Below are 55,418 nucleotides of genomic sequence, written 5' to 3' on the forward strand. Positions count from 1 at the left end.
TGATGCCGGCCAAGGTCTCCAGGGCCAGGAAGGGGTCGAGCGGGCAACTGGGCGTGGCGTTGAGTTTCTGCTGGTCCCAGGCGAAGTTGGAGAAGATGTGCCCGCCCAGCGAGTGGGCCAGCACCAGCAGCGGCGTACGCGGGTCGACCTGCGCACGCAAGGCGGCGAGGCCGTGGCGCAGGCACTGATGTACTTCCTGATAGGTGGTGTCGTAGGCCTCGCTGACCTTGCGGTAGCCGGCGGCGTCGCCGAGAAACAGGGTGACCAGGCGGCGCAGCCGACGCCAGCGTACCGGCAGGTGCTCGAGGCGCTCGAGAAAGGCCTGCTCGCGCTTGTCCAGCACGCTGGCCCAATACAGGGTCTGGAACGCGACGTGCCGGGCATCGTCGCCCAGCTGCCTTCGCAGGCCCTGGATCAGTCCCTGGGCGAAGGCATGCTGGCCTTCGTGGTCGAGCCCATCGGGCTGGTTGCCGATACCGTGAATGATCGCCACTGCCAGCTTCATGCATCCTCCCTGATTCGCCGCGCCGGTGTGACGCGCTTGCCGCCTCGCTACAAGGGCTGCAGGCGTTCGGCCAGGCGGCCGCTTTCCGCCAGTTCGAGGAACTCGTCGCCGAGCCGCGCGCTTTCGGCCATTGCCTGGCGCCAGTAGCGCTCGCGGCCGGCGTCGTCGCCCAGGTAGCGCTTGAAGTCGCTACGGTCCGGTAGCTTGCCATGCGGCAGGCGCGCCAGGTAGTCGGGCGATGGGGCGAGCAGCAGTACGTCCTGCAGGCGGGTCGGATCGCCCCGGCGCCAGGGCATGCCCTTGTCGAACCAGCCGGGAATCACCCGGTCGGTGAAATGCGGGTAGAGCACGATGTCCGCGCCGCTGTAGGGCAGGTCGAGGTGGTAGTCGAGCAGACCGCCGTCGCGATAGGCGCCAGGCTCCAGCCCGGGAATCTCGCGGATCGCCTCCATCACCATGGGAATCGAGCCGGACGCCAGCAGGGCGTGGCGCAGGTTTTGCGTGGTGAGGGCATGGAAGTGCGAGCGGAAGTCGCTCAACTGAGCCAGCGGCGGCGCCTGCCGCGCATCGTGCAGGATCACCCGCTCGAAATGCCGGCCCAGGCGCTGGCGGGCCAGCAGGTTGTTGCCGATCACCGACGACAGGCCCAGGCCCAGCTTGCCGCGGTGGTCGTGCTGCAGCAGGCCGTGGCTTCTCACCACCACGACATGCAGGCGATGGTGCGGGTTGGCGATGACCGCACCGTCCTGGTCCTCCAGCAACTCGTGGAGCATGCGCCGGCAGCTGTCCGACACCTCGGCCATGCTCACGCCCTTGGCGAAGCGCTGCGAGGTATAGAGTTCGCCGAGGCGGCGGATGCCGGCTGCCGGGTCCGGCAGGCAGGCGCTGGCGAAGCGCCAGGAGCCGATCGAGGCGCCGATCAGCGCACGTTCGCGCGGCGCGCGCGGCAGCCAGTCGCCGAACAGCGCCAGATCCAGACCCTGTATGCCGATGCCCTTGGGACCGCCGGCGGCGCCGGGCAGGATGCCGACGTCCGCCGGGTTCAGGCCATGCTGGCGAATCCGCGCCAGGGCCCGGCGCCCGGCCTTGAGGGTCAGGGCAGGGGACTTGATATGGATCGCGCTCATGTTCCTCTCCTTCACGCAAGCTGGCGATTATAGAGGCGCCGCGGAGCAGGCCAAGCGACTTCAGCGGCTGAATGATGCGCCCCGGATTCAGCTTGGGTTAAGTGCCCGGCTCTAGAGTGGCAGGCAGCTAAACATTCCCCGGAGGACATCATGCATCCATCGTTCGGCCTGCTCGGTGCCGCCGCACTTGCCAGCGCCAGCCTGCTTGCCCATGCTCGCGACCTGGGGCCGCAGGAGCTGTTGCGCCTGCGTGAGGCTGGCCTGATCCAGCCGCTCGAGCGGCTCGACCAGGCCGCGCTGGCCTTGCATCCGGGCTCGCGCATCGAAGAAACCGAGCTGGAAGAGGAATACGGCCGCTACATTTATCAGGTCGAGCTGCGCGACCCTGCCGGCGTGCGCTGGGACCTGGAGCTGGACGCCAGCAGCGGCGAAACCCTGAAGAACTACCAGGACGACTGATGATCCGCCATAACGCCACTGCCCTGTCCCTGTTGCTGGCCTGCGCCCTGGTCGCCGGCCCGCTGCCGGCCCGCGATCTCGATCAGGACGAGGCGTTGCGCCTGCGTCGCGAGGGCGTGATCATGCCCTTCGAGCAGCTGATGCAGCGCCTGGAACGGCACTATCCCGGCGCCACGCTGCTGGAGGCCGAGCTGGAGGAAGAGGACGGCGTACTGGTCTACGAGGTGGAAATTCTCACCACCACCGGCGTGGTACGCGAACTGGAACTAGACGCCCGCGACGGGCGCATCCTGAAGGACGAGGAAGACGACTGATGCGCCTGTTGCTGGTGGAGGACCACGTTCCCCTGGCCGACGAGCTGATGGCCGGTCTGAGCCGCCAGGGCTACGCGGTGGACTGGCTGGCCGACGGCCGCGACGCCGTGCACCAGGGCGCCAGTGAGCCCTACGACCTGATCGTGCTCGACCTCGGCCTGCCCGGCCTGCCTGGCCTCGAGGTGCTGCAGCAATGGCGTGCCGCTGGCCTGACCACCCCGGTGCTGGTGCTGACGGCGCGCGGCTCCTGGGCCGAGCGCATCGAAGGGCTCAAGGCCGGCGCCGACGACTACCTGACCAAGCCCTTTCATCCCGAAGAGCTGGCGTTGCGCATCCAGGCGCTGCTGCGCCGTGCCCACGGCCTGGCCAACCAGCCGCAGCTGGAGGCCGCCGGCCTGCGACTGGACGAGAGCCGCCAGTGCGTGACGGCGGGCGGCGCGGCCGTCGACCTGACCGCCGCCGAGTTCCGCCTGCTGCGTTATTTCATGCTGAACCCAGGGCAGATCCTGTCCAAGAACCGCCTGGCCGATCATCTCTACGACGGCGAGACCGAGCGCGACTCCAACGTCATCGAGGTGCTGGTCAATCGCCTGCGCGGCAAGCTGGGGCGCGGTGTGATCGAGACGCGCCGCGGCCAGGGCTACAGGTTCGGCGGGGAGGGCGGGTGAGGTCGATCCAGCGCCGGCTCAGCCTCGGCTTGGCCGGCGCCCTGCTGCTGGTCGGGCTGATCCTCGCACAAGCCAGCCTCTGGGCCTTCGACCGCGGTCTGCGCAGCTACCTGCAGGAGGACCTGCGCGACGAGGCGCAGGGCCTGCTCGCTGCCCTGGTGCGTGGCCCGGCCGGCCTGCAACTGGACGAGCGACGCCTCGATCCCTCCTTCCAGCGGCAGTTCTCTGGCCACTATTTCCGTATCGATTTCGAGGACCGCAGCTGGCGCTCGCGTTCGCTGTGGGACCGCGAACTGCTCCGCCCGGATGGGCCGGGGATGCAGGCCGAGCTGGGCGACGGACCGCACGGCCAACGCCTGCTGGTGTACCGCGCCGACTACCGCCGCTATGGCGAGAACCTGTCGATCAGCGTCGCCCAGGACTATGCACCGGTGCTGCGCAGCTTCCGGCGCATGCAGTGGCTGGGACTGGGCATGGGCGGTGCGGCGCTGCTGCTGATCCTCATCGCCCAGCGTTATACCGTACGCCGCGCCTTGCGCCCGCTGGAGCGGGTACGCCAGCAGATCGCCCAGCTGCAGCAGGGCCAGCGCAGCGAACTGGACACCGAGGTGCCGGAGGAGCTGGAGCCGCTGGTGGCGCAGACCAACCGCCTGCTGGCGCATACCGAGGACACCCTCAAGCGCTCGCGCAATGCCCTGGGCAACCTCGGGCACGCGTTGAAGACGCCATTGGCTGTGCTGACCAGTCTGGCCGGGCGCGACGAGCTGGCGGCGCACCCGGCGCTACGTGCCAGTCTGCGCGAGCAACTGGCGCAGATCGAGCAGCGCCTGAGCCGCGAACTCGGCCGCGCGCGCCTGGCCGGCGAGGCGCTGCCGGGGGCGCGTTTCGACTGCGCGCAGGAGCTGCCCGGGCTGTTCGCCACCCTGGCGATGATCCACGACCGCGGCCTGAGCCTGGACTGGCAGGCGCCGCCCGGGCTGATGCTGCCCTGGGATCGCGAGGATCTGCTGGAGCTGCTCGGCAACCTGCTGGACAACGCCTGCAAATGGGCCGAACGACGGGTACGGCTGTCGATCGAAGAGGGCGCCGAGGGCTATCGTTTGTGCGTCGACGACGACGGTCCCGGCATCGACGCCGAACGCCGCGAGGCGGTGCTCGGCCGCGGCACCCGCCTGGACGAGCAGGTGGCCGGGCACGGCCTGGGGCTTGGCATAGTGCGTGACATAGTCGAGGCCTGGAGCGGCCGTATCGAACTGCAGGACAGCCCGCTGGGCGGGCTGCGGGTCGCAGTCCGTCTCCCGCGGCGCTGAGGGCCGCGGGTAAACGGGGGGCGGCGCTACATGCCGTTGGCGAAGGCCGGGTTGTCGAAGCCGATGGCCGTGCGCACCGGCTGCAGGGCGCGGGCGTAGCGCACCAGCACGTCGAGGGCGTAGTCGATGCGCGCGCGGATGCGCTGATCGGCTTCGTCCACCGCCTGCGGGCCGTTCAGCACCTTCTCCACCTGGCGCACGATCAGGTGCTCCGGCAGGTAGCACAGGCGGCAGTTCTTGTAGCTGGAGGCGCGCAGTTCGCTGATCGGATAGGCGCCTCCGATGCCGGAGGACACCCCGACCAGCAGGCCCGGCTTGTGCGCCAGCTCGGCCTTGCTGGCGTAGATGAAGAAGTTCTTGATCGCCGGGCAGGCCATGCCGTTCCACTCCGGGGCGATGATCACCACCGCGTCGGCGGCGGCCAGTTGCTGGCGGTACAGCTCCCAGGGGCCGCTGTCCTCGGCGGGCCACAGCGGCAGCGGGGCCAGGCCCAGGTCGACGATGTTGCACAGCTCGGGCGTGGTCTGCTCCAGTTCGATCAGGCGCTGGCGCAGTGCCCGCGCCACCTTGCCGGACTGGCTGTTGTTGCGACCAGAACCGGCGACCAAGGCGATATTCAGCATAGTGATTCCCTAATCAGAAATAAGGCCCTGCGCCGATGCATCCCCTGGCGGGCGGCATGGCGCAGAAGGATGCGCAGGCTAGGCCAAGGCCGCCCCGTATCGCAAGGGCGCAGCTAGGAAGGATGACGCTCTTTTCATCCACCGCTTACCCTTCGCTCGGTCCTGGTGGATGGGTAGAGCGTCATCCACCCTACGCAGCGGCGCAGACCCTGGGTCGCGGCCGCCGCAAGGACGGCCGCTTCGCATCAGACGCGGAACTGGTCCATCAGGCCCTGCTGGTGGTTGGCCAGGCGGTTGAGGTTCTGGCTGACCTGCGCCGATTCCTCGGCCTGGCTGCTGATGGCTTCGGTGACGTCGCGGATCGAGGCAACGTTGCGGTTGATCTCCTCGGCCACCGAGCTCTGTTCCTCGGCGGCGCTGGCGATCTGCAGGTTCATGTCGGTGATCAGGCTGACCGCCTGGCCGATGCGCTGCAGCGCCGCCACCGCCTGCTGCACCTGCTCGACGCTGCCCTGGGCCTGGCGATGGCTGCTGTGCATGCTGCTGACCACTTCGCGGGTGCCGCTCTGCAGCCCCTCGATCACCTGGCGAATTTCCTCTACCGAGTCCTGGGTGCGCTTGGCCAGGTTGCGTACCTCGTCGGCGACCACGGCGAAACCGCGCCCGGCCTCGCCGGCGCGGGCGGCCTCGATGGCGGCGTTGAGCGCCAGCAGGTTGGTCTGCTCGGCGATGGCGCGGATCACCTCGAGCACCGAGCCGATCTGCTCGCTGCTGCTGGCCAGGCCCTCGACCTCCTGCATGGCCAGGTTCATCTCGCTGGCCAGCAGCTCGATGCTGCTGGTGGTCTGGCCGATCACCTGCAGGCCCTCGCGGCTGGCCTGGTCGGCGTTGCGCGCCGCCTCGGCGGCCTGGGCGGCGTTGTGCGCGACGTCCTGGGCGGTGGCGCTCATCTCCTGGAAGGCGGTGGCCACCTGATCCACCTCACGATATTGCTGCTGCATGCCGGCGCTGGTCTGGCTGGCGATGGCGGCGGACTGGTCGGCGGTGCCACGGGCGTCGAGCACGCTGCTTTTGACGTCGGCGATGATCGGCTGCAGCTTGTCGAGGAAGCGGTTGAACCAGCCGGTCAGCTCGCCCAGCTCGTCCTGCCGGGAATATTGCAGGCGGCGGGTGAGGTCGCCCTCGCCGCTGGCGATGTCCTTGAGCATGGCGGCTACGCCGATGATCGGCCGGGTCACGCCACGTGCGGTCAGCCACATCAGCAGCAGCCCGGCGAGCACCGCCAGCAGGCCGAGCAGCAGGGCCGCCAGGCTGTCGCCGGCACGGCGCTGGTCGAGTTGGTTGCCGAGCTCGATGGCTCGGTCCAGCAGCACCGGCTGCGGCACCTCCAGCAGCACGCTCCAGGGCTGGGCCTCGGGGATCGGCTTGAACGGACTGAGCACCCGCATCATCTCGCCGTGATCCAGTTCCGCGGCGCTGCCGGCCTCGATCAGGCCACGCAGTTCGCCGGCATGTTCGCCGTAGGCGTTGTCCACCGGCTGGCTGAGCAGCGCGCGGTCGCGGCTGTGGCCAGCGAGCAGGGCGGTGGGGCTGAAGATGCTGATATGGCCCTGGCCGTCGTAGAGCTGGCGATTGGCCTCCAGGCTGAGCTGCTGCAGGCTGGCCAGGCTGATGTCGACGCCCATCACGCCGATCACCTTGCCGTCCAGCTCCAGCGGGAAGGCGATGCTGGTCATCAGAATCTTCTGGCCGCCGACTTCGTCGTAGTAGGGCTCCAGCACGCAGGCCTGGCGGCTGTCGCGCGGGCAGGTGTACCAGGCGTTGTAGGGCACGCCGTTGGCGCCGGGGGTGGTGTCGCCGAGCAGCTCCTCGGTCATCGACTCGGATTCCAGCTGACCGGGGGTGGGTTGCGCCCAGTACAGCGAGAAGCGCCCGGCATCATTGCTGCCCAGCTCGGCCTGGTCGGCGAACAGTTCGTCCTTGCCATCCAGCGCGTCGGGCTCGAACACCAGGTATAGGCCGAGCAGCGCCGGGTTGGCCTCCAGGCTGGTACGCACCTGGCGGGTCAGGTCCTCGCGCAGGTCGAAGGCATCGAGAAAGCGTTTCTCCGCCTGCTCGCGCAGGAACAGGATCTGCCGCGAGAAACCCTTGCCGTACTGATAGGCGTCCATGAAGTAGCGCTGGATGCGGATCGCCTGCAGTTCACCGCGCGCCTGCAGGCGCAGCCTGGCGCTTTCCTCCAGCATGCCGTACGAGGCCTCGCGCACCAGGCTGGCGCTGCGGCTGGACTGGTACTGCGAGGCGCCCACCAGCAGGGTGACGATGGCGAGTAGGCAAAGACCGGCGAGCAGAGTGATCTTCCACTGGATCGAAAGACGGCTGAACAGCATGGGGCGTTCCTTTCTTCGATGGACTACAGCTGGTTATCGGTGCGCCGGTGGCGTTCTTGATCGGCGTGCATGCGGGGTCGGGATTATGCACGCTTTGCTCGAAATTCTGAACGTTTGCATTTTTGACAGCTGTGGTCGCATGCGGCAGAGTACGCGGCTTTTTTGGCCCGGCGCCCGTGCCGGGCTTTGTGCAGGTGGAGCGGTTTATGAACGCAGTAATAGCGGCGGTCGGCATCATGCTGATCCTCAGCCTGGGCCGGGTGCACGTGGTGGTGGCGCTGATCGTCGGCGCGCTGGTCGGCGGCCTGCTCGGCGGCCTGGGTGTGGAGGGCACGCTGAGTGCCTTCAACCAGGGCCTCGGCGGCGGCGCCACGGTGGCGCTGTCCTATGCGCTGCTCGGTGCCTTCGCCGTGGCCATCGCCAAGTCCGGGCTGGCTCATGCCCTGGCGGACAAGGCGCTGGCGCTGATCGGCCAGCAGGACGCGGCCGGCGGCGGGCTGCTCAAGTGGCTGCTGATCGCTGTGCTGCTGGTGGTGGCGATCGCCTCGCAGAACGTCCTGCCGATCCATATCGCCTTCATTCCGCTGCTGGTGCCGCCGCTGCTCTACGTGCTGAGCAAGCTGCAACTCGACCGCCGCCTGATCGCCTGCGTGCTGACCTTCGGCCTGATCACCCCCTACATGTTCCTGCCGGTGGGCTTCGGCGGCATCTTCCTCAACGACATCCTGCTGGCCAACGTGGCCAAGTCCGGGGTGGACACCAGCGGGGTGAGCATCACCCGGGCCATGGCCATCCCGGCGCTGGGCATGCTGTGCGGCCTGCTGGTGGCGGTGTTGTTCAGCTACCGCGGCAAGCGCGTCTACGACCTGGCGAAGATCGAGCAGGCCGAGCGCGTGGATGCGCAGTACAACCCGCTGAGCCTGCTGGTGGCCGGCGTGGCGATCGCCGCCGCGTTCGTCGTGCAGCTGTGGCTGGACTCGATGATCATCGGCGCCCTGGCCGGCTTCGTGATCTTCTCGGTGTCCGGCGTGGTGCGCTGGAAGGAGGCCGACGGGCTGTTCACCGAGGGCATGAAGATGATGGCGATGATCGGTTTCATCATGATCGCCGCCGCCGGTTTCGCCGAGGTGATGAAGGCCACCGGCGAGGTCAGGACCCTGGTCGACGGCGCCGCCGCGCTGATCGGCCACGACAAGGCGGTCGGCGCGCTGCTGATGCTGCTGGTCGGCCTGCTGGTGACCATGGGCATCGGCTCGTCGTTCTCCACCATCCCGATCATCGCGGCGATCTTCGTGCCGCTGGGCGTGCAGCTGGGCTTCAGCCCGCTGGCCATCGTCTGCATCGTCGGCACCGCCGGCGCCCTCGGCGATGCCGGCTCGCCGGCGTCCGACTCGACCCTCGGGCCGACCGCCGGGCTTAACGTCGACGGCCAGCACAACCATATCTGGGACAGCGTGGTGCCCACCTTCCTGCACTACAACCTGCCGCTGCTGGCATTCGGCTGGGCCGCCGCCATGCTGCTGTGACGGGGCAGGGTGCCTGAGGTCGACGCCGCTGTGGGGCTGCCGCTGCATCGGCAGCCCCGTTTGCGTTCGGCGCTGTTTATGTCTTCCGCCAGTTCCGAGTGCATGCCGCGGTGCGTGGCCGGGCAGCCTGTCGACCGGCGCTTTACCATGCTCTGCACGGGTGTAGTCTGGAAAATAAAAAAGCCCCGCATCGAAGGATGCGGGGCTTGGTTCGTCCGGCTCGCGGGCGAGCGCAGGGGGCGTTATACGATCACGCCCTGGCTGCGCAGGTAGTCGTCGTAGTTGCCGGAAAAATCGCTCACGCCACTTTCCGACAGCTCGATGATGCGCGTGGCCAGCGAGGAGACGAACTCGCGGTCGTGGCTGACGAACAGCAGGGTGCCCGGGTAGTTTTCCAGCGCCAGGTTGAGCGCCTCGATGGACTCCATGTCGAGGTGGTTGGTCGGCTCGTCCATCACCAGCACGTTGGGCTTCTGGCAGGCCAGCTTGCCGAACAGCATGCGCCCCTGCTCGCCACCGGACAGCACCTTGACCGACTTCTGGATCTCGTCGGAGGAAAACAGCATGCGCCCCAGCGCGGCGCGGATGTTCTGCTCGCCCTGGGTCCACTGGCCCATCCAGTCGAACAGGGTCTCGTCGGCCTCGAAGTCGTGGGCGTGGTCCTGGGCGTAGTAGCCGACCTCGGCGCTGTCGGTCCATTTCACCGCGCCGCGGTCGGGCGCCAGTTCGCCGACCAGGGTGCGCAGCAGGGTGGTCTTGCCGATGCCGTTGGGGCCGATGATGGCGACCCGCTCGCCGGCCTCGATCTGCAGGCTCAGGCCGTTGAACAGCTGCGTGCCGTCGAAGCCCTTGCTGACGTTCTCCAGGGTCACGGCCTGGCGGTGCAGTTTCTTGTTCTGCTCGAAGCGGATGAAGGGGCTGACGCGGCTGGACGGCTTGACCTCGGCCAGCTGGATCTTGTCGATCTGCTTGGCGCGCGAGGTGGCCTGCTTGGCCTTGGAGGCGTTGGCCGAGAAGCGGCTGACGAAGGTCTGCAGCTCGGCGATCTGCGCCTTCTTCTTGGCGTTGTCGGCCAGCAACTGCTCGCGCGCCTGGGTCGCGGCGGTCATGTACTCGTCGTAGTTGCCGGGGAACAGGCGCAGCTCGCCGTAGTCCAGGTCCGCCATATGGGTGCAGACCGAGTTGAGGAAGTGGCGGTCGTGGGAAATGATGATCATGGTGCTGTTGCGCTGCACCAGCACGTTTTCCAGCCAGCGGATGGTATTGATGTCCAGGTGGTTGGTCGGCTCGTCGAGCAGCAGCACTTCCGGGTCGGAGAACAGCGCCTGGGCCAGCAGTACGCGCAGCTTCCAGCCCGGCGCCACTTCGCTCATCGGGCCGAAGTGCCGCTCCAGCGGGATGCCCAGGCCGAGCAGCAGCTCGCCGGCGCGCGATTCGGCGGTGTAACCGTCCATCTCGGCGAATTCGCCCTCGAGCTCGGCCACCTTCATGCCGTCTTCCTCGCTCATCTCGGGCAGCGAGTAGATGCGGTCGCGCTCGGCCTTGACCTGCCACAGGCGCTCATGACCCATGATCACGGTGTCGATGACGGTGAATTGCTCGTAGGCGAACTGGTCCTGGCGCAGCTTGCCGAGGCGCACGTTGGGCTCGAGCATCACCTGGCCGGCGGAAGGCTCCAGATCGCCGCCGAGGATCTTCATGAACGTCGACTTGCCGCAGCCGTTGGCGCCGATCAGGCCGTAGCGGTTGCCGTTGCCGAACTTGACGGAAACGTTCTCGAACAGCGGCTTGGCGCCGAACTGCATGGTGATATTGGCGGTGGAGATCAAGGCTTTGTCCTGCGAGGCGGGCGCACGATGCGCAAAAGGGCGCGATTCTAGCGCTTTTGCCGGGCTTTTGCAGGCCGACCCGATCAGTCGCGATAGAACACCTGGATCAGGTGATAGCCGAACTGGGTCTTCACCGGGCCATGGGTTTCGCGCAGCGGCTTCTTGAAGATCACCTGATCCACCGCACGCACCATCTGTCCCGGGCGCACCTCGCCGAGGTCGCCGCCTTTCTTGCCGGACGGGCAGGTCGAATACTTGCGCGCCAGCACATCGAAGGCTTCGCCGGCGGCGAGGCGTTTCTTCAGCGCCAGCGCTTCGGCTTCGGTCTTGACCAGGATGTGGCGGGCCATTGCCTTTGCCATGACGGGTTCCTCAATTTTGCCGGGCTGATATTGTGCCAGCATTGCCGGCGCCAGCAGAATGGCGCCAATTTCAAGGTCTGTTCAGCCGAGCCCTGCGCCGGTGAATCCTGGCCTATGGTATTTCAATCCTGACTCCCGGAAACCCCCGCCATGGACCTTCAAGCAATGCTCAAAATCCTGTCCACGCAGGATGGTTCCGATCTCTACCTGTCCACCGGGGCGCCGCCCTGCGCCAAGTTCAACGGCGTGCTCAAGGCGCTCAGCCAGGAGCCGATGAAGTCCGGCGACGTGGCAGCCATCGCCGAGTCGATCATGGACAGCGCCCAGCGCGAGGAATTCGAGCGCGAGCTGGAGATGAACCTGGCCATCTCCCTGGCCGGCGTTGGCCGTTTCCGCATCAATATCTTCAAGCAGCGCAACGAGGTGTCGATCGTCGCGCGCAACATCAAGCTGGACATCCCCCGTTTCGAGGACCTCAAGCTGCCCGAGGTGCTGCTCAGCACGGTGATGGAAAAGCGCGGCCTGGTGCTGTTCGTCGGCGGCACCGGGTCGGGCAAGTCGACCTCGCTGGCGGCGCTGATCGACTACCGCAACCGCAACAGCGGCGGGCACATCATCACCATCGAGGACCCGGTCGAGTACGTGCACCGGCACAAGAAGTCGATCATCAACCAGCGTGAGGTGGGGGTGGACACCCGCAGCTTCCACGCCGCGCTGAAGAACACCCTGCGCCAGGCGCCGGACGTGATCCTGATCGGCGAGATCCGCGACCGCGAGACCATGGAGCACGCGCTGGCCTTCGCCGACACCGGCCACCTGGCGATCTCCACCCTGCACGCGAACAACGCCAACCAGGCGCTGGACCGCATCATCAACTTCTTCCCCGAGGAGCGCCGCCCGCAGCTGCTCAACGATCTGGGCAACAACCTCAAGGCGTTCGTTTCCCAGCGCCTGGTCAAGACGGCCGACGGCAAGCGCCGCGCGGCGGTGGAGGTGATGCTGGGCACGCCGACGGTGCGCGAACTGATCAAGCGCAACGAGTTCTCCGAGCTCAAGGAGATCATGGAGAAATCGAAGAACCTCGGCATGCAGACCTTCGATCAGGCGCTGATCGACCTGGTCCATGAAGGCGCGATCGACGAGGAGGAGGCGGTGAAGAACGCCGATTCGGCGAACAACGTACGCCTGAAGCTCAAGCTGCATCGCGAGAATCCGGCCAATGCCGGACGCTCAGCCGCCACGGCCGGGCCGGCGTCCCCTGCGGGAAAGACCGCCGCTGCCGGCGACTGGGGCCTGGAACTCAAGCTGGAGGACCTCGAGGAGGAGCAAGCGCCCGAGGAGCCGGGGCGCAGCGGCATCTGAGCCCCAAGCCGCGCCGGCTCGTTAGGCGGCGCGGTAGTGCCTGGCGATCAGCCGGTCGAGGGCGATGGCGCCGGGACCGCGGCTGACCAACAGCAGCAGGACGGCCGCCCAGATGCCGTGGGTCGGGTAGGCGTCCGGATAGACGAACAGCTGGATCACCAGGGTCATGCCCAGCAGGGCCAGGGCCGAGAAGCGCGTGGCCAGGCCGAGCAGGATCAGCACGGGGAACAGGTGCTCGGCGAATGCCGCAGCGTAGGCGGCCAGCTCGGGCGGCAGCAGCGGCACCCGGTATTCCTCGGCGAACAGCGGGATGGCCGAGGAGGAGAGCTTCGGCCAGCCCAGCTCGACGCTGCCGGCGACGATATCGATGGCCAGCCCTTCGATCTTGGTCTGCCCGGATTTCCAGAACACCGCGGCGATCGCGAAGCGGCCGAGCAGGGCGACCAGGCTGTAGGGGATCCGCTGGCACAGGTCGATGCCGTGCAGCACCAGGCGAATGGGCCAGGCTGCGGGTGCGAGTCGTGTCGAGTCGTTCATATGCGGTGCCTGTCGGTGGCGTAGTGATAGTCGCCGATCACGCCGGTGCGGATCAGCTGTGCCAGGGGGACGCTGAGGTCGAAGGCCGGGTCCTCGTCCAGCGCCCGCTCGGCGGCGCGGCCCAGCGGCATGCCCACCTGCAGACCCTGGATGAAGGTCGCGTCGCCGGCGCGCAGGCCGATCACCTCGACTTCCAGGCCATGGCGCAGGACCAGCGCCGACTCCGCGCCGTAGGGACCGACCCGCGTGATATCGAGCAGGCCCTGGTGGGCTGCCCAGAGCGATACCACAGCGAAGCGCGAGGCGAGCACCGCGACCGAGGCGTGCAGCTGGAACACCAGGCTCGCCAACCGGTCCGGCTCGGCCAGGGCGCCGGCGAGGGCGGCGGCGTCCAGCGCCGGGCTGTCCGCGGCATGGTAGGCGCGGCTGCGCAGGCGTTCGAGACGGGCGACGTCGGCCAGGTACGGCAGACCGCCGGCAGGCTCGAAGCCCTCGACGAAGGCCGGGAAGTCCGCGCCGTAATCGAGCATCACCGCCGAACGCGGCGGCGATTGGCGCACGAAGACCTGGGCCATGGCCCGGAAGAACGCCTCGCCCACCAGCTGCTGGACCACCGGGAAGCCGTCCGCCAGCGCGTCGACCAGCGAGCCGATCAGGTTGTTGCGATAGACCGCGAAGCGCCGGCTCGGCTGCGCCTCGTTCCAGCTGGTCAACTGCGCCGGGCAGGGCTGCGCGGGATCGAGCAGCGCCGCGACGAATTGCGCTTGGTCGTTCATCGCGGCACCCGCTGCGTTTGCCCAGGTTGCCGTTCGAGCAGCCGTTCGGCCTGCCGGGCCTCCTGCAGCAGCAGCGCGAGCGGCGGCACGTCGTGGTCGCGTTCGAGCAGGGTGGGCACCGCGCCGATCAGCTCCAGCACCTGGGCGTAGAGCTGCCACACCGCGGCGTCCACGGCGGCGCCATGGTTGTCGATCAGCAGGCGCGCGCCAGTGTCGTCGCGGTCCTCGGCGAACCCGGCCAGATGCACCTCGGCCACCGCAGCCAGCGGCAGGGCTCGGATATAGGCGTAGGCGTCACGCCGATGGTTGACGCTGGAGACATAGGCGTTGTTGACGTCGAGCAGCAGGCCGCAACCGCTGCGGCGGACCACCTCGCCGATAAAGCTCGCTTCGTCCATGGTCGAGCGGGAGAACTCGACGTAGGTCGCCGGATTTTCCAGCAGCATGGGCCGGCGCAGGCGTGTCTGCACCCGGTCGATATGTTCGCAGACACGCGCCAGGGTGGTGTCGTCGTAGGCCAGCGGCAGCAGGTCGTTGAGAAACAGGCCGCCGTGGCTGGACCAGGCCAGGTGCTCGGAGAAGGATGCCGGCTGGTAGCGTTCGATCAGGTCCGCCAGGCGATCGAGGTGCTGCTCGTCGAGCGGATGCTCCGCGCCGATGGACAGGCCCACGCCGTGAAGGGAGAGCGGGTAGTTTTCGCCGATCCGCTGCAGGTAGTGATGGAACGGGCCGCCGGCGCCCATGTAGTTTTCCGCGTGGACCTCGAAGAAGCCGATATCGGGCCGGCTCTCGAGGATCTCCCGGTAATGCTGCGACTTGAGCCCGATGCCCGCTCGCACGGGCAGCGGGAAACGGTTCGCGGGAGCGCTGGCGTGCTCGTCGAGGCGGGTCAGAATGGTCATCGTCAGCGCTCCCGGGCCATCAGCCCTGGGCTTTTTCCTTGAAGGCCTCGAGTTGGCCGAAGCCGCTGGGCGAGGTCGGCGAGGCGGTCTTCTCGCAGGTGCCGGCCGGTACGTATTTCCAGGCGTTGCCCTGGTAGTCGATCTTCGCGGTGCCGGCGCAGGTGGTGCCCGGGCCGGCCGCGCAATCGTTCTTGCCTTTCATGGCCACGCCGAAGCACTTCTCGTTGTCGGCCGCCTGGGCGGTCAGCGGCGCAGCGGAAATGGCCAGGGCAGCGCCCAGGGCGAGGGCGAGGCTGGCAGCGCTGACCGCGTGGGAAGTAGTGGATTTCATCGTTGGTATCTCCGTCAGGGTATTTGCAGGGTGTTTTCCTTGCGCAACCGCCTGTGCGATTGCCAAGCAGCACGAGTGTCGGCGAGGCGGTTCAGCCCGCGTCCATCCGAGCACGATCGGTGCGGGTCCACCGGGCGAGTAGCGGGCTCGGTGCACTCGTATCACTAGAGAGGGGGGGGCGACGGATTGTTACAGGGCGGGATAAAAACATCTGTATCAGCGCTCCGCATGGCCCACTGCGGATGGGCCGAAAGTCGTTGCGATGCTCGGTCGCGTGCCTAGGGATCGACTAGTTCGGGCAGGTAGCGGGCCGGGGTGGCCAGGGTCACGTCGCCGAGCATGGCATGGCCGCCCTCGACGTCGACGCGGGTCAGGGGCGGTGCCGCCGGTATATAAAGGCCCACGAACTGTTCGGCCGGGCTGGCGCCGGCCAGGCAGAGCAGGGCTACGCAGCAGGGCAGTGGCACGGCGGGTTTCCGCTGCTACGGGCGTGCATCGGTATAGGCTGCAGCGCCGCTGTCGCCACCTTCAGGTGCGCAGCAGTGGCCGTAGCGCCGCCGCCAGCTCGCCGGCCATGGCCACTGCATTGCTCGGGTGGGCGATGCAGTCGCTGCTCCATACCTGGCCTACGCCGCTGGCGTGCAGCAGCGCCAGGGCGTCATCGGCGAACAGCGCGTGGGTCACCGCGACATCCACCGAGGCGGCGCCGGCCGCCAGCAGCAGGCGGGTGGCCTGGGCCAGGGTGTGGCCCGAGCTGACCACGTCGTCCAGCAGCACCACCGCACGGTCGGCTACCTCCAGCGCCGGCAGGCTGATCGCCACCTGGCGGTCGCCGTGGCGTACCTTGCGGCATACGCCGTGTTCGAAGCCCTGTCCGGCGGCCGCGGCCGCCACCCACTGGGCGGCTTCCTCGTCCGGGCCGAGCAGCAGCGCCTGCGGGCGCTCGCGGGTGATCAGCCGGGCCAGCGCCGGCGCCCCGGAGAGGCTGACTGCCTCGGTCAGCGGCACGGCCTGTTGCAGCCGCTCGATGCGGTGCAGGTGCGGATCGACGGTGATCAGCGCGTCCACCAGCTCGGCGAGGAAACGGCCGACCACCTGCTGGCTGACCACCTCGCCGGGGCGGAAGGCGATGTCCTGGCGCATGTAGGCGAGGTAGGGGCTGACCAGGATCAGCCGCTGCGCGCCCAGGCGGCGGGCCTCGCCGCACACCAGCAGCAGTTCCACCAGCTTCTCGTTGGGCCGGTCCAGGCCGCGGTAGAGCACCAGTTGCGGCGGCAGGCGGCCGTCGCGGGGCAGGCGCAGGCGCAGTTCCTGGTCGGGAAAGCGGTGCCGCTCCACCGCTGCGGCCGGCAGGCCGCAGGCCGCGGCCAGGCGCAGGGCGGCAGCCTGTTCGTCGTCGAAATACAGCAGCAGACTGTCCATCAGAACTCCACGAAGACGTTGGGCACCTGGTCCGGTCGGCCCAGGCTGAAGCCGCTGGCACGTTCGCTGGCCTGGCGGGCGAAGCTCAGGTCCGCGGGGTAGCCGGCGTGCACGCGGTACAGGCTGTCGCCGGCGCGCACCGGCTCGCCGAGCTTGCGCAGTAGGTCGACGCCGGCGCCCGCTACCTTGGGCGCGCCGGCCAGGCGGGCAATGCGCGCCAGTTGCAGGTTGTCGATGCCGGTGACCACCGCATCGCGCTCGGCCGGCACTTCGAAGGTCAGCGCCGCCAGCGGCGGGTTGTGGTGGTCGAAGGGGTGGCCGCCCTGGGCCCTGATGATCGCCTGCATCTTCTCCAGGGCGCGGCCGGAGTCGAGGATGTCGCGGGCGATGGCATAGCCGTCGCCGCCGCGCACGTCGGGGTCGAACTCGAGCATGCGCCCGGCCAGGCGCAGGGCCTTCTGGCGCAGGTCGTGGGGGGCATCCGGATCGTTCTGCAGCACGCGCATCACGTCGCGCGCCTCCAGCACCGGGCCGATGCCGTTGCCCACCGGCTGGCGGCCGTCGCTGATGACCACGTCTAGGGTCAGGCGCAGGCGCGTGGCGACGGACTCGAACAGCCGGCGCAGGCGCTGCGCCTCGCCCATCGAGCGGACCTTGGCGCTGGGGCCGAGGGGGATGTCGAGCAGCAGGTGGGTGGAGCCGGCGGCGATCTTCTTCGACAGGATGGAGGCCACCATCTGCCCCGGCGAGTCGATCGACAGCGGACGCTCCACCGAGATCAGCACGTCGTCGGCCGGCGACAGGTCGCTGGAACCGCCCCAGGCCAGGCAGCCGCGCTCGGCGCGCACGATCTGCGCCAAACGCTCGAACGGCAGCTCGACATTGGCCAGCACCGCCATGGTATCGGCGGTGCCGGACGGCGAGGTGATCGCCCGCGAGCTGGTCTTCGGGCAGAGCATGCCGTGGGCGGCCACTATGGGCACCACCAGCATGGAGGTGCGGTTGCCGGGAATGCCGCCGATGCAGTGCTTGTCCACCACCAGCGGCTCGTGCCAGTCCAGGCGGCGTCCTACACGCCCCATGGCGTCGCTGAGGAAGTACACCTCTTCACGGTCAAGCTCGCCCTGGTTGCAGGCGACGACGAAGGCGGTCAGCTCGATCTTCGAGTAACGGTGCTCGGCGATGTCGCGCACTATGGCCTGGAAATCGTCGCGGGTCAGGCGCTCGCCGGCGATCTTGCGGTGCAGCGCGGGGATCGAGGCGGCCGGCTCGGCCTGGGCGATGGCGGCCGCATCGCCGGCGGCCGCGCCGAGCTGGGCGAAGGCGTCCTCGGACAAGCCCAGCTCGTCGCAGGCGACGATCGCCGGGTCGTCCACCAGATTGACGCTGGCGAGGATGCGCCGGCCATTGACGCGGACCTCCACCTTGGCCAGGGCTTGGAAACCCTCGGCACGGCAGGCGGCGCAGTCGCGGTGCAGGTAGGCGACGTTCTCGCGGTAGGTGTCGATGGCCACCCGGCGTAACTTGAGGCGCACCGGAGCCTTGTCGGCGGGCGTGGCGGGCGGGGCTTTGCTCATGGCCGGGCGCTCAGCACTGCAGTTGCGGCAGGTCGCGGAACAGCTCCAGCGCCTGCGGGTTGGCCAGGGCGTCGGTGTTCTTCACCGGGCGCCCGTGAACGACGTTGCGCACCGCCAGCTCCACCAGCTTGCCGCTGATGGTGCGGGGGATATCGGCCACGGCAATGATCTTCGCCGGGACGTGACGCGAGGTGGTGTTGCTCAGGATCACCCGGCGGATTTCGGCCTGCAGCGCCTCGTCCAGTTCGACGCCCGCGCGCAGGCGGACGAAAAGGACCACGCGCACGTCGCCGCCCCAGTCCTGGCCGATGGCGATGGATTCGAGCACCTGCGGCACCTTCTCCACCTGGCGGTAGATCTCCGCGGTGCCGATCCGCACTCCGCCCGGATTCAACACTGCGTCGGAACGGCCATGGATCACCAGGCCACCGTGTGCGGTGATCTCGGCGTAATCGCCGTGGGCCCAGACGCCGGGGAAGGTGGCGAAGTAGGCGGCGCGGAATTTCTCGCCGCCTTCGTCGTTCCAGAAGCCCAGCGGCATCGAGGGAAAATGCCGGGCGCAGACCAGCTCGCCTTTCTCGCCGACGACCGCCCGGCCGCTCTCGTTCCACACCTGAACGTCCATCCCCAAGCCCTTGCACTGCAGCTCGCCGCGCCATACCGGCAGGGTCGGGTTGCCGAGGGCGAAACAGGAGACGATATCGGTGCCGCCGGAGATCGACGACAGGCACAGCTCTGCCTTGAAGTCGCGATAGACGAAGTCGAAACTCTCGTGGGCCAGCGGCGAGCCGGTGGAGAGGATGGTCTTGAGCCGTTCCAGGCGGTGCGTTTCGCGCGGCCTGGCGCCAGCCTTCTGCAGTGCGGCGAGGTACTTGGCGCTGGTGCCGAAGATGCTGATGCCCTCGGCGTCGATCAGCTCCAGCAGGCGTTCGGGCCCCGGATGGAAGGGCGAGCCGTCGAACAGCACCAGGGTGGCGCCGAGGGCCAGGCCGGAGGCCAGCCAGTTCCACATCATCCAGCCGCAGGTGCTGTAGTAGAACAGGCAGTCATCGGCCGTCAGGTCGGTGTGCAGGCCGAGTTCCTTGACGTGCTGCAGCAGGGTGCCGCCCACGCCATGGACGATGCACTTGGGCACGCCGGTGGTGCCGCTGGAATAGAGGATGTACAGCGGCTGGTCGAAGGGAACCTGGGTGAAAACTGGCTCGCCGCCGGGCCGGTAGACGTCCTGCCATAGCGCCACTCGGGCCTGGGTGCTGAAGTCGGCGGGCTTCGCCTCGGGCCGGGAATAGGGCACGACGATGAGTTGCTCCAGACTCGGCAGGCGTTCGAGGATTTCACCCAGCTTGGCGGTCAGGTCGAGGTTCTTGCCGGCGTAGCGGTAGCCGGCGGCGGCGATCAGCACCTTGGGTTCGATCTGGCCGAAGCGGTCGATCACCCCCTGGGTGCCGAAGTCCGGCGAGCAGGACGACCAGGTGGCGCCGAGGCTGCTGACGGCGAGCATGCCGACCACCGTCTGCCAGGTGTTGGGCATAAAGGCCGCGACCCGGTCGCCGAGGCCTACGCCGGCGTCACGCAGGCTGCGCTGCAGGCCGGCGACGTGCTCGGCCAGCTCCAGGTAGCTGAGCTGCTCGCGACTGCCGTCTTCGCCGACGGCCACCAGCGCCGGATGCTCGTCGCGGCGGCGCAGCAGCTGTTCGGCGAAATTCAGCCGGGCGCCGGGGAACCAGTCGGCATCGGGCATCACCGGGCCCTCGCGCAGTACCCGCTCGGCAGGCGTGCTGAAGCGGATCTCGAAGAACTCGACTATCGCCTGCCAGAAGGCCTCGCGCTGTTCGATGCTCCAGGCGTGCAGGGCCGGATAGTCGGCCAGCTCGAGGCCGTGGCGCTGGTTGACCTGGCGGCGGAAGGCGTCCATGCGGCTGGCGGCGATGCGCTCGGCGGAGGGCGTCCAGAGAGGCTGCTGCATGGCCGGTCCTCGTCGTTGCTTGTGGGTACCTTCTACCCTAGCGCAAGCGAACGGGGTTGCCTTGATACGCAGCGACGCTTATCGCCACGCTGCCGACCTTTTGCCGCCGTGACGCGACCGCGGCAATTGGCGCGAAACGTAGGGTGGATCACGCTTCACCGATCCACCACAACGGTGGATGAGAAGAGCGTCATCCACCCTACGGCGCTTATCGGCTCAGGCGTGCCCGCGCCACCCGCGAGCCGTTGGCCTTGCCCAGCACCTCGCAGATGCGCTGGCCGGCGGCGATCAGTTTGTCCATGTCGATACCGGTGTCGATGCCCAGACCCTGCAGCATGTAGAGCACGTCCTCGGTGGCGACGTTGCCGGTCGCGCCCTTGGCATAGGGGCAGCCACCGAGGCCGGCGACCGAGCTGTCGAACACGTTGATGCCTTCGAGCAGGCTGGCGTAGATATTGGCCAGGGCCTGGCCGTAGGTGTCGTGGAAGTGCCCGGCCAGCAGGTGGCGGGGAATGTCGCGGCCGACCACGTTGAGCAGGTGGCGGGTCTTGCCCGGCGTGCCGGTGCCGATGGTGTCGCCCAGGGACAATTCGTAGCAGCCCATGGCGTAGAGCTCCTTGGCCACGCTGGCAACCTGGGCCGGGTCGATCTCGCCATCGTAGGGGCAGCCGAGCACGCAGGACACGTAGCCACGCACGCGGACGTTCGCTGCCTTGGCCGCGTCCATCAGCGGCACGAAGCGCTCCAGGCTCTCAGCGATGGAACAGTTGATGTTCTTCTGCGAGAAGGCCTCGCTGGCGGCGGCGAACACCGCCACCTCCTCGACCTCGGCCTGTAGCGCGGCCTCGAAGCCCTTCAGGTTCGGCGTCAGCGCGGCGTAGGTCACGCCAGGCTTGCGCTGGATGGCGGCGAACACCTCGGCGGAGCCGGCCATCTGCGGCACCCACTTGGGCGAGACGAAGCTACCGACCTCGACGTAACCGAGGCCGGCGGCGCTCAGGTCGTCCACCAGGCGCACCTTGTCGGCCACGCTGATCGGCTGTTTCTCGTTCTGCAGGCCGTCGCGCGGGCCGACTTCGACCAGGCGTACGGAGCGGGGCAGGGACATGTCGTTTCTCCGTGGGTTATCGATAGGGACAGTAGGCTTTGGGTAGAAGCGTAGGGCGGGTGCAACCCGTCAGGACGGTCTGGTGGGTTGCACATAGCCTACGCAGGATTGTCCCGAATCGGTGGGCTGAAGCCCACCCTACGGTTCTAGTTCCACCAGTACCGCGCCGTCGCTGACCAGCTCGCCTTCGCGGCAATAGATGGCCTTGACCGTACCGGCCTCGGGGGCGCGGATGCTATGTTCCATCTTCATCGCCTCCAGCACCACCAGGGCGGTGCCGGCCTCCACGACCTGGCCTGGCTCGACCAGCACGCGGACGATGCTGCCGTTCATCGGCGCGGTCAGGCCGCCGTGCTGATGATGGCTGGCCTCGGCGGCGGCGATCGGGTCGAAGCGGCTGACCGCGTGCAGTTCGCCCTGCCACTGCAGGTACAGGGTGTCGCCCTGGCGGATCGCGGGCAGGCGCTGCTGCGCCGCGCCGGGCACCAGCAGGCAGTCGCCCTGCAGCTGTGCCTGCCCGCTGGCGCGCACCTTGCGGCTGCTGCCCTGGCAGCTCAGGTGCAGCTCGATCTCCGCCGGGCCGCCGCTGCGCCAGCCGCTGCGCGCGGCCCAGGGCGAATGGGCATCGTCGGCGCGATGGCGCGCGGCTTCGCTCTGGATAAAGGCATCGGCCGCCAGCTGCCAGAAGGCCTCCGGCAGTTCGCTGACCGGCGGCAGCAGCTGCGCCTCGTGACGCGGGATAAAGCCGGTGTCCAGTTCGGCGGCGGCAAAGGCCGGGTGGGCCAGCACGCGACGCAGGAAGGCCAGGTTGGTCTTGACCCCGCCGACCAGGGTTTCGTCGAGCATGGCCAAGAGGCGCAGGCGCGCTTCCTCGCGGTTCTCGCCCCAGGCGATGACCTTGCCGAGCATGGGGTCGTAGAAGGGCGAGACCACATCGCCCTGGGCCACGCCGCTGTCGGTACGCCGGCCGGGGCCGGCGGCGGCTTCGCGGTACAACTGCAGGGTGCCGGTGGCCGGGAGGAAGTCGTGGTCCGGGTCTTCCGCGTACAGGCGCACCTCGATGGCGTGGCCGTTAAGCGGCACTTGATCCTGCGTAATCGGCAGCGCCTCGCCGCGGGCGACGCGAATCTGCCAGGCCACCAGGTCGAGGCCGGTGATCAGCTCGGTGACCGGGTGTTCCACCTGCAGGCGGGTGTTCATCTCCATAAAGAAGAAGTCGCCACGTTCGTCCAGGAGGAACTCCACGGTGCCGGCACCGACGTAGCCGATGGCCTGCGCCGCCTTGACCGCCGCCTCGCCCATGGCGCGGCGCAGTTCGGGTGACAGGCCGGGGGCGGGGGCTTCCTCGACCACCTTCTGGTGGCGGCGCTGGATCGAGCAGTCGCGCTCGTTCAGGTACAGGCAGTGGCCGTGCTGGTCGGCGAATACCTGGATCTCTACGTGGCGCGGCTTGAGTACGTACTTCTCCACCAGCATGCGCGAGTCGCCGAACGACGACTGCGCCTCGCGCTGGGCGCTGGCCAGGGCCTCGGCCAGCTCGCTTTCGCGCTCGACCACCTTCATGCCCTTGCCGCCACCGCCGGCGGCGGCCTTGAGCAGCACCGGGTAGCCGATGCGCTCGGCGGCCTGGCGGAAGGTGTCGATATCCTGCGCTTCGCCGTGATAGCCGGGCACCAGCGGTACGCCGGCGGCCTCCATCAGTGCTTTGGCCGCCGACTTGCTGCCCATGGCGTCGATGGCCGAGGCGGGCGGGCCGAGGAAGATCAGCCCGGCTTCTTCGATGGCGCGGGCGAAGCCGGCGTTTTCCGAGAGAAAACCGTAGCCGGGGTGGATGGCCTGGGCGCCGCTGGCCCTGGCCGCTTCGATCAGCTTGTCGATCAGCAGGTAGCTTTCCGCCGGCTTGGCGCCGCCCAGGTTCACCGCCAGGTCGGCCTCGCGCACGTGCCGGGCCGTGGCGTCGATGGCGCTGTGCACCGCCACGGTACGGATGCCCATGGCCTTGGCCGTGCGCATCACGCGGCAGGCGATCTCGCCGCGGTTGGCGACCAGCAGGGTGTCGATAGGCTTGAGGTTCATGCTTGTTGCTCCTGCCAGGCGGGCGTGCGTTTTTCCAGAAATGCCCGCAGGCCTTCCTGGCCCTCGGCGCTGACGCGCAGACGGGCGATGGCGTTCTCGGTATAGCGGCGCAGGGCCGGCGTCAGTTCGCCGCTGCCGACTTCGCGCAGCAGGTCCTTGCTGGCGCGCATGGCCTGCGGACTGTTTTGCAGCAGGTTGGCGATCCAGGCCTCGGCCTGGGCATCGAGCTCGGCGACCGGGCAGGCTTCGGCCAGCAGGCCCAGCTCGCGAGCGCGCAGGCCGTCGAAGCGCTCGGCAGTCAGCGCGTATCGCTTGGCCGCGCGCTCGCCCAGGGCCTGGACCACGAAGGGGCTGATCACCGCCGGGGCCAGGCCGATGCGCACCTCGGACAGGGAGAACAGGCTGTCCTCGGTGCCGATGGCCATGTCGCAGCAACTGACCAGGCCCACCGCGCCACCGAAGGCCGCGCCCTGCACCACGGCCAGGGTGGGGATCTTCAGGGCGGCCAGGTTGTACATCAGCTCCGCCAGCTCACGGGCGTCGCTCAGATTGGCGTTGTAGTCGAGCCCTGCGGCCTGCTGCATCCAGGCCAGGTCGGCGCCAGCGGAAAAGTGCTTGCCGCGGCCGCGCAGCAGCAAAAAGCGCAGGCTCTTGTCCTCGCCGACGGCGTCGAGGGCGAGGATCAGCTCGCGGATCATCGCGGCGTTGAAGGCGTTGTTCTTCTCCGGGCGGTTGAGCCACAGGGTGGCGAAACCGCGCGGGTCTTTTTCAAGCTCGATGGTGGTGAAGTCGGTCATGGTCATTCCGTAGGGGGCGCTGCGCGCACCGATACATTGGATTCGGTGTGGGAGGGGCTTTAGCCGCGACCTGTAGCGCGGTTGTCGCGGCTGAAGCCCCTCCCACGGATTACATACGGAACACGCCGAAGCGGGTCGGCTCTATCGGTGCGTTGAGGCTGGCCGACAGCGCCAGGGCCAGCACCTCGCGGGTCTGCGCCGGGTCGATCACGCCGTCGTCCCACAGCCGGGCGCTGGAGTAGTAGGCGTGCGCCTGCTTCTCGTACTGCTCGACGATGGGCTGCTTGAGGCGCTGTTCATCCTCGTCCGAATAGTGCTGACCGGCGCGCTCGGCCTGCTCGCGCTTGACCTGCACCAGCACGCCGGCGGCCTGCTGCGCGCCCATCACGCCGATCTTGGCGTTGGGCCACATCCACAAGAAGCGTGGGTCGTAGGCGCGGCCGCACATGCCGTAGTTGCCGGCGCCGAAGCTGCCGCCGATGATCACGGTGAACTTCGGCACCTGGGCGCAGGCCACGGCGGTGACCAGCTTGGCGCCGTGTTTGGCGATGCCGCCTTCCTCGTATTTCTTGCCGACCATAAAGCCGGTGATGTTCTGCAGGAACAGCAGCGGAATGCCGCGCTGGCAGGCCAGTTCGACGAAGTGCGCGCCTTTCTGCGCCGACTCCGCAAACAAGATGCCGTTATTCGCCAGGATCGCCACCGGGTAGCCGTCGATGCGGGCGAAGCCGCAGACCAGGGTGGTGCCGAACAGCGCCTTGAATTCATCGAACTGCGAGTCGTCGACGATACGCGCGATCACCTCGCGCACGTCGAACGGCTGCTTGGCGTCCGCCGGGATCACCCCGTACAGCTCCTCGGCCGGGTAGCGCGGGGCGATGGGCGCGCGGGCATCGAGCTGGCCGAGCTTGCGCCAGTTGAGGTTGGCGATGCTGCCCCGGGCCAGGGCCAGGGCGTGTTCGTCGTCGTCGGCATAGTGGTCGGCCACGCCGCTGGTCTTGCAGTGCACATCGGCGCCGCCCAGCTCCTCGGCGCTCACTACTTCACCGGTGGCGGCCTTTACCAGCGGCGGGCCGGCGAGAAAAATGGTGGCCTGGTTGCGCACCATAATGGTCTCGTCGCTCATCGCCGGTACATAGGCGCCGCCGGCAGTGCACGAACCCATCACGACTGCAATCTGGGGAATGCCCATGGCGCTCATATTGGCCTGGTTGAAGAAGATCCGACCGAAGTGTTCGCGATCCGGGAACACCTCGTCCTGGCGCGGCAGGTTGGCGCCGCCGGAGTCCACCAGGTAGATGCACGGCAGACGGTTCTCGCGGGCGATGGCCTGGGCGCGCAGGTGTTTCTTCACGGTCAGCGGGTAGTAGCTGCCGCCTTTTACCGTGGCGTCGTTGGCCACGATCATGCACTCGACGCCTTCGACCCGGCCGATGCCGGCGATCACCCCGGCGGCGGGCACCTCTTCGCCGTACACCTCGTGGGCGGCGAGCTGGCCGATTTCCAGGAACGGCGAGCCGGGATCGAGCAGGCGGTTGATGCGTTCGCGCGGCAGCAGCTTGCCGCGCGCGGTATGGCGCGCCTGGGCCTTCTCGCCGCCGCCTTCGTGCAGACGGGCGAGCAGGGCGCGCAGGTCGGCGACCTGCTCGAGCATGGCCGCGCTATTGGCGGCGAACTCCGGGGAGCGGGTATTGATCTGGGTGTGCAGGATGGCCATCAGTGACTCCGATACCGTAATCCGTAGGGTGGATGGTGCTTTATCCATCCACCGGCTTTGGTGGAAAACGCTTCGCGGTTTTCCACCCTACGTCTGGCAAACGCCTTATTTGGTCTCGTTGAACAGCTCGCGGCCGATCAGCATGCGGCGGATCTCGCTGGTGCCGGCGCCGATCTCGTAGAGCTTGGCGTCGCGCAGCAGGCGGCCGGCCGGGTATTCGTTGGTGTAGCCGTTGCCGCCGAGCAGCTGGATGGTGTCCAGGGCCATCCTGGTGGCCATCTCGGCGGTGTAGAGGATCACCGCGGCGGCGTCCTTGCGCGATTCCTCGCCGCGGTCGCAGGCCTTGGCCACGTTGTACAGGTAGGACTTGGAGGCGTTCATGCCGGCGTACATGTCGGCCAGCTTGCCCTGCACCAGCTGGAATTCGCCGATCGACTGCTTGAACTGCTGGCGCTCGTGCACGTAGGGCAGCACCACGTCCATGCAGGCGCTCATGATCCCGGTGGGGCCGCCGGAGAGCACGGTGCGCTCGTAGTCCAGGCCGCTCATCAGCACGCGCACGCCGCCGCCTTCGACGCCTAAGATGTTCTCTTCCGGCACCTCGCAGTCCTCGAACACCAGCTCGCAGGTGTTGGAGCCGCGCATGCCCAGCTTGTCCAGCTTCTGGTGGCGGGAAAAGCCCTTGAAGTCGCGCTCGACGATAAAGGCGGTCATGCCGCGCGAGCCGGCGTTGACGTCGGTCTTGGCGTAGATCACGTAGGTGTTGGCGTCCGGGCCGTTGGTGATCCACATCTTGTTGCCGTTGAGCACGTAGCGGTCGCCGCGCTTCTCGGCGCGCAGCTTCATCGACACCACGTCGGAGCCGGCGTTGGGCTCGCTCATGGCCAGGGCGCCGACGTGCTCACCGGAGCACAGCTTGGGCAGGTACTTGAGCTTCTGCTCGTGGTTGCCGTTCTTGCGGATCTGGTTGACGCACAGGTTCGAATGCGCGCCGTAGGACAGGCCGACCGAGGCGCTGGCGCGGCTGATCTCTTCCATGGCCACCACATGGGCCAGGTAGCCCATGTTGGTGCCGCCGTATTCCTCTTCGACAGTCATGCCCAGCAGGCCCATGTCGCCGAACTTGCGCCACATGTCCATGGGGAACTCGTTGTCGCGGTCGATCTGCGCGGCGCGCGGGGCCAGCTCGGCCTGGGCGAAGTGGTGGACCGCATCGCGCAGCATGTCGATGGTTTCACCGAGGGCGAAGTTGAGGCTGGGGTAGGTCATGGGGGCACCTTGATTGTCGTTATCGGCGGGGCGATGGGTACAGGTTGGCAGGTTTCGCTGCTTTACGTTAACGTAAAGGTGACTTCGCCGCCTGTCAACTCCCGCGAGCAGGCGATCCAGCGTCCCGACGCGGGCGTCTGGCCCGCTGGCGTCGGCTCGCTGGCAATAGGATCAGGCTTGCGGGACCACGACCACCATAAGGAACCTCCCATGAACGCCGCGATCAGCCGCTTTCCCATCCCCGACTCGCTCGACGAACTGCCGCAGGACCTGCGCGAGCGCATCCTCGCCGTGCAGGAAAAGGCCGGCTTCGTGCCCAACGTGTTCCTGATGCTGGCGCACCGGCCGGAGGAGTTCCGCGCCTTCTTCGCCTATCACGACGCGCTGATGACGCGTGAATCCGCCAGCCTGACCCCGGCGGAGCGGGAGATGATCGTGGTCGCGATCAGCGCCCGCCACGGCTGCCTGTACTGTGTGGTGGCGCATGGCGCGCTGCTGCGCATCTACGCCAAGGACCCGCTGCTGGCGGACCAGTTGGCGATCAACCATCGCAGCGCGGCGCTGACCGAGCGCCAGCGCTCGATGCTCGACTTCGCCCTGCACGTCGGCCTCGAGCGCGGCGGCCTCGACGACGACTGGCAGGCGCGCCTGCAGGCGGTCGGCTTCGACCTCGACGACATCTGGGACATCGGCGCCATCGCCGCCTTTTTCGGCCTGTCCAATCGCCTGGTGACCCTGGCCGGCACGCCGCCGAACGAGGAGTTCTACCTGATGGGGCGGGTGCCGCGCTGAGATCGCGGCGCCTGCCTGTCGCCGCGGTTGCGATATTTCTGCATAACCAACCAGCTTTTTTGTCCGGTATTAATTCATCCGCGCCTGCCTATACTCGGTCCCAGCTTGGCGGCCGGGTGTAGCCGCCAGCAAGCGCGGGGCAGGGTGGTGTGATCGCCTTCCCGTTTTTGCGTCCGTATGCGACCGAAAAGTCAGAATTAGACTTTTGTATGATGTTGTCGTTTACGTAAAGGTAATAACTTCTGCAGCGCCATAACCGAATAACAACAATCAAGGTTAGAGGGCTCCACATGTCACCAGAGTTCGTGTTGGAAACACGCGGCCTGACCAAGGAATTCCGCGGCTTCACCGCGGTTGATGCGGTCGATCTGCGGGTCAGGCAAGGGCATATCCATGCGCTGATCGGGCCCAACGGCGCCGGCAAGACCACGGTGTTCAACCTGCTCACCAAGTTCCTCGCCCCCAGCCGCGGCGAGATCCTCTACCAGGGCCGGCCGATCACCGGTCTCAAGCCCAACGAGATCGCCCGGCTCGGCCTGGTCCGCTCCTTCCAGATTTCCGCGGTGTTTGGTCATATGAGCGTGCTGGAGAACGTGCGCGTGGCGCTGCAGCGCAGGCTGGGCAATTCCTTTCACTTCTGGAAGTCGGAACGCAGCCTGCGCGCGCTCGACGAGCGCGCCCGGCAGATGCTCGAGGAGGTCGGCCTGCTGGAGTTCGCCGATACCCTGACCGTGGAGCTGCCCTACGGCCGCAAGCGTGCCCTGGAATTGGCCACCACCCTGGCGCTGGATCCCAGCGTGCTGCTGCTCGACGAGCCGACCCAGGGCATGGGCGGCGAGGACGTGGAGATGGTCATCGGCCTGGTGCGTCGCGCCGCGGTGGGGCGCACCGTGCTGATGGTCGAACACAACCTCAGCGTGGTCAGCCAGTTGTGCGACCGCATCACCGTGCTGGCGCGCGGCGCCATCCTCGCCGAGGGCGACTACGCCAGCGTATCGGCCGACCCGCTGGTGCGCGAGGCCTACCTGGGCAGCGAAGCGGCAGTCGCGGAGGTGCAGCCATGACCAGCCTGCACGTGCCCGAATACGAACAGCTGCGGGTCAGCGACCTGCACGCCTTCTACGGCGAGTCGCACATCCTGCACGGCATCGACCTGCTGGTGCGCCGCGGCGAGCTGGTGACTCTGCTCGGTCGCAACGGCTCGGGGCGCAGCACCACGCTGCGCGCGATCATGAACCTGGTGGGCCGGCGCACCGGCTCGATCGTGGTCAACGGCAACGAGACCCTGGGCATCGCCGCGCACCTGATCCCGCGCCTGGGTGTGGGCTACTGCCCGGAGGAGCGTGGCATCTTCGCCAGCCTCAACGTCGAGGAAAACCTGCTGCTGCCGCCCATGGTGCGCAGCGGCGGCATGAGCCTGGACGAGATCTACGAGATGTTCCCCAACCTCTACGAGCGGCGCTTCAGCCAGGGCACCCGGCTGTCCGGCGGCGAACAGCAGATGCTGGCCATGGCGCGCATCCTGCGCACCGGCGCCAACCTGCTGCTGCTCGACGAGATCACCGAGGGCCTGGCCCCGGTGATAGTGCAGAAGCTCGCCGAGGTGCTGGTCAAGCTCAAACGCAAGGGGCTGACCATCGTTCTGGTGGAGCAGAACTTCCGCTTCGCCGCGCCGCTGGCCGACCGCCACTACCTGATGGATCACGGCCAGATAGTCGAGGAGATCGCCGCCGCCGAGCTGGAGGCCAAGCAGGACCTGCTCAACCGCTGCCTAGGCGTCTAATCCGTTTCCCCGCAGTAAGCAGCACGGCGCGCTTGGGCTCGTCGGCTCGGGGTTGCTTCGCCCGTACAACAACAATAATCGGAAGGTAACCAGATGAATCCGTTCCAGAAGACTGCAAGCGTCATCCTCGCCACCAGCCTGTTCGCCGGCGCCGCCCAGGCGCAGATCAGCGACGACGAAATCCGCATCGGCTACCTGGCCGACATGTCCGGCACCTACCGCGACCTCTCCGGCCCGGGTGGCCTGGAGGCGCTGAAGATGGCCATCGAGGATTTCGGCGGCCAGGTCGACGGCAAGAAGATCGTGGTATTCAGCGCCGACGATCTGAACAAGCCGGACGTCGGCGCCAACACCGTGCGCCAGTGGGTCGATGAGCGCAACGTCGACATGGTCACCGGCATGGTCGCCTCCTCGGTGGTGCTGGCGGCGAGCAAGGTGGTCGAGCAGTCCGGCAAGCTGGCGCTGATCTCCGGTGCGGCGGCCTCCAGCCTGACCAACGAATTCTGCTCGCCCAACCATATCCACTGGACCTACGACTCCTACGCCCTGGCCAACGGCACGGCCAAGGCGGTGCTGGCCGACGGCGGCAAGAGCTGGTTCGTGCTGACTGCCGACTACGCCTTCGGCCACGCCATGGAGAACGACATCACCAAGGTGGTGGAGGGCGACGGTGGCAAGGTGCTGGGCAAGGTGCGCCACCCGTTCCCCAGCAGCGACTTCTCCTCCTACATTCTCCAGGCCCAGGGCTCGGGGGCCGACGTGATCGCCCTGGCCAACGCTGGCGCCGACACGGTCAACTCGCTGATGACCGCCAGCCAGTTCGGCGTCGCCCAGTCCGGGCAGAAGCTGGCCGGTATGGTGGTGTTTCTCAACGACATCCACGCCATGGGTCTGGACGTGACCCAGGGACTGATGCTGACCACCGGCTGGTACTGGGACATGAACGAGGACGCCCGCGCCTGGGCCCAGCGTTACCACGCGCGCTTCGGCAAGATGCCGGGCATGGTGCCGGCCGGCATCTACTCGGCCACCCTGCACTACCTCAACGCGATCAAGGCCAGCGGCAGCGACGACACGCAGACCGTGCGCGCGCAGATGGCGGCCACCCCGGTCAACGACATGTTCGCCAAGAACGGCCGTATCCGCGCGGACGGGCGCATGGTCCACGACATGTACCTGGCCCGGGTCAAGAGTCCGGCCGAGTCCAAGGGCGAGTGGGACCTGTACGAGATCGTGCGCACCATCCCCGGTGACGAGGCCTTCCGGCCGGCGGCCGAAAGCCAGTGCAAGCTGCTGGCGAAGAACTGAGCGGCGCCATCACCCGGCCGCCGGCGGCCGGGTGTCACGGACTTCCAGCGGGTGAACACTCATGACAATGGTACTCGGCATCCCCCTGAGCGTGCTGCTCGGCCAGCTGCTCCTGGGCCTGATCAACGGCGCCTTCTACGCCCTGCTCAGCCTGGGCCTGGCGATCATCTTCGGCTTGCTCCGCATCATCAACTTCGCCCACGGCGCGCAGTACATGCTCGGCGCCTTCGCCGCGGTGCTCGGCCTGGGCTACCTGGGCGTCAACTACTGGGTCGCCCTGGTACTGGCGCCGCTGCTGGTCGGCGCCCTCGGCATGGCGATCGAGCGCGGCCTGCTGCGGCGCATCGCCGGGGAGGATCACCTCTACGGCCTGCTGCTGACCTTCGGCCTGGCGCTGATCGTCGAGGGCAGCTTCGTCAAGCTGTTCGGCGTTTCCGGCTTGTCCTACCCGATGCCGGAGCAACTCAAGGGCGGCTACAACCTCGGCTTCATGTTCCTGCCCACCTACCGCGCCTGGGTGGTGGTGGCGGCGGTGCTGGTGTGCCTGGGCACCTGGTACATGATCGAGCGCACCCGACTCGGCTCCTACCTGCGCGCCGGCACCGAGAACCCCAAGCTGATGCAGGCCTTCGGCATCAACGTGCCGCTGCTGATCACCCTGACCTACGGCTACGGCGCGGCACTGGCGGCCTTCGCCGGGGTGCTGGCGGCGCCGATCTACTCGGTCACCCCGACCATGGGCGCCAACCTGCTGATCGTGGTGTTCGCCGTGGTGGTGATCGGCGGCATGGGCTCGATCATGGGCGCCATCGTCACCGGCCTGGCCATGGGCCTGATCGAGGGGCTGACCAAGGTGTTCTACCCCGAGGCGGCCAATACCATCGTGTTCCTGGTGATGGTGCTGGTGCTGCTGACCCGTCCCGCGGGACTCTTCGGTAAGGAGGCATGAGCATGACCAGTCTGCAGATCAAGCCGGCGCCGGTGGCGCAGCCACCGCGGGCTGTGCGCGAGCGCCGCCATGCCGCCGCGCGGCGCCAGCGCTGGTTCTACCTGGCGCTGCTGGGCGTCGCCCTGGTCGCGCCGCTGGCGGTGTACCCGGTGTTCCTGATGAAGCTGCTGTGCTTCGCCCTGTTCGCCTGCGCCTTCAACCTGCTGCTCGGCTACGCCGGCCTGCTGTCGTTCGGCCATGCGGCGTTCCTCGCCACCGGCGGCTACGTCACCGGCTATCTGCTCAGCCAGCACAGCGGGCTGGGCACCGAGCTGGGCATCCTCGCCGGCACCCTGGCTTCGACCCTGCTCGGGCTGGGCTTCGGCCTGCTGGCGATCAGACGCCAGGGCATCTACTTCGCCATGATCACCCTGGCCCTGGCGCAGCTGGTGTTCTTCCTCTACGTCCAGGCGCCGTTCACCGGCGGCGAGAACGGCCTGCACGGGGTGCCGCGCGGCAAGTTGCTGGGGCTGTTCGACCTGAGCGACAACCTGACCCTGTACTACTTCGTGCTGGCGGTGTTCGTCTTCGGCTTCGCGGTCATCCAGCGCACCATCCACTCGCCCTACGGCCAGGTGCTCAAGGCGATCCGCGAGAACGAACCGCGGGCTGTCTCGCTCGGCTACAACGTCGATGCGCACAAGCTGCTGGCCTTCGTCCTCTCCGCCGCGCTGACCGGCCTGGCCGGCGCCACCAAGACCGTGGTGTTCCAGCTCGCCTCGCTGACCGACGCGCACTGGCACATGTCCGGCGAGGTGATCCTGATGACCCTGCTCGGCGGCGTCGGCACGCTGCTCGGTCCGCTGGTCGGGGCCGGCGTGGTGGTCACCCTGCAGAGCTACCTGTCCAACGGCCCGCTGGGCGAATGGGTGCATGTGATCCTCGGGGTGATCTTCGTCATCTGCGTGCTGCTGTTTCGCGTCGGCATCGTCGGCTGGGTGCTCAAGCTGGCCCGCCGCAACTTCTAGCCACACGCCCGTAGCGCTCACGGCGCGGACGTCGGTCCGCGGCGCGGGCCTGCGTTCGCCGATTAACCGCCACGGCCAGAACCGTGGCTAACGGGCCGGCTCCGTCGGCCTTCGCCGGGTCACGCCGCCGTGGGCTGTCTGGGAGACGGCGCGGCCCAACCAACAAGAAGAGAGAGCCATGTACCAACTTCGTCCCACCCAGCTGTTCCTGCCGTCCGCCCTGGCCGCGGCCCTGGCGTTCAGTGCCCCGGCCTCGGCCGCCTTCGTCGACGACAGCAAGGCCGTGCTCGATACCCGCAACTTCTACATGAACCGCGATTTCCGCCAGAGCGGCGCGGCACAGAGCAAGGCCGAGGAGTGGGCGCAGGGCTTCATGCTGCGCTTCGAGTCCGGCTACACCGAGGGCCCCGTCGGCTTCGGCATCGACGCCATCGGCCTGCTCGGCATCAAGCTCGACTCCAGCCCGGACCGGGTCGGCACCGGCATCCTCAAGAGCGACCGCGATGCGCCCAAGCGCGCCCAGGACGAATACGGCGAGGCCGGCCTGACCGCCAAGCTGCGCGCCTCCAACAGCACCCTCAAGCTCGGCACCTTGCAGCCGGTGCTGCCGGCGCTGATGCGCAACGACAGCCGCCTGCTGCCGCAGACCTTCCGCGGCGCCTGGCTGAATAGCAACGAGGTGAAAGGCCTGAGCCTCGACCTCGGCTATATCGACCGGGTCAACCAGCGCGACTCCTCGGATAACCAGGAGATGACCGTGTTCAACCTCGGCAAGCGCAACATCGTGCTGGGCAAGGATACGACCAGCGACGAGTTCCTCTTCGCCGGCGGCCGCTACCAGTGGACACCCGAGCTTGCCACCAGCTACTACTACGGCGGCCTCGACGGTATTTATAAGCAGCACCTGGTCAACCTGGTGCACCAGCTGCCGCTGGGCGAGGGGCGCAGCTTCAAGTCGGACATCCGCTACGCGCGCTCCAGCGACGACGGCGGCAGCAACGTCGACAACGACGCCTTCGGCGCGCTGTTCACCTACCGCCTCGGCGGCCACGGCTTCACCGCCGGCTACCAGCACCTGTCCGGCGACACCGGCTTCGCCTATATCGCCGGCTCCGACAACGCGCTGGTCAACCTGGTGCAGATCAACGACTTCGGCAACCAGGACGAGCGCTCCTGGCAGCTGCGCTACGACTTCGACTTCGCCAGCGTCGGCGTGCCCGGCCTGAGCCTGATGACCCGCTACCTGTCCGGCGACAACGTCGACCGCGGCGCCGGACAGAGCGAAGGCAAGACCTGGGAACGCAACACCGACCTGGCCTACGTGGTACAGGGCGGCCCGCTGAAGAACCTCGGCCTGAAGCTGCGCAACGCCACCACGCGCAGCAACTTCGGCCCGGACCTGGACGAGAACCGTTTCATCGTCAGCTACAGCTTGCCGCTCTGGTAAGACTTGCGTTGCACTGCTCCTCGTGAAGCATTTCGGGCCCTGCGGGGCCCGTTTTTTTCTGGCATCCGTGGTTATGGCGTTGCCGCCATTCGCCGCGGGGCAGGCGGTAACCGTGCAGGAACTCCGTCCCGGGGCGAAGTTTTTCAGCCGCGGCGCAGCCTGCTGGCGCGGTGCCGTGCTGCGTTGACGTTAACGTAAGGACTTGCTAGCGTGCCGGCCACGCGGCCTCGTCCGCGCCGTCATCTTCGAGGGATAACCGCCATGGCCGCCAAGACCTACAGCATTTCCGAACTGGCCCGTGAGCTGGACGTGACCACGCGCACCATCCGCTTCTACGAGGAGCAGGGCATGCTCTCGCCGACCCGCCGCGGCCAGGAGCGCATCTATACGCCCAAGGATCGCGTGGCGCTGAAGCTGATCCTGCGCGGCAAGCGCATCGGCTTCTCCCTGGCCGAGTGCAAGAGCCTGATCGAGCTGTACGACCCGCAGGGCGACAATCGCAATCAGCTCAACATCATGCTGGGCAAGATCGCCGAGCGGCGCCTGCAGCTGGAGCAGCAGTTGCTCGACATCCAGCAGATGCAGCTCGAGCTGGACACCGCCGAAGAGCGCTGCCGCGCGGCCTTGCTGGAAATCCCCGAAAGCCGCTGAGTTCAGTCTCGCCAAGTGCCCAGGGCGCCGCGCAACGCGCCCTGCGCCATGTCCTGCAGCAGCGCCTGGCGGGCCTGGACGCTCAGCTGCGGCGCGTCGATCCAGGCCGGCAACTGGTTGAGCAGGGCGATGATGCCGCCCAGTGCCGCGCATTCGCCATCACCCAGCGAGCGTCCGTTGCACTGCTCGACGGCCGCGATCAGCAACCGCTGGTAGCCTGCGCGCAGTTCGTCGATTCGGGCCCGCTGCTCGTCGTTCAGGCAATGGTTCTCGTACTCGGCGAGACGAAAGTGCGCCGCCATGCGCCCGTGCAGCTGCAGATGCGCCTCGACCAGCGCCCGCAGCCGCGCCGGTGCCGTGGCGGCCTGGCGGCTGACCTGCTGGGCGCCATGCAGCAGCTCCTCGTAGAGCTCCTCGATCAGCTCGAACAGCAGCGCTTCCTTGCTCTCGATATGGTTGTACAGCGAGCCGGCGGCGATGCCCAGGTGCTCGGCCAGGTCGCGCATGCTGACCCGGCTGAAACCGCGACGGGCGAACAGCTCCAGCGCCTTGAGGCGCGTGTCCTGGTAGCGCGAGGGATCGGGGCGGCGTTGGCTGGCGGGCATGGCGGCTAGGTCGTGCGATCGGGCGGGAAGGGCGCCCAGCATGGCGCCCCGGTTGAGGAAAACCTAGGTCGACAGCGCTCGGCTTGGCCGAGCGCTTTGGCCAACGTCTTCTACAGCGGGTAGTGGGCCAGCTCGCGGGCGATCAGCAGGCGCTGGATCTCGCTGGAACCCTCGTAGATCTGGGTGATGCGCGCGTCGCGGTAGTACTTCTCCACCGGGAAATCCTCCAGGTAGCCGTAGCCGCCGTGGATCTGGACCGCCTGCGAGCAGACCTTCTCGGCCATCTCCGAGGCGAACAGCTTGGCCTGCGAGGCCTCCGACAGGCAGGGCAGGCCGGCGCTCTTCAGCCGGGCGGCATGCAGGATCAGCAGGCGCGCGGCGTTGAGCCGGGTGTGCATGTCGGCCAGCAGATTGGCCACGCTCTGGTGCTCGGCGATCGGCTTGCCGAACTGGATGCGCTCGCGCGCATAGCCCAGCGCCGCCTCGAAGGCCGCGCGGGCGATGCCGAGGGCCTGGGCGGCGATGCCGATGCGCCCGCCTTCGAGATTCGACAGGGCGATGGCCAGGCCCTTGCCGCGCTCGCCGAGCAGGTTTTCCTGCGGGATGCGGCAGTCCTGCAGGGTCACCGCGCAGGTGTCGGAGGCCTTGATGCCCATCTTGTGCTCGCTGCGCTCGACCACGAAGCCCGGGGTGTCGGTGGGCACCAGGAAGGCCGACAGGCCCTTCTTGCCCAGCTCCGGGTCGGTGACGGCGAAGACGATGGCGAGTTTGGCGCGCTTGCCGTTGCTGACGAACTGCTTGGCGCCGTTGAGCAGCCATTGGCCGTCCACCAGCTCGGCGCGGCTGCGCAGGTTGTGCGCCTCGGAGCCGGCCTGCGGTTCGGTCAGACAGAAGCAGCCGATGGCCTGGCCGCTGGCCAGCTCGGCCAGCCAGCGCTGCTTCTGCTCCTCGCTACCGTAGCCGAGCAGAGGGCCGCAGCCCACCGAGTTGTGGATGCTCATCAGCGCGCCGAGGGCGCCATCGCCGGCGGAGATTTCCTCCACGGCCAGGGCATAGGCGACGTAGTCGGTGTAGCTGCCGCCCCATTGCTCCGGCACCACCATGCCGAGCAGGCCCAGCTCGCCCATCTGCGCCACCACGGCGTCGTCCAGCCAGCCGGCCTTCTCCCAGGCCTGGGCGTGCGGCGCCACCTCGCTGCGGGCGAAGTCGCGGGCCATGTCGCGGATCATCCGCTGGTCTTCGCTTAGTTCGATATCGTGCATGTTCACGCTCCTAATGGCAGCTGGTGCGCGCGGCGCACCCTACGCCGGCCTGGCCGGGCTGGAAGCCGGCGAAGAAGGCCTGCACCCGCGCGGGCGGGAGCTCGGCCAGGCTCGGCGGGTTCCAGCGCGGCGTCTTGTCCTTGTCGATTATCAGCGCGCGCACGCCTTCCATGAAGTCGCCCTTGGCGAACCACTGGCGATCCAGGTGCAGCTCCAGGGCGAAGCAGTCGCTCAGGTCCAGCTGGCGACCGCGGCGCAGCAGCTCCAGGGTCACCGCCATGGCCAGCGGCGAGCGGCTGGCCAGCAGCTGCAGGGTGCGTTCGGCCCAGGCGCCGGCATTCTCCTGCCGTTCGGCCTGCAGCGCGGCGAGGATCGCCGGCAGATCGGGCGCGGCGAAGCAGCGGTCGATGGCCGGGCGCAGCCTTTTCAACTCGGCGTCCGGCAGTTCGCCGCTGGCCAATTCGGCGAGCAGGGCGCGCAGGTCGTCCTCGGGCGAGTTGCTCCAGGACAGGCGGTCGAGACGGGCGTCCAGTTCGCCGAGCCGTTCGCTGGCCAGAAAATGGTCGGCCAGCCCGCTATAGAGCGCATCGCCGGCGCCGATCTGCACGCCGCTGACGCCCAGGTACAGGCCCAGCTCGCCGGGCAGGCGCGGCAGGAAATAGCTGCCGCCGACGTCGGGGAAGAAGCCGATGCCGACCTCGGGCATGGCCATGCGCGTGCGCTCGGTGACCAGCCGCAGCGAGGCGGCCTGGGCCAGGCCCATGCCGCCGCCGAGCACGTAGCCGTCGAGCAGCGCCAGCACCGGCTTGGGGTAGGCGTGCAGGCACTGGTCGAGGGCGTATTCCTCTTCGAGAAAGCGCAGGTGCAGGTCGTCGCCGCTGCGCTGGCTGTCGTACAGCGCGCGGATATCGCCGCCGGCGCAGAAGGCCTTGTCGCCGACGCCGCGCAGCACCACGGCGCGAATCGCCGCATCCTGCGCCCAGGCGTCCAGCTGCCTCTGCAGCTGGCGCACCATCACCAGGGTCAGCGCGTTGAGCCCGGCCGGACGGTTGAGCGTCAGGTGGCCGACGCCGTTGCGCACGGCCACCAGGATCTGCTGCTCGGCGCCGCTCATGCCGGCTGATCCTGCTGGTACAGCTTGATGATGGCGGAGAAATCCAGGCCGCCATGGCCCTTGAGGCTCAGGCTCTGGTACAGCTGCTGCGCCGCGGCGCCGAGCAGCACCGGCTGGCGCGCATGCTTGGCCGCCTCGGTGGCCAGGCCCAGGTCCTTGAGCATCAGCTCGGCGCCGAAACCGCCACTGTAGCCGCGCGAGGCCGGGGCGTTGTCCAGCACGCCGGGGTAGGGGTTGTTGATCTCCGAGCTCCAGCAGCGGCCGCTGGAGGTGTTGATGATGCCGGCCAGCACCTTGGCATCCATCCCCAGCGCCACGCCCAGGCTCATGGCCTCGGCGACGCCGACCATGGAAATGCCCAGCAGCAGGTTGTTGGCGATCTTCGCCACCTGACCGTTGCCGCTGGCGCCGCAGTGCACCAGGTTCTTGCCCATGGCAGCGAGGATCGGCCCGGCGCGGTCGAAGTCCGCCGCCTCGCCACCGACCATAAAGGTCAGGGTGCCGGCCGCCGCGCCGCCGGTGCCGCCGGAGACCGGCGCATCGAGCATCGGGTTGCCCTGGGCGGCGGCGCGGGCGGCCACCTCGCGGGCGCTGAGTGGGTCGATGGTGGAGCTGTCGATCAGCAGCACGCCCTTGGCGACGTGGGCGAGCAGGCCGTCCTGGCCGAGGTAGACCTGTTTCACCTGGGCGGCGGCCGGCAGCATGGTGACTATGGCCGCGACCGGCGCCTGGGCCACCGCGGCGGGCGAGGCGGCGGCGTGGGCGCCGGCCTCCACCAGTGCGGCTACCGCTGCGGCGGCGGGATCGTAGACGGTGACGCTATGGCCGGCCTTGAGCAGGTTGCGGGCCATGGGGCCGCCCATGTTGCCGAGACCGAGAAAACCTATATGCATGGTGGAGACTCCGTTGTGAGTGTTCGAGGCGCTGGACCTTCGCCCCTCACCCCAACCCTCTCCCCATGGGGGAGAGGGGGCATGAAAGATGCGTAGGGTGGGTTAGCCGCCTGTTGCGTTGGTTGATCAATCCGCTGCGCCCGGTGCGGCGTAACCCACCATGGGCGCAACGCTCTTCATCGCCTGATGGGTTACGCAGCGCCCGACCTTTATCTGCGTCCCTCAGACCGGCATTCGGCGCCGCTAACCCACCCTGCGGGGCTTGGGTAAGCGGCGGGGCGATTCGTGCTTAGCGGTGTTGAAAGCGCGGCGGGCGTTTCTCCACGAAGGCCTGCATGCCTTCCTTCTGGTCGGCGCTGGCGAACAGTGAGTGGAACACTCGTCGCTCGAAGCGCACGCCTTCGGCCAGGCCGAGTTCCTCGGCGCGATTGATGCATTCCTTGATCATCATGGCGGCTGGCAGCGACTTGGCGGCGATGGCCGCGGCGGTGTCCAGGGTCTGCTCCAGCAGCTCGGCGGCCGGCAGCACGCGGGCCACCAGGCCGGCGCGCTCGGCTTCCTCGGCGCTCAGCTGGCGGCCGGTCAGGCACAGTTCCATGGCCTTGGCCTTGCCCAGGGCGCGGGTCAGGCGCTGGGTGCCGCCGATGCCGGGAATCACACCAAGGCTCAGTTCCGGCAGGCCGAAGCGGGCGTTGTCGGCGGCGTAGATGAAGTCGCACATCAGCGCCAGTTCGCAGCCTCCGCCCAGGGCATAGCCGGCCACCGCGGCGATCAGCGGCTTGCGCCGGTTGCCGATGCGGTCGGCGTTGGCGAAGAAGTCGTCCAGGTAGATCTGCGGATAGCCCAGCTCGAGCATCTCCTTGATGTCGGCGCCGGCGGCGAAGGCCTTGGCCGAGCCGGTGATGACGATGCAGCCGATGCCGGCATCGGCTTCCAGCACGTCTAGGGCCTGGTTGAGTTCGCCGATCAGCTGGCTGTTCAGCGCGTTGAGCGCCTGCGGACGGTTGAGGGTGATCAGGGCGACGCGCGCGCGCCGCTCGACCAGCAGGGTCTGGTAGTCCATGGTCTGGCTCCGCGAAGGGGCCGACACAGTGCCGGCCCCGTTGGGGGGTTATTTCAGGGTGATGGTGGTATTGACCGGACCGCCGACCTCGTCCTCGTCGAACCAGCGCTGGGTCACGGTCTTGGTCTGGGTGTAGAACTGCACCACCTGCTTGCCGTAGGGGCCCAGGTCGCCGAGCTTGGAGGCGCGCGAACCGGTGAAGGAGAACAGCGGCACCGGCACCGGGATCGGCACGTTGATGCCCACCTGGCCGATGTCGATCTCCTCCTGAAAGTGCCGCGCGGCGGCACCGGAGCGGGTGAACAGGGCGGTGCCGTTGCCGTTGGGGTTGGCGTTGATGATGGCGATGGCCTCGTCGAAGGTGTCGGCGTGCATCACGCACAGCACCGGGCCGAAGATCTCCTCGCGGTAGATGCTCATCTCGGCAGTGACCCCGGCGAACAGCGTCGGGGCGACGAAGTTGCCGTCCGCATAGCCCGGCACCTGGACGTTGCGCCCGTCCAGCAGCAGCTCGGCGCCTTCGGCGACGCCGCGCTCGATCAGGCTGCTGACGCGATCGAAGGCGGCGCGCGAGACCAGCGGGCCGACGTCGGTGCCGGGCTCTGCGCCTGCGCCCACCTTGAGCGTCTTGCTCTTTTCCACCAGCTCCGGCAGCCAGCTCTGCGCCTCGCCGACCAGGATCACCACCGACAGCGCCATGCAGCGCTGGCCGGCGGCGCCGTAGGCCGCGCCGAGCAGGTTGTTGAGGGTCTGCTGCTTGTTGGCGTCGGGCAGCACGATGGCGTGGTTCTTCGCCCCCATCATGCATTGCGCGCGCTTGCCGCTGGCCGTGGCGCGGTTGTAGACGTGGGTGCCGACCCTGGTCGAGCCGACGAAGGACACCGCCTTGATCTGCGGATGGTCGCAGAGCAGGTCGACCGCCTCGGCGCCGCCGTGGATCACATTGAGCACACCCTTGGGGATGCCGGCCTCGAGCGCCAGCTCGGCCAGGCGCATGGTCACCATCGGGTCCTGCTCGGACGGCTTGAGGACGAAGGTGTTGCCGCAGGCGATGGCCATGGGGAACATCCACAGCGGGATCATCGCCGGGAAGTTGAACGGGGTGATGCCGGCGCACACGCCCAAAGGCTGGTTGAGGGTGTAGGTGTCGACGCCGCCGGCGACGTTGTTGGCCAGCTCGCCCATTTGCAGGCTGCCGATGTTGGCGGCGTGCTCGACCACCTCCAGACCGCGGAACACGTCGCCCTCGGCGTCCGGCAGGGTCTTGCCCTGCTCGGCGGTGAGGATGGCCGCCAGCTCCTTGATGTTGTCGCGGATCAGCTGCTGGTACTTGAGGAAGATCCGCGCGCGGACGCCGATCGGGGTCTTGCGCCAGGTCTTGAAGGCCTCGGCGGCGCTGGCCACCGCGGCGTTCATTTCCTCGGCGGTGGCGAAGGGCACGCGGGCCAGGACTTCCTGGGTGGCCGGGTTGACGATGTCGCGCCACTGACTGGTCTTGGACTCGACGAATTCGCCGTTGATCAGCAGCTTGACGCTGGGAATGGATTGAGTGCTCATCTGCGGTTCCTGCCTGCTTGAAGTGGGTGAAATGGAGACCCGCCGCCGGCGGCGTGCGGGATCTGTCGGGACGGGGCGCCCCGCGGTTCAGCCCTTGAGGCTGGGAAAATCCTCCTCGAAGAATTCCAGCGCCGCGCGCGCCTGTTCCTGGCGGCGGCGCGTCTCCATCTGGCGCAGCTCGACGCGGCGGATCTTGCCGGAGATGGTCTTGGGCAACTCGGCGACGAACTCGAGGCGCCGCACCCGCTTGTAGGGCGCCAGGTGCTCGCGGGCGAAGGCCAGAATCTGCTCGGCCAGCGCGGCGTCACCGGCGCGGTCGTGAGCCAGGATGACGAAGGCCTTGGGCACCGCCAGGCGCAGCGGGTCGGGGCTGGGCACCACGGCCACCTCCATCACCGCCGGGTGCTCGATCAGCGCGCTCTCCAGCTCGAAGGGGCTGATGCGGTAGTCGGAGGCCTTGAACACGTCGTCGGCGCGGCCGACGAAGGTGATGTAGCCGTCGGCGTCGACCGCCGCGGTATCGCCGGTGCGGTAATGACCGCCGCGCATCACCTCGGCGGTCTTCTCCGGGCTGTCCTCGTAGCCGAGCATCAGGCCCAGCGGATGGGGCTCGAGCGGCAGCGCCACTTCGCCCTCGCTGGCCGGCACGCCGTCGGGGTCGAGCATGCACACCCGATAGCCTGGCAGCGGGCGGCCCATGGAGCCGGGCTTGAGCGGCTGGCCGGGGGTGTTGCCGACCAGCGCGGTGGTCTCCGACTGGCCGAAGCCGTCGCGCAGCGGTAGGCCCCAGGCGTGTTGAATCTGTTCGATGATCTCCGGGTTGAGCGGCTCGCCGGCGCCCACCAGCTCGCGCAGCTGCAACCGCTCGCGGTAGCCGGCCAGGTCTTCCTGGATCAGCATGCGCCAGACCGTGGGCGGCGCGCACAGGCTGGTGACGCCGTATTTTTCCAGCACGCCGAGCAGGGCCTTGGCGCTGAAGCGCGCGCAGTTGTGGATGAACACGCAGGCGCCGGCGTTCCACGGCGCGAAGAAGCAGCTCCAGGCGTGCTTGGCCCAGCCGGGCGAGGAGATGTTCAGGTGCAGGTCGCCGGGCTGGAGGCCGATCCAGTACATGGTCGACAGATGGCCGACCGGGTAGCTCTGGTGGCTGTGCAGCACCATCTTCGGCTTGCTGGTGGTGCCGGAGGTGAAATACAGCAGCAGCGGGTCGCAGGCCTTGGTGACGCCATCGGCGCTGAAGCTGGCGGGGTACTCGCTGGCGGCGTCGTGCGCCACCCAGCCGGCCACCGGCGCACCGACGCAGATGCGCGTGCAGCCTTCGGCCAGGCCGGCGAACTTGCCGGCATGCTCGCTGCCGACCACCAGATGGCGTACGCCGCCGCGTTCCAGGCGGTCGCGCAGGTCGTCGGCGGTGAGCAGGGCGGTGGCCGGGATCACTACGGCGCCCAGCTTGAAGGCCGCCAGCATGGTCTCCCACAGGGCGATATGGTTACCCAGCATCAGCAGGATGCGTTCGCCGCGGCGCACGCCCAGTTCGCGCAGGTGGTTGGCCACGCGGTTGGAGCGCTCACTCAGCTCGGCGAAGCTGTAGCGCCGCTCGCTGCCGTCCTCCTCGACTATCCACAGCGCCGGCGCCTGGTTGCCGGCGGCCATTTCGTCGAAGTAATCCAGCGCCCAGTTGAACTGGTCCAGCTGCGGCCAGCGGAAGTCGCGCACCGCGGTTTGGTAGTCGCTGCGGTGCGCCAGCAGGAAGTCGCGGGCGGCGAGGAAGGGGAGGCAGTTGCTGTTCATGGTTCCGGCCCTGAGTTGTTGTTGTGGGTACGGTGCAATCAAGCTGTCAATTCGAGTATAGGTAGGCGTTTGCGCCAGCTGAAGGTGCAAAAACTCCGGATGGATATGCAAAAAAATGCTTATTGGCGCAGCGCCGTGCCGGCGCCGCGTCCCGTGCCAGGCGCCTTGCCGGCCTGCTAAAGGAGGGCTGGTCACGCCCGCGGGCGTGGCGTATACCTGTGCGCGACTGCCTCAGCAGGCTGTTGAAAAACTACCTGCGTTGCCATTGCGGCGTTAAAAACAGGCTCGGACTGCTCATTTACAACTCGTAAAGTCGAGCGCGACTCCGACCGGTCCTCGCCTGTTTTTGCCTTGCACTGGCTGCCTCGCCTACGTTTTTCAACGGCCTGTCAGGCGCTGCCAAGAAAGCACGGAGCGATATGCAAAAAAGCACGATGGGCGACAAGCTCGACTGGGACGACCTGCGCTTCTTCCTCGAGGTGGCGCGCACCCGCACCGCCAGCGCGGCGGCGCGCCGGCTGGGGGTGGACTACACCACGGTCTCACGGCGCATACGCGCGCTGGAGCAGAACCTCGGCGCGCTGCTGTTCGAGAAATCGCGCTCCGCCGGCTTTCTCCTCACAGTCGAGGGGCAGCGCCTCCTGGGCCACGTGGAAACCCTGGAAAGCACCCTGCAGGCCGCCTGCGAGCAGGTCTCCGGCGCCCGCCTGGGGCTGTCCGGACATTTGCGCATCGGCTGCACCGAGGCCTTCGGCTGCTGCTTCGTCAGCGCGCAGATGAGCGGCTTCCTCGAGCGCTACCCGCACATCTCCCTGGACATCCTGCCGGTGCCGCACTTCGTCAGCCTGTCGCGGCGCGAGGCGGACATTGCCATCACCCTCGAACGGCCCGAGCGCGGCCCCTACGTCTGCGCCAAGCTGTGCGACTACCGCCTGCGCCTGTACGCCACCCCCGGCTATCTGGCCAGCCACGCGCCGATCCGCAGCCGCGACGACCTGGCCGGCCACCCCTTCGTCAGCTACGTCGACGACCTGGCTTTCAGCTCCAAGCTGCTCTACCTCAACGACCTGCTGCCCGGCACCGTCAGCCAGCTGCGCAGCACCAGCGTGATTGCCCAATACCATGCCGCGCTGCAGGGCAAGGCGCTGGCCATTCTACCGAGCTTCCTGGCCGGCCCCGACCCGCGCCTGCAGGCGGTGCTGCCGGAGGAGGTGGACGTGATCCGCCAGTTCTGGCTGTCCTACAGCGAGGATCTGCGCAAGCTCAAGCGAGTGACCCTGGCCGCCGAGTACCTGCGCGCCTGCGCTGACCTCAACCGGCCGCTGCTGATGGGCGAGTCGAGCCAGATGCAGTACTTGCCGAGTCACTGATATCGCCGTCAATCCGACCTGGGCGCGTTGGCCCGTCGTGGCTGCTGACTGCGAAGACTGGAGCGGCTGCGCAGCGGTTCAGCCAGGGCGCGTGCCTCAGCGAGCCCTGGCGATCAGGCGTGAGTTGCTGGCGTTGCGAAAGGCCAGCTCGGCTATGGCCTGGTCGGCCCGCTCGGCTTCATCGCGTGCCGCGAGTATCACGCCGTGATGCGCCGACTTGCTGCACACCGGGTCGGCATTGCTGGCGTCCCCTGTGAGCATAAAGGCCTGGCAGCGGCAGCCGCCGAAGTCCTTGGCCTTCTCGTCGCAGCTGCGGCAGGGCTCGGGCATCCAGTCGTCGCCGCGAAAGCGGTTGAAGCCGAAGGAATGTCGCCAGATATGTTCGAGGCTGTGCTCGCGCACGTTGGGAAACTGCACCGGCAGCTGCCGCGCGCTGTGGCATGGCAACGCGGTGCCGTCCGGGGTGATGTCGAGAAACAGGTTGCCCCAGCCGTTCATACAGGCCTTCGGGCGCTCCTCGTAGTAGTCCGGGGTGACGAAGATCAGCTTGCAGGGGTGATTCTCGGCGGCCAGCTTTTCGCGCCACTGGTTGGTGATGCGCTCGGCGCGCTCGAGCTGGGCACGGGTCGGCAGCAGGCCGGCGCGATTGAGCTCGGCCCAGCCGTAGAACTGGCAGGTGGCGAGCTCGACGAAGTCGGCCTCCAGCTCCAGGCACAGCTCGATGATGCGTTCGATGTTGTCGATGTTGTGCCGGTGGGTGACGAAGTTCAGCACCATCGGATAGCCATGCGCCTTGACCGCGCGGGCCATGGCCAGCTTCTGGGCGAAGGCCTTCTTCGAGCCGGCCAGCAGGTTGTTCACCTCCTCGTCGGCGGCCTGGAAACTGATCTGGATATGGTCCAACCCGGCATCGGCGAATTCGGCGATACGCGCTTCGGTCAGGCCGATGCCGGAGGTGATCAGGTTGGTGTAGTAGCCCAGGCCGCGCGCCGCCGCGATCAGCTCGGCCAGGTCCTGGCGCACCAGCGGCTCACCGCCGGAGAAGCCCAGCTGCGCCGCGCCCAGCTCGCGCGCCTGGCGAAACACCTCGATCCATTCGGCGGTGCTGAGCTCGGCGCCCTGCTGGGAGAAATCCAGCGGGTTGGAGCAGTAGGGGCACTGCAGCGGGCAGCGATAGGTCAGCTCGGCCAGCAGCCAGAGCGGCGGGCCGACCTGCACGTCCGGCTTAGCGAAGCTCGATCCAGAACTGGGCATGGGCCACCTCGATAAAGGCCAGGATGTCCTCGTCGATGCCGGGCACGTCGGGGAAGCGCTGGTGCAGGCAGTCGATGATCTCGGCCACCGAACGCTTGCCGTCGACCTGCTGGAGGATCTCGCCGGCGCTGTCGTTGAGTTTGATCATGCCTTCCGGGTAGAGCAACACGTGGCAGCCCTGCGCCGGCTCGAACTGCAGGCGGAAGCCGCGGCGGATGGCGGGAACGTTGGGCAGGATGGCAGCGGTCATCGTTCGGACTCCTGGCTGGCGCGCGCGGCGCACCCTACTTGGCATGGCACCGCCGTAGGCTGCGCCATGCGCAGCGCTTGTCGGCGACTCATAACGCAATCCCCCGATGCCAGACGCGCTCGTCGGTCACCGTGTGGTACGGCGGGCGCTGCAGCTCGTAGGCCATGCTCATGGCGTCGAGCATGCTCCACAGCACGTCGAGCTTGAACTGCAGGATGTCCAGCATGCGCTGCTGAGCCTCGACCGTGCGGTAGTGCTCGAGGGTGATGCGCAGGCCATGCTCGACGTCGCGGCGTGCCTGGCTCAGGCGGTTGCGGAAGTAGTCGTAGCCGGCCGCATCGATCCAGGGATAGTGCTGCGGCCAGGCGTCCAGGCGCGATTGGTGGATGGTCGGGGCGAACAGCTCGGTCAGCGAACTGCTGGCCGCCTCCTGCCAGCACGCTCTGCGGGCGAAGTTGACGTAGGCGTCGACGGCGAAGCGCACCCCCGGCAGCACCAGCTCCTGCGACAGCACCTGCTCGCGGTCCAGGCCGACCGCCTCGGCCAGGCGCAGCCAGGCCTCGATGCCGCCCTCCTCGCCGGGTGCGCCGTCGTGGTCGAGGATGCGCTGGATCCAGCCACGACGGGTTTCCCGGTCCGGGCAGTTGGCCATGATCGCGGCGTCCTTGAGCGGGATGCAGATCTGGTAGTAGAAGCGGTTGGCCACCCAGCCCTGGATCTGCTCGCGCGTCGCGCGGCCTTCGTACATGGCCCGGTGGTAGGGGTGGTGGATATGGTAGTAGGCGCCCTTGGCGCGCAGCGCCTGCTCGAACTCGGCGGGGCTCATGGCGGATTGGCTCATCAGGGTCTCCGATACGCGTTGCGTAGGGTGCGCCGCGCGCACCCGCGTTCTTTAAGGCGCACGCAGGGCACCTTACAAAGCGATGCTCATGCCGTCGAAGGCGACCTCGATTCCGCGGCGGTCCAGCTCGGCGCGCTCGGGCGAGTCCAGGTCGAGAATCGGGTTGGTGTTGTTGATATGAATGAGGATCTTGCGCGGCGCCGGCAGGCCGTCCAGCACCTCGAGCATGCCACCGGGACCGCTCTGCGGCAGATGGCCCATCTCGCTGCCGAGCTTGTCGCCGACCTCGCACTGGCGCATCTCGTCGTCGCGCCACAGCGTGCCGTCCACCAGCAGGCAATCGGCGCGGCGCATCCAGCTAAGCAGTTGCTCGTCCACCTGACCCAGGCCGGGGGCATAGAACAGCGTGCCGCCCGTGCGCAGGTCCTCGACGAACAGGCCGATGTTGTCGCCCGGATGCGGATTGCCACGGTGCGGCGAGTAAGGCGGCGCGCTGCTGCGCAGGGCGATGGCGGTGAGGCGCAGCCCCGGGCAGGCCGGGATGGCGAAGGGTTCGGCATCCAGCTCGATCAGCCGGTGCTGCAGGCCGCCGTTCCAATGGCCGAGCATATTGAACAGGGGAAAGCCCGTGGTCAGGTCCTGATGGACCATCTCGGTGCACCAGACCTGGTGCGGGCAGCCTTCGCGCAGGGTCAACAGGCCCGTGCAGTGGTCGATCTGGCTGTCGAGCAGGACGATGCCGGCGATCGCCGTGTCACGCACCTTGCGCGCCGGCTGCAGGGCCGGGAAGGCTTCGAGCTGGGCGCGGATGTCGGGCGAGGCGTTGCACAGGATCCAGTTCAGGCCGTCGTCGGACAGGGCGATGGACGATTGCGTGCGCGGCTGCGCGCGCAGGCTGCCGGTGCGCACGCCGCGGCAGTTGCGGCAGTTGCAGTTCCACTGGGGAAAGCCACCGCCGGCGGCGGAGCCGAGAATCTGGATGTACATCGATGCTTCCCGCCGGTAGGAAAAAGGCCCCGGCATGGCCGGGGCTAAGGACGCGGAGCAACAGGTGCGCCGCGCGTGGCTTAGCGGTTGGCGAAGTACAGGGTGACTTCGAAGCCGATGCGCAGGTCGATATAGGCGGGTTTGGTCCACATGATGTTTTTCCTCTCGTTGGTTCAGGGCTTGGTGGCGGCCGTGGCCGGTTGCTGGGACTTGAGATGGTCCTCGTACTCGCGGCTCATCACATAGGCCTTGATCTGTTCCACCTCGGCCGCGCTCAGCGAGTTCTTGAAGGATGGCATGCCCAGCGGACGAAGGATGCCGTCCCGGACGATCTGTTGGAAGTTGTCGCGGCGCCATTGATCCGTATGGCGCAGGTCGGGGATCAGGCCGCCGCTGACGGCGCCGACGCCGTGGCACATCGAGCAGTAGTTGCCGTACAGCAGCTTGCCGGCGTCCAGGTCCGCGGCACTCGCTTGGACCGCTTGCGGCGTGCGCTGCACGGCGGCCGTGGTCGCCTGCGGCAGCGGCGGCAGGCTGCTCTGGCCGCCGAGTTTGAACACCAGCAGGCGGCTGAGGTTGCGCACCCCGGGCGCCAGTGCCGCGTCGCCGCCGATCAGCGGCGCCACGCCGCCCCAGCCGGCCATGACCGCCACGTACTGCTCGCCGTCCAGGCTGAAGCTGATGGGGGCGGCGACTATGCCGGTCTGCGCGGCGAAGCTCCACAGGCGCTGTCCCTTGTCCGCCGAGTAGGCGTGCAGCTGGCCGTCGGCGGTGCCCTGGAACACCAGATTGCCGGCGGTGCTCAGGGTGCCGCCGTTCCAGTAGAAGCTATGCGGCACGCGCCAGGCCTCGCGCTGGCGTACCGGGTCCCAGGCCAGCAGGGCGCCGCTCACCGCCTCGCGGGGAATCTCGTGGGTGTCGCTGAAGCCGGTACCGGTGTTGAAGCCGTCGATCTGCTTGAACGCGGCCCCCTCGTTGCGATAGACGCCGGGGACTTCCTGGTAGGGGATGTACATCAGCCCGGTCTGCGGGTTGAACGACATGGAGTGCCAGCTGTGCGCGCCGAACGGGCTCGGCCACATCACCACCTGCTCCTTCTCGTAGCGCGAGCCGGGTACCTCCACCGGGCGGCCGGTGGCCAGATCGACCTTCTCGGCCCAGGTCACCTTGCCGAATTTTTCCGCCGAGAGCAGTTCGCCGGTGGCGCGATCGAGCACATAGAAGAAGCCGTTCTTCGGCGCCTGCATCAGCACCTTGCGTGGCTTGCCGTCCAGCTCCAGGGTGGCCAGGGTGATCTGCTGGGTGGCCGTGAAGTCCCAGGACTCGCCCGGCGTGGTCTGGTAATGCCAGAGCAGCTTGCCGCTGTCCGGGCGCAGAGCCAGGATCGACGACAGGTACAGGTTGTCGCCGCCGCCGGGGCTGCGGATCTCGCGGTTCCACGGCGAGCCGTTGCCGGTGCCGATGTACAGCAGGTCCAGCTCCGGGTCGTAGGCCATGCTGTCCCATACGGTGCCGCCGCCGCCGAGCTTCCAGTACTGGTCGCCCTTCCAGGTCTTGGCCGCTTCGACCAGCTCGGGGTGTTCGTAGGGCAGGGTCGGGTCGCCCGGCACCGTGTAGAAGCGCCAGGCCATCTCGCCGGTCTCGGCATCGTAGGCAGAGAAGAAGCCGCGCACGCCATACTCGGCGCCGCCGTTGCCGATGATCACCTTGCCCTTCACCACCCGCGGCGCGCCGGTGATGCTATAGGGCTTGGCCGGGTCGGTGGTCTGTGTGCTCCATATTTCGCGACCGGTCTTGGCGTCCAGGGCGATCAGGCGACCGTCCAGGGCACCGACGTAGACCTTGTCGTTCCACAGGGCGACGCCGCGGTTGACCGCGTCGCAGCAGGCGTAGCGGGAGTGGCCGCGATCCACCTGGGGATCGAACTGCCACAGGCGCTTGCCGCTGCGCAGGTCCACGGCCATCACCCGGCTCCAGGACAGCGAGGCGTAGAGCACGCCGTCCGACACCAGCGGGGTGGCTTCCAGGCCACGGTTGTTTTCCAGATTCAGGTACCAGGCCAGGCCCAGCTTGTCGACATTGCCGGCGTCTATCTGCTTGAGCGGACTGAAGCGCTGCTCGGCGTAGGTGCGGCCATGGCTGAGCCATTCGCTGCCGTCCTGCTCGCTGGCACGGATGGCGGCCTCGTCGACCTTGGCGGCCAGGGCGCCTGTGGCAACCAGCAGCGCGGTCAGCAGGCAGACGAGACGGCGTGATTGGGTGAGGTAAGGCATCACGCGAAACTCCTATTGTTGTTGGAATGGGAAGGCAGGCGGCGGTGCTTAGAAGACGTGCAGCAGGCGCAGGTTGACGCGTGCCTGCTCCTTGAAGCCGTTGTCCACCGAGAGGTCTCGGCCGAAGTTGACCATCAGCTGGTCGCGCGGGGTGACGAACCAGCTGGCACCGATGCTGAACTTGCTGGTGTTGGGTTTATCGTCCATGTCCAGGCCGTTCACTTCGGTCTCGCCGCCCCACAGGCGCGAGACGCCGGCGCGCAGGTCGAAGCGCTCGTTGACGTGGTAGCGCAGGAACGCCTGGGCCTGGAACAGCGGCTTCTGCTTGAGGGTCTGGCCGGCGGGGCCGAAGTCGTCGTTGTCGCCGAAGAAGGTCACGTCGCCTACCAGATCGAGGCTGAACTTGTCGCCCAAACCCTCGATATAGCCGGCCTGCAGCGCGCCCTTCCAGCGGTTCTCGCCGAGGTTGATGGCGCGATCGTTGTCGTAGCTGCCGGTGGGCAGCCAGAGAAAGGGGGTGATGCCGAAGTAGCGGCGCTGCTCCGGCTGGTTCACCAGCCATAGGGTGGCGGCCAGGATCAGGTCGCCGGTGCCGCTGTCGCTGCCCAGGCCCGACAGGTCGTCCTTGGCGCGCACGTTGCCGAAGGGCAGGAGAAACTGCGGGTCGACAATGTAGCCGCCCAGTTCCATGAAGTGCACGCCGCGCAGGATGCCGATATCCGAATCCAGGCCGGCGTCCAGCGGCAGCTTGTCGCCGTTGGCGTACAGGCGGTTACGTTCGGCGTGTTGGTAGTAGAGCAGACCCAGGTTGGTGCCAGCGGGCAGGGCGGTATAGTCGCCGGCGTCGACGTCGACCGCCGAGGCGCCGGTGGAGAAGCCGGCCAGCAGGCCGAACAGGGAAGCATGCAGCCACTGCCGGGCCAGTCTCGGCCGAGCCGCATCTGTGCTCATTTTCATGACATCACCTTTATTGTTTTTGTTTAAGATCTTGGCGCTACCGGGTTTCTCTCCGGGTGCTGTGAGGTCATTGAGCAGAGTCCGTGCCAGCTTTTTTATGCTGGAAAAATACAAGCTAGATCAATGATTTATATAACAACAAGAGTCCTCGGACAGGGTGCGGGCGCCGCCTCGCCGTAGCGCTGTCTCGAACTGAGACAGTGGCTGGGGGCCTGGCTGGCCCAGTTCGAGACACCAGGCCGTGAGACATATGCCATGCACAGATCCAGCGACCCCTCCGCGACGCCCACTTCAGGCAAGCATCTGGTCGATTCCCAGGTGATCGCCCGTTCCTGGCAGCGCTCGCAGCACTACGGCCTGAGCCAGCGCGACAAACTGCTGTTCGAGGCGCCGTTGGTGGCCACTGGCGAGCAAATCGCCGAGCGCGACCGTCTGCTGCTGGACTGCGCGATGCCCGAGATGCAGCAGTTGCATGCGGCGCTGGCACCGCAGGATTGGGTATTGGCCTGCATCGACCTGGAAGGTGTGGTGCTCAGCAGCCTGAGCGGGCGCGGCGCCGGCACCCGCGAGTTGAGCCAGGTATTTCGCATCGGCGCGCAGCTTTCGGAGCAGAACGTCGGCACCACGGCACCGGGCTGCGCTCTGGCCGAGCGCGAATCGGTGTTCTTCGTCGGCGAGGAACACTATCTGGAGGAGGCCCGCCAGTTTTCCTGCCTGGCCACGCCGATCTTCGGCCTGGACGGCGGCATAGTCGGGGTGTTGGACGCCAGTAGCCGGCAGGCCGCGCCCTCGGTCTACGCCCTGGAGTCGCTGGTGTTCGCCGCCCGCGCCATCGAGAACCGCCTGTTCGCCCAGCTCGGCGAGGTACTGCTGGTGCACCTGCACCATCGCCTGGACATTCTCGGCACGCCGCTGGAGGGGCTGCTGGCCTTCGACCCGGCGGGCAAGCTGCGTTGCGCCAACCGCATCGCCGGCCAGCTGCTGCGTATGGGCGAGGTGAACGCCGGTCTGGACTTTGCCGACCTGTTCGACATGCCCTTCGTCCACGCCGCCTGTTATCGCCGCCACGACCTCAGCGCGCCGCTGCGCCTGCGTAGCCATCACGGCGGCGAACTGCATGCCTGCATCACCCAGGGTCCGAAGCAGCGGACGGCACCGGCGCTGGCCGAGGCGCCGCGCCCGCGACGCAACGCCGAGCCGCTGCCGGCGCCACAGAGCGGCCCGTGCCTGCAGGACCCGGCGCTGCAGGATGCCCTGGCGCGGGCGCGCAAGGCCTTCGCCCGCGACATTCCGGTGTTGATCAATGGCGAGACAGGCACCGGCAAGGAGGTTTTCGCTCGCTTGCTGCACGAGGGCAGCGCCCGTGCCGGCGAAGCCTTCGTGGCGATCAACTGCTCGTCGATTCCGGCGAGCCTAATCGAGTCGGAGCTGTTCGGCCATGTCGAAGGCGCCTTCACCGGCAGTCGCAAGGGCGGCGCCATCGGTAAGATCGAGCAGGCGCACAAGGGCACGCTGTTTCTCGACGAGATCGGCGACATGCCGCTGGAGCTGCAGGGCCGTCTCTTGCGCGTGCTGCAGGAGCGCAGCCTGAGCCGCCTGGGCAGCAACCAGCTGATCAAGGTGGACTGCGCGCTGATCTGCGCCACCCACCGCGACCTGCAGCAGCTCAGCGCCGAGCAGGGCTTTCGCGAGGATCTCTACTACCGCATCAACGGCCTGCGCGTGAGCCTGCCGGCACTGCGCGAGCGGCGCGACCTGGCGGCGCTGATCCAGCACCTGCTGCTCGCCGAGACCGCCGCACAGCAGCCTCTCAAGCTGAGCCCGGCGGCGCTGCAGGCGCTGCTGGACTATCACTGGCCGGGCAATATCCGCCAGCTCTACCAGTGCCTGCGCCTGGCTGCGGCGCTGGCCGAGGACGACGGCGAGATCGGCGTGCAGCACCTGCCGGACGAGGTGCGCGCAGGCCGCGGCGAACAGGCCGCGACGGTGGCGGGGGAAGGGCTGACGTTGGAGGCGGGGAGTACGCTGCAGCTTGCCGAGGCGCGGGCCATTCGCGCCGCGGTGGAGGCCGCCGGCGGCAACCTCTCGGCCGCCGCGCGCAACCTGGGCATCGCCCGCGCGACGCTGTATCGCAAGCTCAAGGCAATGGAGCAGGGGTAGCGGGCCGCTCGCCTGCGTGGCGACCCGGTGCCCTGGCGGTGACTCAGCCAGCGGTGGTGGGATCGATGAGGCTGCGCACTTCAGCCACCCGGCTGATCGGGAAGCCGCCTTGTGCGGCATGCTCGCGCACCTGGGTCTCGCTGGCTGCGACGTACAGGCAGTAGACCCGGTCGTCCGTCACGTAGCTGTGCAGCCACTTAATCTGCGGCCCCATGGCGTTGAGCACGGCGCAAGAGCGCTGCGAGATGGCCTGCAGTTCCTCGGCGGTGAGCTGTCCGGCGCCGGGAATATCGCGTTCGATCAGGTATTGGGGCATGTCGGATTCCTTGTCGTCTGGGGCGCCAGTGGCGCCTGGAAGAAAAAGGGCAGGGCGCCGCTCGGGACGCTCCCCACCCGTAAAACTCACAGCTTGATCATCACCGTCTTCAGCTCGGTGTAGTGCTCGATGGCGGCAGCGCCCATCTCGCGGCCGATGCCGGACAGCTTGTGGCCGCCGAACGGCAGGGCAGGGTCGAGGGCGCTGTGGCAGTTGACCCACACCGAGCCGGAGCGGATGCGCGGAATCATCCGGTGCACCGCGCCGAGGTCGTTGGACCAGATGCTGGCGCCCAGGCCATAGGGGTTGTCGTTGGCCAGGCGCACCACCTCGTCGATATCGTCGAAGGGCATGGCCACCAGCACCGGGCCGAAGATCTCCTCCTGGACCAGGCGGTGGCGCTGGTCGACGTCCACCAGCACCGTCGGCTGAACGAAATAGCCGGGGCCGAAGCCTTCGCCGCCGCAGGCGAGGGTGGCGCCCAGCTCGCGGCCCAGGTTGATGTAGCCGGTGACCCGATCCTGCTGCTTGGCGGAGATCAGCGGGCCCATCTGCACGCTGGGGTCGAGGCCGTTGCCCAGCTTCATGCCGTTGGCGATGGCGGCGATGTCGGCCACCACGTTGTCGAAGTGCTTGCGCTGCACGTACAGGCGCGAGCCGGCGCAGCACACCTGGCCCTGGTTGAAGAAGATCGCGCTGGCCGCGCCGGCGGCGGCCTGCTGCAGGTCGGCGTCGGCCAGCACTATGGTCGGCGACTTGCCGCCCAGCTCCAGGGTCACGCGGGTCATGTTGTCCATGGCCGCCTTGCCGATCTGCTTGCCCACCTCGGTGGAGCCGGTGAAGGTCAGCTTGTCCACCCCGGGGTGGCTGGACAGCGCCGCGCCGGCGTTCAGGCCGGTGCCGGTGACCACGTTGAACACCCCGGCCGGGTAGCCGGCCTCCTGAACCAGCTCGGCGAGTTTCAGCGCGCTCAGCGGGGTTTCGTCGGCCGGTTTGAGCACCAGGGTGCAACCGCTGGCCAGCGCCGGACCGAGCTTCCAGCAGGCCAGCAGCAGCGGAAAGTTCCAGGCCACGATGGCGCCCACCACCCCCACCGCCTCGCGGCGGATATAGGCATGGAAATCCTCGTTCGGCATCAGTGGCAGGGATGGCTCCACCGTGCTGCCCTCGATCTTGGTGGCCCAGCCGGCCATGTAGCGCAGAAAGTCGATGCACAGCTGTACGTCCATGGCGCGGGCCACCTGGGCGCTCTTGCCGTTGTTCAGGCATTCCAGCTCGGCCAGCACGTCGGCGTCCCGCTCGATCAGGTCGGCCAGGCGCCACAGCAGGTTCTGCCGCTCGCGCGGGCGGGTGCGGTTCCAGGCGGAGTCGTAGAAGGCAGTGCGGGCGGCCTGCACGGCGCGGTCGACGTCTTCGGCGCTGGCCGAGGGGACGCTGGCCAGCGGCTCGCCGGTGGCCGGGTTGCGCACCTGCAGGCTGTTGCCGTTGGCGGCATCCAGCCATTGGGAGCCGATCAGCATGCGTTGCGGTTTGGCGAGAAAATCGAGGGTTTTACGGTGTAGCGGCAGAGTTGCCATGGGCGGAGCCTCTTGTCGTGGTCTTGTGCCGGGGCTTGAGCAACGCCTGTGCCACCGCCGGCAAAGCCGCGCCAGGTGCCGTCTGCGTCGGTGGCGCCAGCAGCGCCCGGGTAGATTGGCTGTATCGAAGCCATACAGCTGTCGCAAAACGAGACAGAACCTCGGGCCGCCCGACGCACGAAAGGTCCGAAATAATTGGTTTGCCCACTCTTGGCATGCTTCCTGTTGAGCAATCTGCGATTTCCCCGCCGCGGCTGA

51 protein-coding genes and 1 pseudogene (1 of these 52 running past the window's edge) are annotated in these 55,418 nt (G+C 67.8%); 16 read left to right on the plus strand and 36 right to left on the minus strand.

What is annotated here, in order from left to right; translation table 11 throughout:
• Positions 1-505 carry the 5' portion of a hypothetical protein gene (locus tag ACUTAF_RS07310; RefSeq protein WP_445579346.1) on the minus strand. It extends 338 nt beyond the left edge of the window, so only the first 505 of its 843 coding nucleotides appear in the window; its start codon is at positions 503-505; its stop codon lies off the left edge, out of view.
• A 47-nt stretch (positions 506-552) separates the two neighbouring features.
• Positions 553-1,632 (minus strand): patatin-like phospholipase family protein, encoded by a 1,080-nt coding sequence (locus ACUTAF_RS07315; RefSeq protein WP_445579347.1) that lies wholly within the window; start codon positions 1,630-1,632, stop codon positions 553-555.
• 150 nt (positions 1,633-1,782) lie between these two features.
• Here ACUTAF_RS07315 and ACUTAF_RS07320 point away from each other — a divergent pair, with 150 nt between their 5' ends.
• Genes ACUTAF_RS07320 through ACUTAF_RS07335 form a run of 4 tightly spaced genes read left to right on the plus strand, consistent with a single transcriptional unit; the run spans position 1,783 to position 4,383 of the window.
• Entirely contained in the window at positions 1,783-2,091 is a 309-nt protein-coding gene (locus tag ACUTAF_RS07320; protein ID WP_445579348.1) for a PepSY domain-containing protein, read from the plus strand.
• Positions 2,091-2,405: a PepSY domain-containing protein gene (locus ACUTAF_RS07325; protein WP_445579349.1), complete on the plus strand. Its 315-nt coding sequence runs from the start codon at positions 2,091-2,093 to the stop codon at positions 2,403-2,405. Before ACUTAF_RS07320 ends, ACUTAF_RS07325 begins: the two co-directional genes overlap by 1 nt.
• Positions 2,405-3,073, plus strand: coding sequence for a response regulator transcription factor (locus ACUTAF_RS07330; RefSeq protein ID WP_445579350.1), 669 nt, complete (start codon positions 2,405-2,407; stop codon positions 3,071-3,073). Before ACUTAF_RS07325 ends, ACUTAF_RS07330 begins: the two co-directional genes overlap by 1 nt.
• Entirely contained in the window at positions 3,070-4,383 is a 1,314-nt protein-coding gene (locus tag ACUTAF_RS07335) for a sensor histidine kinase (protein WP_445579351.1), read from the plus strand. The genes ACUTAF_RS07330 and ACUTAF_RS07335 overlap by 4 nt, the downstream gene beginning before the upstream one ends.
• A 26-nt stretch (positions 4,384-4,409) precedes the next feature.
• Here the strand turns inward: ACUTAF_RS07335 and ACUTAF_RS07340 are convergent, their stop codons facing one another.
• The 3 genes and pseudogenes from ACUTAF_RS07340 to ACUTAF_RS07350 form a co-directional block, all read right to left on the minus strand.
• Positions 4,410-5,006, minus strand: a complete 597-nt coding sequence (locus ACUTAF_RS07340; RefSeq protein WP_445579352.1) for an NADPH-dependent FMN reductase — start codon at positions 5,004-5,006, stop codon at positions 4,410-4,412.
• A 245-nt stretch (positions 5,007-5,251) separates the two neighbouring features.
• Positions 5,252-6,007: a methyl-accepting chemotaxis protein gene (locus ACUTAF_RS07345; protein WP_445582417.1), complete on the minus strand. Its 756-nt coding sequence runs from the start codon at positions 6,005-6,007 to the stop codon at positions 5,252-5,254.
• A gap of 102 nt (positions 6,008-6,109) precedes the next feature.
• Positions 6,110-7,396, minus strand: a pseudogene (locus ACUTAF_RS07350) (methyl-accepting chemotaxis protein); the annotation flags it as partial.
• Positions 7,397-7,602: 206 nt separating this feature from the next.
• Here ACUTAF_RS07350 and ACUTAF_RS07355 point away from each other — a divergent pair.
• Complete coding sequence (locus ACUTAF_RS07355) at positions 7,603-8,922, plus strand: Na+/H+ antiporter family protein (RefSeq protein WP_445579353.1); 1,320 nt, start codon at positions 7,603-7,605, stop codon at positions 8,920-8,922.
• Positions 8,923-9,164: 242 nt separating this feature from the next.
• Here the strand turns inward: ACUTAF_RS07355 and ACUTAF_RS07360 are convergent, their stop codons facing one another.
• Positions 9,165-10,751 carry an ABC-F family ATPase gene (locus ACUTAF_RS07360; protein WP_445579354.1) on the minus strand — a complete coding sequence of 529 codons (1,587 nt, stop codon included), beginning with the start codon at positions 10,749-10,751 and terminating at the stop codon, positions 9,165-9,167.
• An 83-nt stretch (positions 10,752-10,834) separates the two neighbouring features.
• Positions 10,835-11,113, minus strand: a complete 279-nt coding sequence (locus ACUTAF_RS07365; RefSeq protein WP_445579355.1) for a peptidylprolyl isomerase — start codon at positions 11,111-11,113, stop codon at positions 10,835-10,837.
• A 150-nt stretch (positions 11,114-11,263) separates the two neighbouring features.
• Here ACUTAF_RS07365 and ACUTAF_RS07370 point away from each other — a divergent pair, with 150 nt between their 5' ends.
• Positions 11,264-12,475 (plus strand): PilT/PilU family type 4a pilus ATPase, encoded by a 1,212-nt coding sequence (locus ACUTAF_RS07370; RefSeq protein WP_445579356.1) that lies wholly within the window; start codon positions 11,264-11,266, stop codon positions 12,473-12,475.
• 21 nt (positions 12,476-12,496) lie between these two features.
• Here ACUTAF_RS07370 and ACUTAF_RS07375 read toward each other — a convergent pair whose 3' ends face one another.
• From ACUTAF_RS07375 to ACUTAF_RS07435, 13 genes are all read right to left on the minus strand, one after another.
• Positions 12,497-13,012: a DoxX family protein gene (locus ACUTAF_RS07375; RefSeq protein WP_445579357.1), complete on the minus strand. Its 516-nt coding sequence runs from the start codon at positions 13,010-13,012 to the stop codon at positions 12,497-12,499.
• Positions 13,009-13,788: an HvfC/BufC N-terminal domain-containing protein gene (locus tag ACUTAF_RS07380; RefSeq protein ID WP_445579358.1), complete on the minus strand. Its 780-nt coding sequence runs from the start codon at positions 13,786-13,788 to the stop codon at positions 13,009-13,011. The genes ACUTAF_RS07375 and ACUTAF_RS07380 overlap by 4 nt, the downstream gene beginning before the upstream one ends.
• A complete protein-coding gene (gene bufB / locus ACUTAF_RS07385; protein WP_445579359.1) occupies positions 13,785-14,690 on the minus strand; it encodes an MNIO family bufferin maturase in 906 nt (301 codons plus the stop codon). Before bufB ends, ACUTAF_RS07380 begins: the two co-directional genes overlap by 4 nt.
• A gap of 19 nt (positions 14,691-14,709) precedes the next feature.
• Positions 14,710-15,021, minus strand: a complete 312-nt coding sequence (locus ACUTAF_RS07390) for a BufA1 family periplasmic bufferin-type metallophore (RefSeq protein ID WP_445579360.1) — start codon at positions 15,019-15,021, stop codon at positions 14,710-14,712.
• A gap of 278 nt (positions 15,022-15,299) precedes the next feature.
• Complete coding sequence (locus tag ACUTAF_RS07395; protein ID WP_445579361.1) at positions 15,300-15,488, minus strand: hypothetical protein; 189 nt, start codon at positions 15,486-15,488, stop codon at positions 15,300-15,302.
• Between the two features lie 61 nt (positions 15,489-15,549).
• Entirely contained in the window at positions 15,550-16,443 is an 894-nt protein-coding gene (locus tag ACUTAF_RS07400) for a ribose-phosphate diphosphokinase (protein ID WP_445579362.1), read from the minus strand.
• A complete protein-coding gene (locus ACUTAF_RS07405; protein ID WP_445579363.1) occupies positions 16,443-18,020 on the minus strand; it encodes a thymidine phosphorylase family protein in 1,578 nt (525 codons plus the stop codon). Before ACUTAF_RS07405 ends, ACUTAF_RS07400 begins: the two co-directional genes overlap by 1 nt.
• Before the next feature lie 10 nt (positions 18,021-18,030).
• On the minus strand, positions 18,031-19,986 hold the full coding sequence (locus tag ACUTAF_RS07410) for an acetoacetate--CoA ligase (RefSeq protein WP_445579364.1): 1,956 nt from the start codon (positions 19,984-19,986) through the stop codon (positions 18,031-18,033).
• 208 nt (positions 19,987-20,194) lie between these two features.
• A complete protein-coding gene (locus ACUTAF_RS07415; RefSeq protein WP_445579365.1) occupies positions 20,195-21,094 on the minus strand; it encodes a hydroxymethylglutaryl-CoA lyase in 900 nt (299 codons plus the stop codon).
• A 138-nt stretch (positions 21,095-21,232) separates the two neighbouring features.
• Positions 21,233-23,170 carry an acetyl/propionyl/methylcrotonyl-CoA carboxylase subunit alpha gene (locus tag ACUTAF_RS07420; protein ID WP_445579366.1) on the minus strand — a complete coding sequence of 646 codons (1,938 nt, stop codon included), beginning with the start codon at positions 23,168-23,170 and terminating at the stop codon, positions 21,233-21,235.
• Positions 23,167-23,967 carry a gamma-carboxygeranoyl-CoA hydratase gene (locus ACUTAF_RS07425; protein WP_445579367.1) on the minus strand — a complete coding sequence of 267 codons (801 nt, stop codon included), beginning with the start codon at positions 23,965-23,967 and terminating at the stop codon, positions 23,167-23,169. The genes ACUTAF_RS07420 and ACUTAF_RS07425 overlap by 4 nt, the downstream gene beginning before the upstream one ends.
• Positions 23,968-24,076: 109 nt before the next feature.
• The gene (locus ACUTAF_RS07430; RefSeq protein WP_445579368.1) at positions 24,077-25,684 is read right to left on the minus strand and encodes a carboxyl transferase domain-containing protein; all 1,608 of its coding nucleotides are present in this window, start codon (positions 25,682-25,684) and stop codon (positions 24,077-24,079) included.
• A gap of 105 nt (positions 25,685-25,789) precedes the next feature.
• Positions 25,790-26,953: an isovaleryl-CoA dehydrogenase gene (locus tag ACUTAF_RS07435; RefSeq protein WP_445579369.1), complete on the minus strand. Its 1,164-nt coding sequence runs from the start codon at positions 26,951-26,953 to the stop codon at positions 25,790-25,792.
• Positions 26,954-27,163: 210 nt separating this feature from the next.
• Here ACUTAF_RS07435 and ACUTAF_RS07440 point away from each other — a divergent pair, with 210 nt between their 5' ends.
• From ACUTAF_RS07440 to ACUTAF_RS07475, 8 genes are all read left to right on the plus strand, one after another.
• Positions 27,164-27,745, plus strand: a complete 582-nt coding sequence (locus ACUTAF_RS07440) for a peroxidase-related enzyme (RefSeq protein WP_445579370.1) — start codon at positions 27,164-27,166, stop codon at positions 27,743-27,745.
• A gap of 290 nt (positions 27,746-28,035) precedes the next feature.
• Positions 28,036-28,809, plus strand: a complete 774-nt coding sequence (locus tag ACUTAF_RS07445; RefSeq protein WP_445579371.1) for an ABC transporter ATP-binding protein — start codon at positions 28,036-28,038, stop codon at positions 28,807-28,809.
• On the plus strand, positions 28,806-29,528 hold the full coding sequence (locus ACUTAF_RS07450) for an ABC transporter ATP-binding protein (protein WP_021442393.1): 723 nt from the start codon (positions 28,806-28,808) through the stop codon (positions 29,526-29,528). Before ACUTAF_RS07445 ends, ACUTAF_RS07450 begins: the two co-directional genes overlap by 4 nt.
• Positions 29,529-29,621: 93 nt before the next feature.
• Entirely contained in the window at positions 29,622-30,836 is a 1,215-nt protein-coding gene (locus ACUTAF_RS07455) for an ABC transporter substrate-binding protein (RefSeq protein ID WP_445579372.1), read from the plus strand.
• 61 nt (positions 30,837-30,897) lie between these two features.
• Positions 30,898-31,785, plus strand: a complete 888-nt coding sequence (locus tag ACUTAF_RS07460; protein ID WP_445579373.1) for a branched-chain amino acid ABC transporter permease — start codon at positions 30,898-30,900, stop codon at positions 31,783-31,785.
• Positions 31,786-31,787: 2 nt separating this feature from the next.
• Entirely contained in the window at positions 31,788-32,792 is a 1,005-nt protein-coding gene (locus ACUTAF_RS07465) for a branched-chain amino acid ABC transporter permease (protein WP_445579374.1), read from the plus strand.
• Between the two features lie 178 nt (positions 32,793-32,970).
• Complete coding sequence (locus ACUTAF_RS07470) at positions 32,971-34,239, plus strand: OprD family porin (protein ID WP_445579375.1); 1,269 nt, start codon at positions 32,971-32,973, stop codon at positions 34,237-34,239.
• Positions 34,240-34,500: 261 nt separating this feature from the next.
• Positions 34,501-34,890 carry a MerR family transcriptional regulator gene (locus ACUTAF_RS07475; protein ID WP_445579376.1) on the plus strand — a complete coding sequence of 130 codons (390 nt, stop codon included), beginning with the start codon at positions 34,501-34,503 and terminating at the stop codon, positions 34,888-34,890.
• A gap of 2 nt (positions 34,891-34,892) precedes the next feature.
• On the opposite strand, the gene ACUTAF_RS07480 is transcribed toward ACUTAF_RS07475, so the two are convergent.
• From ACUTAF_RS07480 to ACUTAF_RS07510, 7 genes are all read right to left on the minus strand, one after another.
• On the minus strand, positions 34,893-35,495 hold the full coding sequence (locus ACUTAF_RS07480; protein ID WP_445579377.1) for a TetR/AcrR family transcriptional regulator: 603 nt from the start codon (positions 35,493-35,495) through the stop codon (positions 34,893-34,895).
• 110 nt (positions 35,496-35,605) lie between these two features.
• Positions 35,606-36,757, minus strand: coding sequence for an acyl-CoA dehydrogenase family protein (locus ACUTAF_RS07485; RefSeq protein ID WP_445579378.1), 1,152 nt, complete (start codon positions 36,755-36,757; stop codon positions 35,606-35,608).
• Positions 36,758-36,767: 10 nt separating this feature from the next.
• Positions 36,768-37,871 (minus strand): enoyl-CoA hydratase/isomerase family protein, encoded by a 1,104-nt coding sequence (locus ACUTAF_RS07490; RefSeq protein WP_445579379.1) that lies wholly within the window; start codon positions 37,869-37,871, stop codon positions 36,768-36,770.
• Positions 37,868-38,764, minus strand: coding sequence for a 3-hydroxyisobutyrate dehydrogenase (gene mmsB / locus ACUTAF_RS07495; protein ID WP_445579380.1), 897 nt, complete (start codon positions 38,762-38,764; stop codon positions 37,868-37,870). Before mmsB ends, ACUTAF_RS07490 begins: the two co-directional genes overlap by 4 nt.
• Positions 38,765-39,053: 289 nt before the next feature.
• Positions 39,054-39,827: an enoyl-CoA hydratase gene (locus ACUTAF_RS07500; protein ID WP_445579381.1), complete on the minus strand. Its 774-nt coding sequence runs from the start codon at positions 39,825-39,827 to the stop codon at positions 39,054-39,056.
• A 48-nt stretch (positions 39,828-39,875) separates the two neighbouring features.
• The gene (locus ACUTAF_RS07505) at positions 39,876-41,384 is read right to left on the minus strand and encodes a CoA-acylating methylmalonate-semialdehyde dehydrogenase (protein ID WP_445579382.1); all 1,509 of its coding nucleotides are present in this window, start codon (positions 41,382-41,384) and stop codon (positions 39,876-39,878) included.
• Positions 41,385-41,471: 87 nt separating this feature from the next.
• Positions 41,472-43,175, minus strand: coding sequence for an AMP-binding protein (locus ACUTAF_RS07510; RefSeq protein WP_445579383.1), 1,704 nt, complete (start codon positions 43,173-43,175; stop codon positions 41,472-41,474).
• 419 nt (positions 43,176-43,594) lie between these two features.
• Here ACUTAF_RS07510 and ACUTAF_RS07515 point away from each other — a divergent pair, with 419 nt between their 5' ends.
• On the plus strand, positions 43,595-44,545 hold the full coding sequence (locus tag ACUTAF_RS07515) for a LysR family transcriptional regulator (RefSeq protein ID WP_445579384.1): 951 nt from the start codon (positions 43,595-43,597) through the stop codon (positions 44,543-44,545).
• 96 nt (positions 44,546-44,641) lie between these two features.
• Here the strand turns inward: ACUTAF_RS07515 and pqqE are convergent, their stop codons facing one another.
• From pqqE to ACUTAF_RS07550, 7 genes are all read right to left on the minus strand, one after another.
• Positions 44,642-45,799: a pyrroloquinoline quinone biosynthesis protein PqqE gene (gene pqqE, locus ACUTAF_RS07520; RefSeq protein ID WP_445579385.1), complete on the minus strand. Its 1,158-nt coding sequence runs from the start codon at positions 45,797-45,799 to the stop codon at positions 44,642-44,644.
• Positions 45,771-46,049, minus strand: coding sequence for a pyrroloquinoline quinone biosynthesis peptide chaperone PqqD (pqqD, locus tag ACUTAF_RS07525; protein WP_445579386.1), 279 nt, complete (start codon positions 46,047-46,049; stop codon positions 45,771-45,773). The genes pqqE and pqqD overlap by 29 nt, the downstream gene beginning before the upstream one ends.
• Before the next feature lie 88 nt (positions 46,050-46,137).
• Positions 46,138-46,890, minus strand: coding sequence for a pyrroloquinoline-quinone synthase PqqC (pqqC, locus tag ACUTAF_RS07530; RefSeq protein ID WP_445579387.1), 753 nt, complete (start codon positions 46,888-46,890; stop codon positions 46,138-46,140).
• Between the two features lie 72 nt (positions 46,891-46,962).
• Entirely contained in the window at positions 46,963-47,877 is a 915-nt protein-coding gene (pqqB, locus tag ACUTAF_RS07535) for a pyrroloquinoline quinone biosynthesis protein PqqB (RefSeq protein WP_445579388.1), read from the minus strand.
• Positions 47,878-47,957: 80 nt separating this feature from the next.
• Entirely contained in the window at positions 47,958-48,029 is a 72-nt protein-coding gene (pqqA, locus tag ACUTAF_RS07540; protein WP_445582418.1) for a pyrroloquinoline quinone precursor peptide PqqA, read from the minus strand.
• A 21-nt stretch (positions 48,030-48,050) separates the two neighbouring features.
• Positions 48,051-50,150 (minus strand): PQQ-dependent dehydrogenase, methanol/ethanol family, encoded by a 2,100-nt coding sequence (locus ACUTAF_RS07545; RefSeq protein WP_445579389.1) that lies wholly within the window; start codon positions 50,148-50,150, stop codon positions 48,051-48,053.
• Between the two features lie 48 nt (positions 50,151-50,198).
• Entirely contained in the window at positions 50,199-51,107 is a 909-nt protein-coding gene (locus ACUTAF_RS07550) for a transporter (RefSeq protein WP_445579390.1), read from the minus strand.
• A gap of 255 nt (positions 51,108-51,362) precedes the next feature.
• On the opposite strand from ACUTAF_RS07550, the gene ACUTAF_RS07555 reads away from it, so the two are divergent.
• Entirely contained in the window at positions 51,363-53,267 is a 1,905-nt protein-coding gene (locus ACUTAF_RS07555; protein WP_445579391.1) for a sigma-54-dependent Fis family transcriptional regulator, read from the plus strand.
• A 43-nt stretch (positions 53,268-53,310) separates the two neighbouring features.
• Here the strand turns inward: ACUTAF_RS07555 and ACUTAF_RS07560 are convergent, their stop codons facing one another.
• Positions 53,311-53,583 carry a DUF4242 domain-containing protein gene (locus ACUTAF_RS07560; RefSeq protein WP_445579392.1) on the minus strand — a complete coding sequence of 91 codons (273 nt, stop codon included), beginning with the start codon at positions 53,581-53,583 and terminating at the stop codon, positions 53,311-53,313.
• An 86-nt stretch (positions 53,584-53,669) separates the two neighbouring features.
• Entirely contained in the window at positions 53,670-55,160 is a 1,491-nt protein-coding gene (locus ACUTAF_RS07565) for an aldehyde dehydrogenase family protein (protein WP_445579393.1), read from the minus strand.
• Positions 55,161-55,418: the final 258 nt, after the last annotated feature.

The sequence above is a fragment of the Pseudomonas sp. SP16.1 genome (assembly GCF_052682975.1).

What these genes read in the sequence shown, in the direction of transcription:
- ACUTAF_RS07315 (WP_445579347.1), bottom strand. Translation starts at nt 1,632, where the DNA reads ATGAGCGCGATCCATATCAAGTCCCCTGCCCTGACCCTCAAGGCCGGG.
- ACUTAF_RS07320 (WP_445579348.1), top strand. Translation starts at nt 1,783, where the DNA reads ATGCATCCATCGTTCGGCCTGCTCGGTGCCGCCGCACTTGCCAGCGCC.
- ACUTAF_RS07325 (WP_445579349.1), top strand. Translation starts at nt 2,091, where the DNA reads ATGATCCGCCATAACGCCACTGCCCTGTCCCTGTTGCTGGCCTGCGCC.
- ACUTAF_RS07330 (WP_445579350.1), top strand. Translation starts at nt 2,405, where the DNA reads ATGCGCCTGTTGCTGGTGGAGGACCACGTTCCCCTGGCCGACGAGCTG.
- ACUTAF_RS07340 (WP_445579352.1), bottom strand. Translation starts at nt 5,006, where the DNA reads ATGCTGAATATCGCCTTGGTCGCCGGTTCTGGTCGCAACAACAGCCAG.
- ACUTAF_RS07345 (WP_445582417.1), bottom strand. Translation starts at nt 6,007, where the DNA reads ATGCAGCAGCAATATCGTGAGGTGGATCAGGTGGCCACCGCCTTCCAG.
- ACUTAF_RS07355 (WP_445579353.1), top strand. Translation starts at nt 7,603, where the DNA reads ATGAACGCAGTAATAGCGGCGGTCGGCATCATGCTGATCCTCAGCCTG.
- ACUTAF_RS07365 (WP_445579355.1), bottom strand. Translation starts at nt 11,113, where the DNA reads ATGGCAAAGGCAATGGCCCGCCACATCCTGGTCAAGACCGAAGCCGAA.
- ACUTAF_RS07370 (WP_445579356.1), top strand. Translation starts at nt 11,264, where the DNA reads ATGGACCTTCAAGCAATGCTCAAAATCCTGTCCACGCAGGATGGTTCC.
- ACUTAF_RS07375 (WP_445579357.1), bottom strand. Translation starts at nt 13,012, where the DNA reads ATGAACGACTCGACACGACTCGCACCCGCAGCCTGGCCCATTCGCCTG.
- ACUTAF_RS07380 (WP_445579358.1), bottom strand. Translation starts at nt 13,788, where the DNA reads ATGAACGACCAAGCGCAATTCGTCGCGGCGCTGCTCGATCCCGCGCAG.
- bufB (WP_445579359.1), bottom strand. Translation starts at nt 14,690, where the DNA reads ATGACCATTCTGACCCGCCTCGACGAGCACGCCAGCGCTCCCGCGAAC.
- ACUTAF_RS07390 (WP_445579360.1), bottom strand. Translation starts at nt 15,021, where the DNA reads ATGAAATCCACTACTTCCCACGCGGTCAGCGCTGCCAGCCTCGCCCTC.
- ACUTAF_RS07400 (WP_445579362.1), bottom strand. Translation starts at nt 16,443, where the DNA reads ATGGACAGTCTGCTGCTGTATTTCGACGACGAACAGGCTGCCGCCCTG.
- ACUTAF_RS07405 (WP_445579363.1), bottom strand. Translation starts at nt 18,020, where the DNA reads ATGAGCAAAGCCCCGCCCGCCACGCCCGCCGACAAGGCTCCGGTGCGC.
- ACUTAF_RS07410 (WP_445579364.1), bottom strand. Translation starts at nt 19,986, where the DNA reads ATGCAGCAGCCTCTCTGGACGCCCTCCGCCGAGCGCATCGCCGCCAGC.
- ACUTAF_RS07415 (WP_445579365.1), bottom strand. Translation starts at nt 21,094, where the DNA reads ATGTCCCTGCCCCGCTCCGTACGCCTGGTCGAAGTCGGCCCGCGCGAC.
- ACUTAF_RS07420 (WP_445579366.1), bottom strand. Translation starts at nt 23,170, where the DNA reads ATGAACCTCAAGCCTATCGACACCCTGCTGGTCGCCAACCGCGGCGAG.
- ACUTAF_RS07425 (WP_445579367.1), bottom strand. Translation starts at nt 23,967, where the DNA reads ATGACCGACTTCACCACCATCGAGCTTGAAAAAGACCCGCGCGGTTTC.
- ACUTAF_RS07430 (WP_445579368.1), bottom strand. Translation starts at nt 25,684, where the DNA reads ATGGCCATCCTGCACACCCAGATCAATACCCGCTCCCCGGAGTTCGCC.
- ACUTAF_RS07435 (WP_445579369.1), bottom strand. Translation starts at nt 26,953, where the DNA reads ATGACCTACCCCAGCCTCAACTTCGCCCTCGGTGAAACCATCGACATG.
- ACUTAF_RS07440 (WP_445579370.1), top strand. Translation starts at nt 27,164, where the DNA reads ATGAACGCCGCGATCAGCCGCTTTCCCATCCCCGACTCGCTCGACGAA.
- ACUTAF_RS07445 (WP_445579371.1), top strand. Translation starts at nt 28,036, where the DNA reads ATGTCACCAGAGTTCGTGTTGGAAACACGCGGCCTGACCAAGGAATTC.
- ACUTAF_RS07450 (WP_021442393.1), top strand. Translation starts at nt 28,806, where the DNA reads ATGACCAGCCTGCACGTGCCCGAATACGAACAGCTGCGGGTCAGCGAC.
- ACUTAF_RS07455 (WP_445579372.1), top strand. Translation starts at nt 29,622, where the DNA reads ATGAATCCGTTCCAGAAGACTGCAAGCGTCATCCTCGCCACCAGCCTG.
- ACUTAF_RS07460 (WP_445579373.1), top strand. Translation starts at nt 30,898, where the DNA reads ATGACAATGGTACTCGGCATCCCCCTGAGCGTGCTGCTCGGCCAGCTG.
- ACUTAF_RS07465 (WP_445579374.1), top strand. Translation starts at nt 31,788, where the DNA reads ATGACCAGTCTGCAGATCAAGCCGGCGCCGGTGGCGCAGCCACCGCGG.
- ACUTAF_RS07470 (WP_445579375.1), top strand. Translation starts at nt 32,971, where the DNA reads ATGTACCAACTTCGTCCCACCCAGCTGTTCCTGCCGTCCGCCCTGGCC.
- ACUTAF_RS07475 (WP_445579376.1), top strand. Translation starts at nt 34,501, where the DNA reads ATGGCCGCCAAGACCTACAGCATTTCCGAACTGGCCCGTGAGCTGGAC.
- ACUTAF_RS07480 (WP_445579377.1), bottom strand. Translation starts at nt 35,495, where the DNA reads ATGCCCGCCAGCCAACGCCGCCCCGATCCCTCGCGCTACCAGGACACG.
- ACUTAF_RS07485 (WP_445579378.1), bottom strand. Translation starts at nt 36,757, where the DNA reads ATGCACGATATCGAACTAAGCGAAGACCAGCGGATGATCCGCGACATG.
- ACUTAF_RS07490 (WP_445579379.1), bottom strand. Translation starts at nt 37,871, where the DNA reads ATGAGCGGCGCCGAGCAGCAGATCCTGGTGGCCGTGCGCAACGGCGTC.
- mmsB (WP_445579380.1), bottom strand. Translation starts at nt 38,764, where the DNA reads ATGCATATAGGTTTTCTCGGTCTCGGCAACATGGGCGGCCCCATGGCC.
- ACUTAF_RS07500 (WP_445579381.1), bottom strand. Translation starts at nt 39,827, where the DNA reads ATGGACTACCAGACCCTGCTGGTCGAGCGGCGCGCGCGCGTCGCCCTG.
- ACUTAF_RS07505 (WP_445579382.1), bottom strand. Translation starts at nt 41,384, where the DNA reads ATGAGCACTCAATCCATTCCCAGCGTCAAGCTGCTGATCAACGGCGAA.
- ACUTAF_RS07510 (WP_445579383.1), bottom strand. Translation starts at nt 43,175, where the DNA reads ATGAACAGCAACTGCCTCCCCTTCCTCGCCGCCCGCGACTTCCTGCTG.
- ACUTAF_RS07515 (WP_445579384.1), top strand. Translation starts at nt 43,595, where the DNA reads ATGCAAAAAAGCACGATGGGCGACAAGCTCGACTGGGACGACCTGCGC.
- pqqE (WP_445579385.1), bottom strand. Translation starts at nt 45,799, where the DNA reads ATGCCCAGTTCTGGATCGAGCTTCGCTAAGCCGGACGTGCAGGTCGGC.
- pqqD (WP_445579386.1), bottom strand. Translation starts at nt 46,049, where the DNA reads ATGACCGCTGCCATCCTGCCCAACGTTCCCGCCATCCGCCGCGGCTTC.
- pqqC (WP_445579387.1), bottom strand. Translation starts at nt 46,890, where the DNA reads ATGAGCCAATCCGCCATGAGCCCCGCCGAGTTCGAGCAGGCGCTGCGC.
- pqqB (WP_445579388.1), bottom strand. Translation starts at nt 47,877, where the DNA reads ATGTACATCCAGATTCTCGGCTCCGCCGCCGGCGGTGGCTTTCCCCAG.
- ACUTAF_RS07545 (WP_445579389.1), bottom strand. Translation starts at nt 50,150, where the DNA reads ATGCCTTACCTCACCCAATCACGCCGTCTCGTCTGCCTGCTGACCGCG.
- ACUTAF_RS07550 (WP_445579390.1), bottom strand. Translation starts at nt 51,107, where the DNA reads ATGAAAATGAGCACAGATGCGGCTCGGCCGAGACTGGCCCGGCAGTGG.
- ACUTAF_RS07555 (WP_445579391.1), top strand. Translation starts at nt 51,363, where the DNA reads ATGCACAGATCCAGCGACCCCTCCGCGACGCCCACTTCAGGCAAGCAT.
- ACUTAF_RS07560 (WP_445579392.1), bottom strand. Translation starts at nt 53,583, where the DNA reads ATGCCCCAATACCTGATCGAACGCGATATTCCCGGCGCCGGACAGCTC.
- ACUTAF_RS07565 (WP_445579393.1), bottom strand. Translation starts at nt 55,160, where the DNA reads ATGGCAACTCTGCCGCTACACCGTAAAACCCTCGATTTTCTCGCCAAA.